This window comes from Sulfitobacter sp., assembly GCF_036960155.1.
Taxonomy (GTDB): Bacteria; Pseudomonadota; Alphaproteobacteria; order Rhodobacterales; family Rhodobacteraceae; genus Sulfitobacter.
Map to the genome: position 1 here is coordinate 1 of NZ_JBALWB010000003.1, position 57,671 is coordinate 57,671.

The 57,671-nt window shown below is 53.0% G+C and carries 52 protein-coding genes and 1 tRNA gene (1 of these 53 running past the window's edge); 30 read left to right on the plus strand and 23 right to left on the minus strand.

Features of this window, described 5'->3' with window-relative positions:
• Positions 1-910 precede the first annotated feature (910 nt).
• A complete protein-coding gene (locus V7775_RS10040; protein WP_335751766.1) occupies positions 911-2,002 on the plus strand; it encodes a hypothetical protein in 1,092 nt (363 codons plus the stop codon).
• A gap of 397 nt (positions 2,003-2,399) precedes the next feature.
• Here the strand turns inward: V7775_RS10040 and V7775_RS10045 are convergent, their stop codons facing one another.
• Entirely contained in the window at positions 2,400-3,443 is a 1,044-nt protein-coding gene (locus V7775_RS10045; protein WP_335751767.1) for a S1 family peptidase, read from the minus strand.
• A 260-nt stretch (positions 3,444-3,703) separates the two neighbouring features.
• On the opposite strand from V7775_RS10045, the gene V7775_RS10050 reads away from it, so the two are divergent.
• Positions 3,704-4,264, plus strand: a complete 561-nt coding sequence (locus V7775_RS10050) for a recombinase family protein (protein WP_184566887.1) — start codon at positions 3,704-3,706, stop codon at positions 4,262-4,264.
• Positions 4,265-4,357: 93 nt separating this feature from the next.
• Here the strand turns inward: V7775_RS10050 and V7775_RS10055 are convergent, their stop codons facing one another.
• On the minus strand, positions 4,358-4,729 hold the full coding sequence (locus V7775_RS10055) for a hypothetical protein (RefSeq protein WP_335751768.1): 372 nt from the start codon (positions 4,727-4,729) through the stop codon (positions 4,358-4,360).
• A 204-nt stretch (positions 4,730-4,933) separates the two neighbouring features.
• Between V7775_RS10055 and V7775_RS10060 the strand changes: the two genes are divergently transcribed.
• From V7775_RS10060 to V7775_RS10080, 5 genes are all read left to right on the plus strand, one after another.
• A complete protein-coding gene (locus V7775_RS10060; RefSeq protein WP_335751769.1) occupies positions 4,934-5,347 on the plus strand; it encodes a hypothetical protein in 414 nt (137 codons plus the stop codon).
• Positions 5,347-5,619, plus strand: coding sequence for a hypothetical protein (locus V7775_RS10065; RefSeq protein ID WP_335751770.1), 273 nt, complete (start codon positions 5,347-5,349; stop codon positions 5,617-5,619). The genes V7775_RS10060 and V7775_RS10065 overlap by 1 nt, the downstream gene beginning before the upstream one ends.
• Position 5,620: 1 nt before the next feature.
• Positions 5,621-6,460, plus strand: a complete 840-nt coding sequence (locus V7775_RS10070; RefSeq protein WP_335751771.1) for a hypothetical protein — start codon at positions 5,621-5,623, stop codon at positions 6,458-6,460.
• A 95-nt stretch (positions 6,461-6,555) separates the two neighbouring features.
• Positions 6,556-6,909: a thermonuclease family protein gene (locus V7775_RS10075; RefSeq protein WP_335751772.1), complete on the plus strand. Its 354-nt coding sequence runs from the start codon at positions 6,556-6,558 to the stop codon at positions 6,907-6,909.
• Between the two features lie 71 nt (positions 6,910-6,980).
• Entirely contained in the window at positions 6,981-7,718 is a 738-nt protein-coding gene (locus V7775_RS10080; protein WP_184566899.1) for a hypothetical protein, read from the plus strand.
• Between the two features lie 932 nt (positions 7,719-8,650).
• Here the strand turns inward: V7775_RS10080 and V7775_RS10085 are convergent.
• A complete protein-coding gene (locus V7775_RS10085) occupies positions 8,651-10,648 on the minus strand; it encodes a hypothetical protein (RefSeq protein WP_335751773.1) in 1,998 nt (665 codons plus the stop codon).
• Position 10,649: 1 nt separating this feature from the next.
• Positions 10,650-11,630: a hypothetical protein gene (locus V7775_RS10090; RefSeq protein WP_335751774.1), complete on the minus strand. Its 981-nt coding sequence runs from the start codon at positions 11,628-11,630 to the stop codon at positions 10,650-10,652.
• A gap of 125 nt (positions 11,631-11,755) precedes the next feature.
• On the opposite strand from V7775_RS10090, the gene V7775_RS10095 reads away from it, so the two are divergent.
• A complete protein-coding gene (locus V7775_RS10095) occupies positions 11,756-11,935 on the plus strand; it encodes a hypothetical protein (protein WP_335751775.1) in 180 nt (59 codons plus the stop codon).
• Positions 11,936-12,436: 501 nt separating this feature from the next.
• On the opposite strand, the gene V7775_RS10100 is transcribed toward V7775_RS10095, so the two are convergent.
• The 3 genes from V7775_RS10100 to V7775_RS10110 form a co-directional block, all read right to left on the minus strand.
• A complete protein-coding gene (locus tag V7775_RS10100; RefSeq protein WP_335751776.1) occupies positions 12,437-14,023 on the minus strand; it encodes a tetratricopeptide repeat protein in 1,587 nt (528 codons plus the stop codon).
• 135 nt (positions 14,024-14,158) lie between these two features.
• Positions 14,159-14,521, minus strand: coding sequence for a hypothetical protein (locus tag V7775_RS10105; protein ID WP_335751777.1), 363 nt, complete (start codon positions 14,519-14,521; stop codon positions 14,159-14,161).
• The gene (locus V7775_RS10110) at positions 14,521-14,736 is read right to left on the minus strand and encodes a helix-turn-helix transcriptional regulator (RefSeq protein WP_335751778.1); all 216 of its coding nucleotides are present in this window, start codon (positions 14,734-14,736) and stop codon (positions 14,521-14,523) included. The genes V7775_RS10105 and V7775_RS10110 overlap by 1 nt, the downstream gene beginning before the upstream one ends.
• Positions 14,737-14,825: 89 nt before the next feature.
• Here V7775_RS10110 and V7775_RS10115 point away from each other — a divergent pair, with 89 nt between their 5' ends.
• The 8 genes from V7775_RS10115 to V7775_RS10150 all read left to right on the plus strand — a co-directional run bounded on the left by V7775_RS10115 (position 14,826) and on the right by V7775_RS10150 (position 25,652).
• Entirely contained in the window at positions 14,826-15,284 is a 459-nt protein-coding gene (locus V7775_RS10115; protein WP_335752016.1) for a helix-turn-helix domain-containing protein, read from the plus strand.
• On the plus strand, positions 15,281-16,789 hold the full coding sequence (locus tag V7775_RS10120; protein WP_335751779.1) for a type I restriction-modification system subunit M: 1,509 nt from the start codon (positions 15,281-15,283) through the stop codon (positions 16,787-16,789). Before V7775_RS10115 ends, V7775_RS10120 begins: the two co-directional genes overlap by 4 nt.
• A complete protein-coding gene (locus V7775_RS10125) occupies positions 16,779-18,026 on the plus strand; it encodes a restriction endonuclease subunit S (protein ID WP_335751780.1) in 1,248 nt (415 codons plus the stop codon). The genes V7775_RS10120 and V7775_RS10125 overlap by 11 nt, the downstream gene beginning before the upstream one ends.
• Positions 18,027-18,064: 38 nt before the next feature.
• Positions 18,065-19,477, plus strand: coding sequence for an anti-phage deoxyguanosine triphosphatase (locus V7775_RS10130; protein WP_335751781.1), 1,413 nt, complete (start codon positions 18,065-18,067; stop codon positions 19,475-19,477).
• A gap of 3 nt (positions 19,478-19,480) precedes the next feature.
• On the plus strand, positions 19,481-22,765 hold the full coding sequence (locus V7775_RS10135) for a type I restriction endonuclease subunit R (RefSeq protein WP_335751782.1): 3,285 nt from the start codon (positions 19,481-19,483) through the stop codon (positions 22,763-22,765).
• Positions 22,762-23,493 (plus strand): M48 family metallopeptidase, encoded by a 732-nt coding sequence (locus tag V7775_RS10140; RefSeq protein ID WP_335751783.1) that lies wholly within the window; start codon positions 22,762-22,764, stop codon positions 23,491-23,493. Before V7775_RS10135 ends, V7775_RS10140 begins: the two co-directional genes overlap by 4 nt.
• Positions 23,494-23,584: 91 nt before the next feature.
• A complete protein-coding gene (locus V7775_RS10145) occupies positions 23,585-24,661 on the plus strand; it encodes a PD-(D/E)XK nuclease family protein (RefSeq protein WP_335751784.1) in 1,077 nt (358 codons plus the stop codon).
• A gap of 1 nt (position 24,662) precedes the next feature.
• Positions 24,663-25,652, plus strand: coding sequence for a hypothetical protein (locus V7775_RS10150; RefSeq protein WP_335751785.1), 990 nt, complete (start codon positions 24,663-24,665; stop codon positions 25,650-25,652).
• Positions 25,653-25,724: 72 nt separating this feature from the next.
• On the opposite strand, the gene V7775_RS10155 is transcribed toward V7775_RS10150, so the two are convergent.
• Complete coding sequence (locus V7775_RS10155; protein WP_335751786.1) at positions 25,725-26,909, minus strand: DUF6538 domain-containing protein; 1,185 nt, start codon at positions 26,907-26,909, stop codon at positions 25,725-25,727.
• Positions 26,910-27,008: 99 nt separating this feature from the next.
• Positions 27,009-27,082: transfer RNA gene (locus V7775_RS10160), tRNA-Cys, on the minus strand.
• A gap of 836 nt (positions 27,083-27,918) precedes the next feature.
• On the opposite strand from V7775_RS10160, the gene V7775_RS10165 reads away from it, so the two are divergent.
• The 3 genes from V7775_RS10165 to V7775_RS10175 all read left to right on the plus strand — a co-directional run bounded on the left by V7775_RS10165 (position 27,919) and on the right by V7775_RS10175 (position 31,400).
• Positions 27,919-28,572, plus strand: a complete 654-nt coding sequence (locus V7775_RS10165) for a protein-L-isoaspartate O-methyltransferase family protein (protein ID WP_335751787.1) — start codon at positions 27,919-27,921, stop codon at positions 28,570-28,572.
• 83 nt (positions 28,573-28,655) lie between these two features.
• Entirely contained in the window at positions 28,656-30,095 is a 1,440-nt protein-coding gene (locus V7775_RS10170) for a TolC family outer membrane protein (protein WP_335751788.1), read from the plus strand.
• Between the two features lie 180 nt (positions 30,096-30,275).
• Positions 30,276-31,400 carry a hypothetical protein gene (locus V7775_RS10175; RefSeq protein WP_335751789.1) on the plus strand — a complete coding sequence of 375 codons (1,125 nt, stop codon included), beginning with the start codon at positions 30,276-30,278 and terminating at the stop codon, positions 31,398-31,400.
• A gap of 3 nt (positions 31,401-31,403) precedes the next feature.
• On the opposite strand, the gene V7775_RS10180 is transcribed toward V7775_RS10175, so the two are convergent.
• Complete coding sequence (locus V7775_RS10180; RefSeq protein WP_335751790.1) at positions 31,404-32,864, minus strand: cobyric acid synthase; 1,461 nt, start codon at positions 32,862-32,864, stop codon at positions 31,404-31,406.
• A 63-nt stretch (positions 32,865-32,927) separates the two neighbouring features.
• Between V7775_RS10180 and V7775_RS10185 the strand changes: the two genes are divergently transcribed.
• The gene (locus V7775_RS10185) at positions 32,928-33,503 is read left to right on the plus strand and encodes a cobalamin biosynthesis protein CobQ (RefSeq protein ID WP_335751791.1); all 576 of its coding nucleotides are present in this window, start codon (positions 32,928-32,930) and stop codon (positions 33,501-33,503) included.
• Positions 33,504-33,554: 51 nt separating this feature from the next.
• Here the strand turns inward: V7775_RS10185 and V7775_RS10190 are convergent, their stop codons facing one another.
• A complete protein-coding gene (locus V7775_RS10190) occupies positions 33,555-33,875 on the minus strand; it encodes a DUF6280 family protein (RefSeq protein WP_008228933.1) in 321 nt (106 codons plus the stop codon).
• A gap of 218 nt (positions 33,876-34,093) precedes the next feature.
• On the opposite strand from V7775_RS10190, the gene efp reads away from it, so the two are divergent.
• Entirely contained in the window at positions 34,094-34,657 is a 564-nt protein-coding gene (efp, locus tag V7775_RS10195; protein WP_335751792.1) for an elongation factor P, read from the plus strand.
• A gap of 55 nt (positions 34,658-34,712) precedes the next feature.
• Here efp and ygfZ read toward each other — a convergent pair whose 3' ends face one another.
• Positions 34,713-35,459 carry a CAF17-like 4Fe-4S cluster assembly/insertion protein YgfZ gene (gene ygfZ / locus V7775_RS10200; RefSeq protein ID WP_335751793.1) on the minus strand — a complete coding sequence of 249 codons (747 nt, stop codon included), beginning with the start codon at positions 35,457-35,459 and terminating at the stop codon, positions 34,713-34,715.
• Between the two features lie 75 nt (positions 35,460-35,534).
• On the opposite strand from ygfZ, the gene V7775_RS10205 reads away from it, so the two are divergent.
• Positions 35,535-36,212 (plus strand): TIGR04283 family arsenosugar biosynthesis glycosyltransferase, encoded by a 678-nt coding sequence (locus V7775_RS10205; protein ID WP_335751794.1) that lies wholly within the window; start codon positions 35,535-35,537, stop codon positions 36,210-36,212.
• 78 nt (positions 36,213-36,290) lie between these two features.
• Here V7775_RS10205 and V7775_RS10210 read toward each other — a convergent pair whose 3' ends face one another.
• Positions 36,291-38,168: an ABC transporter ATP-binding protein gene (locus V7775_RS10210; protein ID WP_335751795.1), complete on the minus strand. Its 1,878-nt coding sequence runs from the start codon at positions 38,166-38,168 to the stop codon at positions 36,291-36,293.
• Positions 38,169-38,311: 143 nt separating this feature from the next.
• Here V7775_RS10210 and V7775_RS10215 point away from each other — a divergent pair, with 143 nt between their 5' ends.
• The gene (locus V7775_RS10215; RefSeq protein WP_335751796.1) at positions 38,312-39,520 is read left to right on the plus strand and encodes a pyridoxal-phosphate-dependent aminotransferase family protein; all 1,209 of its coding nucleotides are present in this window, start codon (positions 38,312-38,314) and stop codon (positions 39,518-39,520) included.
• Positions 39,521-39,527: 7 nt separating this feature from the next.
• Here V7775_RS10215 and V7775_RS10220 read toward each other — a convergent pair whose 3' ends face one another.
• Complete coding sequence (locus V7775_RS10220; RefSeq protein ID WP_335751797.1) at positions 39,528-39,704, minus strand: hypothetical protein; 177 nt, start codon at positions 39,702-39,704, stop codon at positions 39,528-39,530.
• A 53-nt stretch (positions 39,705-39,757) separates the two neighbouring features.
• On the minus strand, positions 39,758-40,861 hold the full coding sequence (locus tag V7775_RS10225; RefSeq protein ID WP_335751798.1) for a pyridoxal phosphate-dependent aminotransferase: 1,104 nt from the start codon (positions 40,859-40,861) through the stop codon (positions 39,758-39,760).
• A gap of 99 nt (positions 40,862-40,960) precedes the next feature.
• Here V7775_RS10225 and V7775_RS10230 point away from each other — a divergent pair, with 99 nt between their 5' ends.
• Both V7775_RS10230 and V7775_RS10235 read left to right on the plus strand, forming a co-directional pair.
• Positions 40,961-41,128, plus strand: coding sequence for a twin-arginine translocation signal domain-containing protein (locus tag V7775_RS10230; protein WP_335751799.1), 168 nt, complete (start codon positions 40,961-40,963; stop codon positions 41,126-41,128).
• Between the two features lie 73 nt (positions 41,129-41,201).
• Positions 41,202-41,990, plus strand: coding sequence for a crotonase/enoyl-CoA hydratase family protein (locus V7775_RS10235; RefSeq protein WP_335751800.1), 789 nt, complete (start codon positions 41,202-41,204; stop codon positions 41,988-41,990).
• A gap of 34 nt (positions 41,991-42,024) precedes the next feature.
• Here the strand turns inward: V7775_RS10235 and V7775_RS10240 are convergent, their stop codons facing one another.
• Complete coding sequence (locus V7775_RS10240) at positions 42,025-42,354, minus strand: DnaJ family domain-containing protein (RefSeq protein ID WP_335751801.1); 330 nt, start codon at positions 42,352-42,354, stop codon at positions 42,025-42,027.
• 9 nt (positions 42,355-42,363) lie between these two features.
• Positions 42,364-45,528, minus strand: coding sequence for a valine--tRNA ligase (locus V7775_RS10245; protein WP_335751802.1), 3,165 nt, complete (start codon positions 45,526-45,528; stop codon positions 42,364-42,366).
• A 164-nt stretch (positions 45,529-45,692) separates the two neighbouring features.
• Between V7775_RS10245 and V7775_RS10250 the strand changes: the two genes are divergently transcribed.
• The 3 genes from V7775_RS10250 (at position 45,693) to V7775_RS10260 (ending at position 50,750) form a co-directional block, all read left to right on the plus strand.
• Positions 45,693-47,318 (plus strand): hypothetical protein, encoded by a 1,626-nt coding sequence (locus V7775_RS10250; RefSeq protein ID WP_335751803.1) that lies wholly within the window; start codon positions 45,693-45,695, stop codon positions 47,316-47,318.
• A gap of 77 nt (positions 47,319-47,395) precedes the next feature.
• Positions 47,396-49,690 carry a xanthine dehydrogenase family protein molybdopterin-binding subunit gene (locus V7775_RS10255; protein ID WP_335751804.1) on the plus strand — a complete coding sequence of 765 codons (2,295 nt, stop codon included), beginning with the start codon at positions 47,396-47,398 and terminating at the stop codon, positions 49,688-49,690.
• On the plus strand, positions 49,671-50,750 hold the full coding sequence (locus tag V7775_RS10260; protein ID WP_443070109.1) for a DUF2235 domain-containing protein: 1,080 nt from the start codon (positions 49,671-49,673) through the stop codon (positions 50,748-50,750). Before V7775_RS10255 ends, V7775_RS10260 begins: the two co-directional genes overlap by 20 nt.
• Before the next feature lie 33 nt (positions 50,751-50,783).
• On the opposite strand, the gene V7775_RS10265 is transcribed toward V7775_RS10260, so the two are convergent.
• Together V7775_RS10265 and metF are read right to left on the minus strand one after the other, a co-directional pair.
• On the minus strand, positions 50,784-51,266 hold the full coding sequence (locus V7775_RS10265; protein WP_335751806.1) for a PaaI family thioesterase: 483 nt from the start codon (positions 51,264-51,266) through the stop codon (positions 50,784-50,786).
• Positions 51,267-51,329: 63 nt separating this feature from the next.
• Positions 51,330-52,196, minus strand: a complete 867-nt coding sequence (gene metF, locus V7775_RS10270; RefSeq protein WP_335751807.1) for a methylenetetrahydrofolate reductase [NAD(P)H] — start codon at positions 52,194-52,196, stop codon at positions 51,330-51,332.
• A 92-nt stretch (positions 52,197-52,288) separates the two neighbouring features.
• Between metF and V7775_RS10275 the strand changes: the two genes are divergently transcribed.
• Positions 52,289-53,194 (plus strand): LysR family transcriptional regulator, encoded by a 906-nt coding sequence (locus V7775_RS10275; protein ID WP_335751808.1) that lies wholly within the window; start codon positions 52,289-52,291, stop codon positions 53,192-53,194.
• 49 nt (positions 53,195-53,243) lie between these two features.
• Here the strand turns inward: V7775_RS10275 and V7775_RS10280 are convergent, their stop codons facing one another.
• A complete protein-coding gene (locus V7775_RS10280; RefSeq protein WP_335751809.1) occupies positions 53,244-54,284 on the minus strand; it encodes an NADP-dependent oxidoreductase in 1,041 nt (346 codons plus the stop codon).
• Positions 54,285-54,421: 137 nt separating this feature from the next.
• Between V7775_RS10280 and V7775_RS10285 the strand changes: the two genes are divergently transcribed.
• Positions 54,422-55,207, plus strand: a complete 786-nt coding sequence (locus V7775_RS10285) for an inositol monophosphatase family protein (protein ID WP_335751810.1) — start codon at positions 54,422-54,424, stop codon at positions 55,205-55,207.
• Between the two features lie 8 nt (positions 55,208-55,215).
• On the opposite strand, the gene V7775_RS10290 is transcribed toward V7775_RS10285, so the two are convergent.
• The 3 genes from V7775_RS10290 to putA all read right to left on the minus strand — a co-directional run.
• Positions 55,216-55,587 (minus strand): GFA family protein, encoded by a 372-nt coding sequence (locus tag V7775_RS10290; RefSeq protein WP_335751811.1) that lies wholly within the window; start codon positions 55,585-55,587, stop codon positions 55,216-55,218.
• On the minus strand, positions 55,584-56,324 hold the full coding sequence (locus tag V7775_RS10295) for a rhomboid family intramembrane serine protease (protein WP_335751812.1): 741 nt from the start codon (positions 56,322-56,324) through the stop codon (positions 55,584-55,586). Before V7775_RS10295 ends, V7775_RS10290 begins: the two co-directional genes overlap by 4 nt.
• 204 nt (positions 56,325-56,528) lie before the next feature.
• A protein-coding gene (gene putA, locus V7775_RS10300) for a bifunctional proline dehydrogenase/L-glutamate gamma-semialdehyde dehydrogenase PutA (protein WP_335751813.1) crosses the window boundary here: on the minus strand, positions 56,529-57,671 show its 3' portion. The gene runs 2,274 nt beyond the window's last position; the window shows 1,143 of its 3,417 coding nt (coding positions 2,275-3,417); its start codon lies off the right edge, out of view — the gene reads right to left on this strand; it ends in the stop codon at positions 56,529-56,531.

Consider the following 57,671-nt stretch of genomic DNA (forward strand, 5'->3'; position numbering starts at 1 on the left):
CCTAAGCCCGTCTGGGGAAAGGGGGAGAACGCCCTTCATCCGATTTGTGCAACAAGGCCCACGGGAACATCTTCTCATTTTTTCGAATGCGAGCGGAGGGGCAACTGACTGAACATCGGGCATCGGAAGGGTTGCGTCAATGGCGTGACAAGACCGGACTGAGCCGTGATCTGCGCTTGCAGGATTGTCGCGGCATGCTGCCACCCTTCTACTTAATGCAGGGCTGAAACTGGCTGAAATCTCTAATCACATGGGTTGGTCTATTCGCAACTCGGCAAACGTAATTGAACATTATGCCCGCGTTTCGCCGGATGAAACTGATGCTGTACTGGTAAAGCTGGAACGAGCAAAGGGGGACGGACAATGAACTACATTGTAGACGCCCTGTAAGTCGCGCAATGTGCGTAATCTATGAGGTAAGCTAGGTGTTTGATTTTAAATGGAGGCGAGTACGAGACTCAAGGGCAATCAATTCAACACCTTGAATTATAAGGATATATCATTCACTAAAATGTCCAGAGTAGTGTCCAAAAGACGCATGGATGTGTCCAGAAACGCCCGCGATTGGATCACTGTCGGGTATCCCGCAACGGGTATGGAAGCCACCCTTTGTGGAAATGTGGAAGTCTGCTTTTCATTCTATATTCCGGTAGCTTCATATTGGTGTGGAATATATTCAACTTCCGGTATAGTTCAGGCGAAGCTACAACCCGTTTGAATGTTTGCAAGCACGAAACCAGTGTGAAGTCAGTTTGTGAAGGTGAGCCTGTAAATGATAATCCGTAGTGCTATTCGATGTGAAACCTGTGGGAGTGTAGTGACGGTCCGCATTGGTATGGGGCAGGGTGTTAGACAAGAGCACACGGTCCGATGCCGCGATTGCCAAGAGCCAATGTCATTTGGAATGACAGTGGATTATCAAGAAATATCAACAAACGTTTTCGCAATTGATGGTTGCGCGATAATCAAATCTCCAGGCTACGGAGTTGGTCCCGTGATTAACGTGGACGCCAGTTTCATTGTACCGGAAGGGATGGTGGATCAAGATTTCTCATTCCATAGACTCATGCAGATGGATGATATCCATAAAGCTGCTGAAGCCTATGGCCCGCTGCCAACTAAGCAGTTTGACCCAGATGAACCTCGGCGTCCTTCAGCGGATCATGTGTCAGAGTGGAGACACCTGAAGAAAGCTATTTCTTTATCCTCCAACGGGAAGGCGAAGTTAGCGAGTAAGAAAGTGAACGCGGCCACTGCTGAGTTTTACGCTGATGACCCGCTGTCCGGTCCAACCGATTGGTTTTTTCGATTTACGCTCACGTTCCTTGGGCGCAAACATGGCGTCCACTTTAAGGCTATGATGGAAGAGTTCCGATCTATTTCTAAAGCAGGTGATTGTAACGACCTGATGGACCATTATGCCGCGTCAATGGTGGGCGAAAGGTTCAGCCGATACCGTGAGATTTACACCGATTTCTTTTCCAAACATTCACAGTTTGCCCAAGTGGCATTGCAGGCAGGTCTTGGACTCGTTCCTGCTGATGACATGGTTGCTACTTCAGTTCAGTTCGATCAGGTGAAATCGTTCTACGGTGACGCCTATGAGATTTTTGCTGGGAGCGTAGATTTCCTTGCCATGCTCAACAACGTCAAGCATGGCCGTAAGTTCGATGAGTTTGAAACGCTCACGCTGGACAGGTATCAGAAGCTTGATAACGCCAGCAAATTTAATCCTTTTGGGGCAAACGTCGTGTTCGTGGCCCTCTGTTCAGAGAAGGACAATCAACTGCGGAATGCATCTCACCATAAAGGTATTAAGATGGACGCTGATGGCAGAACGTTAAGGTACCGCGCTGGTAAGGGCGGTACTGGACCTGAACTGGAGATGACCTACGCAAGCTATCTTTATCGATCTGTGACGCTGTTTCTTCAGATATCGGTTATGGCGGCGGTTGAATTGACCATTTGCTCTGGCAGCAAGATCGATTTGCCATTCGATTGATTGAACTTGGTACCGTTTGTTCGCGTAAGCCTCAACTGTATTGGGATATTTTGCAGCTAAGGGCGGCAGGAGGATTTTCCGTATCTACCATCAGAACTGAACATCTCTTAGGCACAGCACATGATGAATTTTGATAACCCGCGATTGCGATAATTAGCACATTGCGGGCCAGTTCAGAAACTATGGCAAGCCTCTAATTGAATATATTTCAACGAAGGAGGGGAGGTCAATTACGCGGGGGAGCCGCCGCGTTTCGCCTGTCAGGTCTTGGAGATCAGCTTTGGCTCTCTTATATCGTCGTTTTTCAAAAGAATATCACCAACCTTCGAAGTCGGAGTAAGCGGTTATTAGTTCCAAATGTTCTGACACAGACATTTGCCCAATTTGGTCTTAGTGGTTATTTTGGATGTAATGGTTTTGAGAATTTTAGGTCATCATACTGCCCATCGCTGACTGCACGACTCAAGCAGTCATCGGTGCCGAACCTATGGGAAATCGGTTTGACACCGCCATGCCCATATTTGATGGCAAACTGTACCAGTGGTTCTTCCTCTGGTCCGGTTGTTATTAGCTGTCCCATGTTGTCAAAAACTCCATAACATCGGAACCAGCCTGCATTGTGCGGTTCAATGGTCCTGAGGATTCTTGCAGGGATATCCCAACCGGAAAAATAGGTGGCCGTAGCAACTCCTTGTCCTTCAATGCCAGAACTGACCAACCCGATGACTAGACCGCGTTCATTGAACACGGGCCCGCCACTCATGCCGCCCGGCCACTCAGCCTCTACTCGTATCATCGGCCAAGGGCTCCGCCGATCCCCGTTAGCTGGTTCGATGTCAGTTATGCTTCCAATTGAGCCGTAGATGTATTGCTGCAACGGTCGATCCTCGCCGTGACCATGCTTGTCTAGGTCAAGTCCAGCAAAGCCAAACGCCATAACGGCTTCACCCACTTTTGGCTGCCAATGCGTAAGGTCCAATGGGAAGTACTGTGCAGGTGTATTGCCATCCCCAGACGGATGAATTTCTAAAGATGCAAGCTCTGAGAGATTTCGAAGGATAGGATTTTGGAACGGTTGGTTGTCTACGGCACATTGAACGTTCATCCCAGCCAAGGGACGCCATGCGTCGACGGGAACTGGAACGTGCCCATAGGTTATACCGTTGAGTTCAAGTGCGACCAACCTTCTATCGGGTAGCAACATGATTGTGTCACCAGTATCATTGATTGAAAGCATGTCTTCAACAACATGGAATGCGGTTGCACATCCTCCCCAAGGGTCGATCCGAAATGTTGTGCCATGACCGATTGGGCGGTGTTCGGGACGCAATGGATCAAAATCGAACAGCGGCAGGATACGAGCCCGCAGGGCCGGGTCTTGGACTAAGAACAGTCCTCTCTCGTCAAGTTCATTTTGGTCAGGATTGTATGGGAACGGCATGGAAAGCTTCCATTCGGGAATATGAGACCTGGGTTTGGAGGAGATTAACTCTGCAACATATTTTCTCACCGTTTGTGCGGGATGGCAACTGAACCAGTTAGTCTGATTCTCAAAAACGGTCGTTATCCGAGTTCTCGATACCAATGTATGATACAGTCACTGTTGCCCTTACAAATCAGATTCCAAAATTATCAATACCCCCTATCGTAACGAATCGCAAACCCAGCTATGAAGGTGATGAGTTTCGAGAAGGAGGCACAATGAACATCGGCTACGCAAGGATCAGCACTGACGGTCAAACCCATGCTGCACAGATCAACGCATTGGAGGCTGCGGGATGTGCCAAGATTTTCACCGAGACCGCTTCGGGTGCAAAGAAGGATCGACCTATTCTAGCTGAAGCACTGGCGTACCTTCGTCCAAACTCTGATGATAAACTGGTTGTATACAAGCTGGACCGTGTGGCCCGCAGCCTTCCGCACTTGATCGAGATTATGGAGACGCTGAATGCTGACGGTATCGAGTTCCAAAGCCTTACCGAAGCCATCGACACGAAGACTCCTGGTGGCCGCCTGCTCTTTCATGTGATGGGGGCAATTTCTGCCTTCGAAAGAGACCTCGTGATCGAACGCACACAGGCTGGCCTCAAGGCGGCAAGAGCCAAAGGACGTGTCGGCGGGCGTCCACGTCGTATGACCGACGACAAGATCAACGCCGTGCGTGAACTGCTGGCCAGTGGAACGCCCGTGAAGGACGCTGCTACGGCTGTTGGGGTGTCTGTACCAACGTTGTACAGATGGCTACCTGGTGCGTCGCGTTAGGCAGCTAAAGCGGATACTGATCGACTTCGGTTTTGCACCACGCAGGTATGGTTAGATTGTCGATGACAAACTCACGGTGATCCAGTCCAGAATTTATGGTAAGCCTTTGGTTGTATAGATTTCGATGAACGAGGGGAGATCAATAACGCGGGGGAGCCGCCGCGTATCGCCGGTCAGGTCTTCGAGATCGGCTTCAGCTTTCTTGTACACCTTAGCCATCTGAAGAACTCGGCCAGCAATACCAGGGCCACCATCAATCTCTGACCACGCCTGTTTAACAAAGGGCCACAGTTTTATTTCATAGATCAAATCAGTCATAGTGAATTGCCCACCATCGTTTCCAGCGATCATTGGCAACTGTCTCATGAGGTCTAAGATATCTCTATCACAAGCGATCTCCAAGTAGCTTTGGGTGTTGGGAATGCCGTCGATGTCGTTCAGGGACAATTCTTGGGGTGGTTGCATTTGGTATCAGTCCTTTGATCAGCTACTTTTCATGCATCAGTTCTTAAAAATGATGCTCAAGATTATTTAGCCAGATACTCTTGGATCGTGCCCGGGTTCAGGCCGTTGCAGTCTCACTGGCATGATCTCAGTTGCGTCTCCGACGATGCACGTGCAGGATGTTGATGATTGTAATGACAGTACGAATTGTAGGAAGGCGCGATAATGGCAGGAAATGAGGTAGCAAAGGCGGATGGTGGCAAATCTCTGTCGTTGGACACGTCGAAAGGTCAAATTGATATCTCCGGACTGTCGGAAGAGGCGCAACAGGAATTGACAATGTATGCGGCCCGGAAGCAAATCGACCTGCAATCTGCTATGCAGAAGTTGAGCATTGATCTGCAAGGAACGTCCTCTGCCGTGAACAACATGGCGGATGTAACCAGACGCATGACAGAGTCAGGCGATGCCAACACCACAAGGATCACACTCGAAAACAGTGCCGGAAAAACAGAAGTGATCATGGGCAACACCGACGAAGCCAAACGCGGCAATGTGGACAAGAAAAATGACACATGGATGTATATCGTCGGCGGCATAGTAGTCTTGATGATTGTTGCATCGGTCCTTAGCAGCTAATGTCCAAAACTATTTTCTTGGGCAACGGGTCCACCGTTGACGCAGTATTGGATCGACACGGGCGCTGGGCATCCAAGCTGAACGAACAAGATGCACGGCGGCTGCGCAATGATGTCACCGATCTGGTGACGCATGGGCAGATACTGAGCGATCAGGGTGCATCGTTCAAGAGCAAGCGGACGGTTGAATTGACTGACGCGCAGGTCGTGTTGGATGCCCGGTTTGGGGCGGTAAATCTATGGGATCGACTCTTATTGAAGTTGAGGGCGTAGCATGGCGGCACGGCGCAGGCGTTCAGGCTACAAGAGCAGCTACCGTAAAAACTATGGTCAAGAGGCGGCACGGCGGCACATCGCAGAGGCGGCGGAATTGTCCGAACGTCTTGGTGGTATGGACAACGAGGTGAAGGACTTTTTCTTTGGTCTCGATTCATCCCGGCTCAAGGACGTGTTCGTTGCATACGGACGCCAGTTCGGGTTCGACAAACAGGACTATGCAGAACAGACCTTCACCAAGTGGAAGGGTGGGGAACGTAAAATGAGCGGCCTTGTGGCGGGGCGATTGTTCGACCTGTTACCACCGATCATGCCAATGGACTTAAAACTTCGCATTGTGGAAGGCTTGTTTGATAAGGCGGGTAAGAAGCGCACCGATCACGTCTTGGCACCGTTGACGATGCCCGCCGCACAGGTCGTGGCTTTCGTGGACCAGACGTTGTTCTCAGACTTGAGTGAGGAAGGCATAGACGCTGGGTTGAAGCGTCAGTTCAAGTGGCTGGCAGGCGACGATGCAGCGGTGTCCGAAAAGCTGTTGAACCATTCCTTGCAGGTGACGTTCGATGCCAAGAAGGCGGCATTTTCGGCGATCATGGACCAGTTTGACCGCGAACGGCAAAACCACGCCGATACCATCACAGAGGTGGTGTCTACTATTCGTCTGCGTCAGCACGAAGTGCGGATCAAGCGGACAGACATAATTGAAGCCCCCAAGGTCGTTGACCCAATGACATTTGAGCGTGGAGGGCGTGAACCACCTAAGGCGGATAGTGACTACGGGTGGCTGGTGTGGCTGGGGATTGGCGGGGCGGTCCTCTACTTCCTGTTTGCACAGTGATTCAAAAGCGGGTTGCATGGCTGTTTGTCCCGGCAATGCTGCTAATGGTCGGCTGGGTGGCCACCGATCAGAAGGCAAACCCGGTGGTCCCTTCCATGTCCACTGTTCCGTCCACCATCCGGGCGCAGGATATAAGGGTGGTTGACGGGGACACTATTGCGCTGGGCGCTGACAACATCCGCTTGATGGGGTTCGATACACCGGAAACGTACAGGGCAAAATGCACATTTGAGCGGAACAGAGGGGACGCCGCAACGCAGCGTCTGCGTAACCTTGTGGATGGCGCGAACACGCTTGATGTGCGCCTTACAGGACGCCGTGATAAGTTCGGGCGGGGGTTGGGTGGTCTCTATGTAAATGGGCGCGACGTGGGTGCGTTGTTGATAGAGGAAGGGCTGGCACGGCCTTATCATGGCGGAACACGGCAAGGGTGGTGTGATGGTACGTGAGCGCCTAACATTGCGCATCCGGTCCTTTGGTGATCTTTGTCAATCCTACCGCCCCTGGACCACATAAGCCCATGATGGAAAATCTCGAACAGCTTTTAAAACTACCCTACCAGACGCTTGCTATTCTGGTCGGTGGCTATCTTGCGTATCGTTTAGCCTACACTGGGCGGGACAGTACCCATAGGACGATTGACACGGCGGCGATTGCGTTGGTGTTTGCGTTTATTGCTCAGGCGGCGTCTGCGTGGGCGCTGGTTACCTACGGTACCAGTTACCCGTCTAAGGCCAACGAAGTGCCTTTATGGTTTGGATATAGTGCAAGCATCGCCGGGATCATATTCGCGTTGATTTCCGCTGCCGTGTGGCGGCGCACCAGCGTCTCAGGCTTTGCATGGTTTCTACGCAAAACGCGGATTTCCTCATCAGACAGGCATATGGCCGCATGGGAAACCATCATCAACAAAGAAGACTCCGGGCCATCATCTATAGCAGTGATTAGGAAAGACGGGTCAGCAGTCGCATGTGAACGATTGGACGCTTTCAAAAATGCGCCTTTTGGCCCAATGATCCAAGGTCAGGATGGCTCAATCGCCTTGTATGTAACATCATCACGGGCTGCGGGGTCAGAAAACTGGATTGATGCTGACCCAAACTATGCAGATTGGGGGCCAGAGATAACAATCATCCCCGCTGGGGAAGTTTCAGAGGTGCGTATCCGACACAACCCATCACTTCTTAGGCGGTGGCGGCGCAGACGGGGCGCTGGGGATGGGCCTGGCGTTGTCCGGGATGAAGACTCCACCAGCTAACGCTGGTTCAGTTGCTGTTTCGGTATTCATAGTCAAGTGATCTACCTCTTGGGTGGCGGCGGTGCTGTCGGGGCACTGGGCGTCGGACGGGTGTTTGTTTCAGGTATGCTTCTACCGCCACCGGGAATTGTGCGGGGTGTTGGCATCGGTGCGGGTGACTTGGCCATGATGTTACCTCTTAGGTTTTGGTGGTGGCGCAGATGATGGGGCGCTGGCAGTCGGTTGCTGCGAACGAGTTAGCGGTGTCGAAGGCCGGGATGCGGGTTTGGCAATCGGTGCTGATTTCTGTGACATATGATCTTACCTCTTAGGCTTCGGGGGCGGCGGTGCAGTCGGTGCGCTTGCTGTTGGCTGTTGCGACCCTGTGTGCCGTGTTGAATCACGTGACGCGGGTTTTGCAGTCGGTACGATCCTGACGGTGGATTTTGATGGTGGCGTGGGCGTCTTAGCCATCGGCTTTTACCTTTTTGGTTTCGGTGGTGGTGGCGTGGTCGGTGCGCTGGCGTGTGGTTGTTGTGAGTGAATAGAGAGGTATGGGTCGTTAGGGGGGCGTTCGCTCACTTGTGGTGCGGGCTTGGTTTCTCTGTCTCCATCGTCCTTGGACATGCTTTTTGCCTCTTAGTTGTGTATTGGGGTTAGCGTGAACATACCGCGAACCGGTGTAGTCTGCCACACATAATATGGCAGAAATGGCTGACGGTGGTACAGGGTGCGGTACGGACAGCCAAGTGATGTTCGGGTACGTGGGCGCGGCCAATGGTGAAGGGGGGGGAAGGGGGGATGCTAATAGTATACCTTAGTGGTTGCTCTTCGTTCCCCTAAATCGGTTTGACCAAGCTTAACTACGAATCCATTCATGTTGGGGGACGCCGCAGAGCGGCGGCTCAACCGGGGCCCTGTTGATCCGATGAGTGCCGGAGGCACGATGCGGGTCAATGGTTCCCGTCAGGTAGATCATCATGATACAGGCGATATCGGTCATGGGTCGCGCCCGTGAACAGTTTCAGATCGCGGTAGAGAGATGATTTGATGAATACCATGTGCATATCTTGTTTCTGCTCTGGTGTTGATCGGAGCCCAAGGTTTCTCCCTAAATCCTGAAACAAGGTATCCCTCATCGCCATTGCAACAGGATCATCAAGATCGAATTTTTGACCAAGGATACAAAGTTGATCATATTCACCCAAGCTGGGATATGTGATGATAGTGGCGATGGTGATGCCCGTCAGGTCGTTTCGACCACGTGCTGCCTGATGTGAACAAACTTGGTCTTCGTATTTCTTGTCGATGTTCTTCAGATTGTTGCTAATCACAAAATCGATGCCGGACTCCAACAAGTCCTTGGCCATGCTGATCACACTGGTACGGCTTGTCTTGTCCGGAGCACGTGCATCCTCATCGAAATAGATGGGCACAAGCTCATTGAACAGATGTGGGGTGTTCGTGAGGTTCGTAGTCCTCAGATATTGCCACTCCTTCCGTTTTGGTTCTTCACCAGCGTCCAGCTTAACTTGGTCTTCTGCTCGATGGGCCAATGCAACGGAACTTGCAATGCAGCGTGGCAGGTCTTCAGTCGTCAGTATGACCACGGGACAACCAAGGTTTGACCACCACCGGTGTTCTTTGCTGTAGTACGTGCCGGTACGCTGCGCGTAGATATTGATTCCATCTACACCTTTGCCAAATGGGAACCGCTTCGCATCAACCGTCAGCTTGTCCGTTTTCTGGTATCCGATCTGGTTGATCCGGTTACATTCATCGAACCCCATTGGTGGTGACTTGTAGCTCCCAACAACCTCGTCGAATGCCTGTACTTGGGCTGGCAGACCGACATCTTTCCACGAACTCCCAGTGGATTTATTGGCCACCTTCGCCACCTTCTTCGCCAGCTTAACATCTTCCTTGGTGTCAATGCCGACCAAATCTTCCCACCCCACTTCATCGTATATGACTTGGTAGAGGCCCATCTCACGTATGCATTGTTTTATCCCATCTTGGTTAAAGTCATCCGGGAAGCCTGGATGCAGAAACGCTTTGCTGATCTGTGAATGGGGCCAGTTTTTCAGCAGGCTATGAACGCAAAATACCACAGTGTGGGTTGGATCAAACATTGAATGCGCGTTGATCATCCACATTTCATCGCGGAGTTCCGTCATACGGTTGTAAACAGCAGGCTGCAATGATCTGACTGCATGGAGAAAGCTGACATTACCATTGTCACCTGCCTGTCTTCGCTCTATTGGTTTGACGCCATACTCATCAACGGCTTCTTGGTAGAGCTTGCTCAATGACTTGATGACGACCGCACAGGTGTTGCCATTTTCAATTCCTATGAATTCATCGCGTTTTGCATTTGCCTGTTCATATGATTTGCAGGCGAAACATATAAAGCCTGGTATTGGCGACCACGTGTCTCCATCTCGTTGCGTGGTTCGGTGTTGGCGATCAGATTCCCGATCCCAGCGCAGTTCCTGTACGTGTTGCATCAGTGCATAGGTCTTGCCGATACCCTCTGGTGCCTGGACCAAAGTGGTACCAGGTGCGTCAGCGACATTACGTAAGATGCCGCTAAGGTTCGCTCTGGCCGTGTCACGACTTAAAGCCTTTTCACCAAACGATGCTGAGTATTTTCGAGGTCGGTTGGATTTTGATTTTTCCGACGCAATGGGGCTAACCTGTTGTACGGCCAGGCGCTGCTCAACAATGTTCAGTGTTTCATCCAGCGTGTATCCATTCGGTAGGAACAACGGGCCGCTGTGAGCGCCGATACCTGACGGGGCAACCATTCGGTAGTCGCCACGCACAAAGGTGGTCGGATTGCCATCATTAGCATGGTTCTTGAAGAACAGGTAATTGTAGGGCTCAAGATATTCGATCCTGGTCGGCTCAGGGTATTGGGCCCATCCACATTCGTGCAGATACCTTTTCAACTCATTGATGAGTGCATCCCCCCCCCTTCAGCGATACCGCCCGTTTGCTCGGTCTACTCTGAGAATGTCGTTCCACCTCCATGATCGCTTTCGCTGACTCGGCCAGCATCAGCGTGTTCGTTGAGCCGGTAGGGGCACGTGACAACATATGCTCTTGGATGACGGTCTGCTCAATGAAATCGCCTGGCCGGAACCCATGGACGTTTGGCTTTTCACCATCCAGAAACATTCTGGTTCCCCAAGGAGATCGGCGCTTTTGGATATATGATGATAGGCGTTCATCAAACTTGATGGGCACACCAAGTGACCGTTGAACTGTTGTGGCCAAATGCACCCAAGTTGACCGGTATAGCTCATGCAGCACCTGGTCCGGTACATCGCCTTGCCACGTGGCATTGGCCCATGCCGATTTCTTTGCTAATTCCTTTGATAGGTGCCGGGTGTCGAATACCAGGTGTATGTGAAGGCTCTTGTTGCCGCTGAAAACGGTGAAGTATCCTCGATAATCTTGGTATCGGGACAGTGCTGTGTGTACTTTGTTAAAATCACACATGTCACGTTTGCCAGCAAACCAATCCAACTGCATTTCCAAAGATGCGGCGTCAGGGCCATCGTGTTCAAACGTGAAAACCATCCACCCACCATTGGTGATGCGCTGTCCGGGCGGTGTGTAGCCGGATGCCACGCCGCGCTTCTTTTTTGATGGATCGTATTGAGCGAAACGAAGCGGATTGCTGAACAATTCCGCTTCCTTCTGAATGCTATCGTTGTCGTCGCCAAATTCTTGTTTTAACTCCTCCAACGCGCTCTGACTAAAGTTGCCCATCTTGTGATAGAAGTGTGGGACATGCAGGTCGTCCTTTGGCAAATAAAGGATTGGTGAAATAAATTCCGTGAACATCCTGTTGAGATGTCTCTCGCTGGCACGTTCGATTTGCCTTTGATGCTTTGGACTTATGGCTAAGTCAGATGGTTTTTTCATGAGATACCCGTCAGTGTGTGTAGTCTATTTAGCCTGTCAGACATCTTGTCTGACACAAACAATGCGCATGGTCTGCCCGGTCGTGCTGTGTTGCCTAAATACTGTACAACCATAGGAGTGATGTCATGCAACAAAACAGGATCACGATCAGAAACATTGACGATGCCATTCTGGCTGAGGCCAGAGCAATCGTGCGATATAATGCTCAGGAAACCATGGGGGCGTTCATGTCGTCTGCCCTGGAAGCATATATTATGTCGTTACCATATGAGGCAGACGATTACTTCATTGATGCTATTGACTGATTGCTTTGGTGAAACGTGAGCATTGCTTCTTAAGTGTATTCTCAATCTCAAAGTGCCAACAGAAAATAGCATGGGCTTGTGCATAGAATACCCGTTATCCCTTGTGTCCAAGGGACCGGTTATTACAGGTGCCGCGAAATGACCCGGTTCAGATGCTCGACACTCTTTTAGACAACGCGACATAGTGGAGCGACATGCGGACAAACATGCTTTCCAAACCGGGCACCCACTAATTTCGATCAGTTCCCTTGGAAATCAAGAGCGTGACCAAAATAAACTGGATTGACCATCAAACATGGCTTTATGCAGCTATACATAGTAACTGGTGGTAGGAGCTATCGCATGATGAATGGAATGACTTCGGCGGTTTCTGTTACGGCCAATATCTCAATTCGGGTTTGGTTCATCACAAATGATCTCCTTTTAGGCTACCCGAAGGAGGCCTTTACCCGTGACCGGTGTCATCAAAAACGGCATGTTAAAAAATTGCATAGCAATGGATCATTGCGTGTCGCGTATGACCGCACCAACACAGCCATCCCAATAAGGATGCACCAAGGAATCCCGACTAACACTACTGTATTCCGCGATAAGATCACCCAGCATCATTCTACAAATGTTGGAGCAGTAGGATAGTTGTTCTCTGGTGCAAATGTCGGCATATCGTTTCAATAGGCCCACAGCAGTGTCATATGTTGGATAACTTCGAGGGATGTTTCCAAAGAGGGGTATAAGTCGCCGCTGACCGTCTCTCTTAGCCTGCAATGCAGCAATGTTTGCAACCGATGATTCATCCCCCATCTCTGCTCCGATTCTCCAATACCTTAGAGCGGCGTTTGTGTTGCCGATACGCGCATAATAAAGCCCAAGACGGTTTGCCGCGCGTGGAATACCAAGTTCCAATGCGCTCTCAAAGCTTGCGGTTGACGCAGAATTTGACTGTTGGAAACCGTTCTCCCCTGTCGCGTAAAAGACACCCATGTAGTAATGGCCCATGGGATAACCAGATGCGGATAATTCCTGAACCAGCCTTCCAGCTTGGACTGCATCCACTTCTGCCAAGGCTCTTGCAAAGTTTGCCATTGAAGTTAGATCATTTCGATCCCCATAAGCTGCGATGTTGCACCAGCGTCGAGCATCTTCATGGTCCATATCAGCCCAGTCAATACCGGCAGAGCGTCTGTTTGGATCAAGAGGATCGGACGCAAGCCTGTCGCACCTTCTTTGAGCTTCTAGCAGGACTACTGGATCGATTTCGCTTTGTTCGTAATTTGATACTGAAACCGTATCGGCACTGAAGATCACTTCAGGAACGGCTTCAACTATGGGAGTGCATACCACGTCGCCCAGCGCGTCTCGTGATCCGTTTAGGCTGAAGGCTGCTGATTGGCTATCAGAGGCCCGTACAGTCATCAAGCTGCCCGCTGCGGTGGCGCTCCATAAAGCGGTGTAGTTGTCGCCACAGGCAGCGCACTCAGTGTTTATACGTCCGTCATCGGCCCAAGCTGTCATGCTGAATGTTTCGCCATCGACATTAAACTCCACTGGTCCACCAGCGATGGGTTTCCCTCCAATATCAACGTACAACTCGCCTTCCTCACCAGCGTAACAGCTAAAGATTATTGTGTTGCCGTTTCTGTCACTGGTAGAGCTTTCCGACACACCCTGACCGTATCCGAGCACCCAACGCCCATTCATGGGCTGCGGCATTCCTTCAGTTGTTTGCTGGTTGTCACAGCGACTCCAAAATATCGTTGAACCTTCCTGCTCGATCTTCACACCATCACTGGTCGGTGAAATGGTTACTGGTTCAGAGTATGTACTGCCCTCTGCTGCACACACGGCAGTGAATTTGGTGCCATTCCCAACGGAAACAGGTGCAGTCAGGTCGCACCGGTTCTCCACTCCGTCAAGCACACCATTCTGGATAGCAAGTGCACCACCGTCCATGCCGATCTGATCAGGCGAACAGGACCATACTGATCCTTTTGGCTGGTAAATGCCGTCGATGTTCTGTGCATATACTGTATTGGTGCTGCACAGAACCAATACTGCAGCAACAAGTCCAATTGGGGTTTGGTTTGTCATGAACAATCTCTTTTTGATATATATAATCAATTTTAATCAGCGACTTCGGTATCAGGTTATTGGCATTAATGTCTAAAAGCAGTCAACGCGCGTCGAAAATTGAGGGTATAGTGACATCGATCCCATCAGGCCAAACTAAAGGCCACCCGCCCAATCGATACAAGCTTGAAGTCGGGTAATGTCACGGGATTGTACGTCCCCACGCATGATTGCTCCACCGTGGTTCTGTCCACGCCCCATCTCTCGTGAGAACACTTCCAGCATCTCAGCACTCCATTCGATGGGCGCGGGGAAAGCTTGGCTTGCGCGTTCCTGGACACGTTGGAAAGTACCCGCTGGATATTGCAGATGTCCTCGTTGAACAGCCACTTCAGCGTGAGGATAAATGCCCACACAGTAGCCATAGAAGATTGCGTCACTCTCTTCTATCGATGGTTTGCAGGCCGACAAGGCAGTGACTGCAATCATCGGCAACATCATTCCGAAACGGTGCATCATTAGATATCTTCCTCGCTGGTCAACTCTTTATACTGGATCAGGTCTTGGATCGTAACGGCACCGTCTGTTGCATCAACAATCGCCTGAAGTGTCCTTCGCGAGGGAATGTTAATACCGTCCCTGGCCCTCAGCACTGTTGGGGCGCTAACACCGCAGAGGTTTCCAAAAGTCTTTAGACTAAGCTTGTTTTGATTGAGGTAATCCTTGAGCGTCATGGTGTCATTACCTATCGTGTAATAAATGATTCGTCATGGGTAATTTACATGTTTGTTGCACTTTCTTTGAAATCGTTACACGATATGAAATGGCCGCATCGCAAGACAAATCAACGGAATACCTATTTGACCGTATCAGGAACGCTCGGGAGCGGACTGGTATGAGCATGGATGACGCCGCTAAAGCTTTGTCCGTCAGTCGGGTTCAGATTTGGCGTTTGGAGCACAAGTCCAAGACAGTGAGCGCCGAACGACTATTTGAGATGGCGGACCTGTTCGGTGTCGATCCCAGAAAACTTCTTCACGGCGATGATGCTCCATCAGCACACCATGACCACTATCGTCGGATCGCTGACATTGTGACAATGGTTGAACAGCAGGCCCAAACATTTGATGTCCGGCCTCCTCCTGGACTGGTGGCCGAGGTCGTTGTCGAGGTGCTACAACAAGAAGCCAATCAACCTACTGACGCCAAGCCGAACCCATTTGATCCGTCGCAATACCAAGGCTTGATCGCCCTCCTATTTAAACAGGCAGCAAAGAAATGACCCCAGTAACCCAATCCGAGATCAACAAGGCCGCATGGGGTGCATGTGACACCTTCCGGGGTGTGGTCGACCCGTCGATCTACAAGGATTATGTCCTGACGATGTTGTTCCTGAAGTACCTCAGTGACGTGTGGCAGGACCACATGACACGGTATCAAGCTGAGCACCCCGATGCTCCGGAACTGGTTGAGGCCATGATGCAGCAGGAGGCGTTTGTGCTTCCGGATGGTGCCAGCTTCACCGCTCTGCACAAACGCCGCCATGAGCCGGGCAATGGAGAGCGGATAGACAAGGCGCTACATGCTATCGAAGAGGCGAACATCACCAAGCTGCGGGATGTGTTTCAGGATATCAGCTTCAATAGTAACAAGCTGGGCGATGAAGAACAGAAGAACGATATCCTGCGGCACCTGATAGAGGACTTCGCCACGGATGCATTGGACCTGCGGCCCACGCGCGTGGGCCAGTTGGATATCATCGGTGGGGCCTATGAATACCTGATCAGCCGGTTTGCCGCCACGGCAGGTAAGAAGGCTGGGGAATTCTATACTCCGGCAGAGGTGTCATCGCTGATGGCGCGGCTGGTTGATCCACAGGAGGGGGATGACATCTGTGATCCTACCTGCGGCTCTGCATCGCTCCTCATGAAGTGCGGCAGGCTGATCCGGGAGAACACAGGCACCAAACGCTACGCGCTGTTCGGGCAGGAGGCCATCGGCTCCACTTGGGCATTGGCCAAAATGAACCTGTTTCTGCATGGGGAAGAGAACCATCAGATCGAATGGGGTGATACCATTCGGAACCCCAAGCTGCGGACAAGCGATGACATGCTGCGGCACTATGATGTGGTTGTGGCCAATCCTCCGTTCAGTCTGGACAAGTGGGGCACGGAGGCTGCGGAGACCGACAAGTTCGCACGGTTCCGCCGTGGCATGCCGCCCAAAACCAAGGGCGACTATGCGTTCATCCTGCACATGATCGAGACCATGAAGCCCAAGACGGGCCGTATGGCGGTGGTGGTGCCTAATGGTGTGCTGTTCCGGGGATCGACCGAAGGTAAAATCCGCCAGAAGCTGATTGAGGAGAACCTGCTGGATGCGGTGATCGGCCTACCGGAGAAGTTGTTTTTTGGCACTGGTATCCCTGCGGCGATTCTGTTGTTCCGTAAGTCCAAGGCTGACAAATCGGTGATGTTCATCGATGCCTCACGGGAGTTCATCTCGGGTACCAACCAGAACGTGCTGGACGATACCCATCTGGAGAAGATCGTGGCGACGTACCGCGAACGGGCAACGGTGGACAAATACGCCTACTGTGCCAAACGGGAAGAGGTCGCAGAGAATGATTTCAACCTGAATATCCCCCGATATGTGGATACGTTTGAAGAAGAAGACGAGATCGATCTGATGGCCGTTCGTGACGAACGATGCCGGTTGAAGACCGATCTGACCGAGTTGGAGACCCGCATGGAGGGGTACCTGCGGGAGCTTGGTTATGGTTCCTAAGCTAAAGCTCCATGAATTTATCGACATCAAACATGGGTTTGCTTTTAGCAGCGACTTTTTCCGTGACAAAGCAACTGATTACATACTGTTGACGCCTGGTAATTTCCATGTAGATCAACGCCTCTATTTTGGACAACGAACCAAATATTACGATGGCCCAATTCCAAATGGCTATGTCTTGAAAAATGGTGACCTGTTGGTTGTTATGACCGATCTTACAAAGGATATGGCGATCCTTGGCAATGCGGTGTTGTTGAATTCGGATAAGCTGGTCCTGCACAACCAGCGGATAGGTTTGGTGCAAATCAAGGACGAAGTACGGGTTGAGAAACGCTTCCTCTGTGCGTTGCTCAATTCTGACATTGTTCAAAAATATGTCAGGGCAACTGCATCAGGAACAACAGTGCGCCACACCGCCCCCAAAAGAATTCTAGAAATACCCGCTCACATTCCGCCACTCCCCGAACAACGGAAGATCGCGGACATCCTCTCAACCTGGGACCGTGCCATCGAGACCAGTGAGGCGCTGCTGGCCACTGCCCGAACCCAGAAACGCGCCCTCATGCAGAGCCTGCTTAGCGGGAAAGGCCGCTTCTCTGAGTTTGGAGAACACACAGGTCATTCAAACAAAGTGCCAAAAGGATGGGATGTTCTGCCGCTCAGTTCGGTATGCGATGTAAAGGGTGGAAAGCGTATTCCGAAAGGCCAATCTCTTTCTGAAGCGCCTACGTCTCATCCCTATATCCGGGTTTCCGATATGCGAGACGGATATGTAGATACCTCAGACATTCGATACGTGCCAGATGAAATTGCACCATCGATAAGCCGCTACCGAATATCAAAAGATGATCTTTTCATTTCTGTTGCTGGGACACTTGGACTTGTTGGGAAAATCCAGCCTGAACTGGATGGTGCAAATCTTACAGAGAACGCTGACAAACTAACAAACATCTCTATAGATCGCGAATTTCTTCTTACAGTCCTTCAATCACCGTGGGTACAAAGACCTATACAGAATGAGAAAACGTCAAATGCACAACCCAAATTGGCACTGGAACGAATTCGAGGCTTTCGAATTCCGGTACCATCTCTTCCGGAGCAAAGGAAGATCGCGGCTGTACTCACAGATTGTCAGCATGAAATCGAAAAACTGAAATTACAAATCGTCAAACTCCGCACCGAAAAGAAAGCTCTGATGCAACAACTGCTGACGGGCAAGCGACGGGTGAACGTCTAATTTTTGATAATATCAATTTGGTATAAGAAAGTAATTGAATGACGAATTGGGAAGAACGCAGGGTTGAACGCAGCCACAACGATCATCGGACTGAATATGAGCGTGACTTTGCCCGTGTGGTGCATTCGGCAGCATTCCGTCGACTTCAAGCTAAGACACAAGTGTTGGGGATGGGTGATAGCGACTTCAACCGGACGCGACTGACCCATTCGATGGAGGTCAGCCAGATTGGCGTTTCGATCACCAAAAAGCTCTACCGCGAAGCCGCAGAGGGATCACCAGAGCGGGAGATACTACCACCTCCCATGTTGATGAGCAGTATCTGCCTCGCCCATGACTTGGGTCACCCGCCGTTTGGCCATGGTGGTGAAATTGCGTTGAACCGTTGCATGCTGCCCTATGGCGGTTTTGAAGGTAACGGCCAGACGCTTCGCATTGTCACCAAGCTGGAACCGTATCACGACGAATTCGGGATGGACCTGACCAAAAGGGCGGTTCTGGGCGTAATCAAATATCCTGCGCCCTACGATGATGTTGTTGTTTGGGATAATTACCCAGGTGGTAAGCCCGAGACACCTGCGACCGACGAAACGGATGATGGATATGCTGTGAAGGTAGAACCGTCATCAATCTTCGTTGCAAGCGCGATGAAGCCGCCAAAATGTTATCTGAACGAAGAGCATGAGGATGTCGTCCTTGGGTGGGTTGCTAAGGGATTGGAGGATTGGAACACGCTAAGTGAGGTCTCCCCAGCATCCAAGAAGGGCAAGCATCGTAAGACCAAGTATAAATCATTGGATACCTCCATCATGGAGCTTGCCGACGACATTGCATACGGGGTTCATGATCTTGAGGATGCAATTGGTCTGAAGCTGGTCCGCCACCAAACATTTTGTAAGTGGTATGAAGAGACGGACAAGGAAACAGGCAAGCCGCGCACCGAACTGATGAAGCCATTCTTGGACGTACATCATGCAGGAGAATTCGCTGATTTCGCGGAACACTTGTTCAACGTCGACACACACGCCCGGAAGCGCGTAATTGGCCATCTCGTCGGTTTCTTTGTTCAGCGAGCTAAGCTCATCCGTCAGATTGAGCCCGTATTCAAGCATGATATCTTTGGCTATCAGGCCGTGTTTGAAAAAGACATCGAAGAGGCGCTGCGAACGCTCAAAGAGATCGTTGTTGAGCTTGTGATCAAGAGCACACCGGTCCAGCAATTGGAGTTCAAGGGCCAGAAAATTGTGGCGGAGTTGTTCGCTGTCTTCGCGACAGACCCGAAGCGTTTGTTGGAACTACGTGATTACCGCCGTACGATCCAGGGTGGTGGTGATATCCCCACACCAAGAGTAATCTGTGACTACATTGCTGGCATGACGGATGAGTATGCAACCAAGAGGTATCAGCAATTATTTGAACCTCGGGTGGGTTCTGTCTTTGATAGGCTTTAAACCATGAGCCATCGCTCACCCGACACCAACGAAGAAGCTGCTGCCAAGCTGCCTGCATTGCATGTGTTGATGGTGATGGGGTGGGAGTATGTTTCTCCGGCTGACTGTCTGGCACTTCGGGGATCGGAGCGGTCTGTGGTGCTGGAGGACGTGCTACGGGTATACCTGGGGCGGCATCGGTTCGAATACAAAGGTAAGAGCTTGGCGCTATCTCCCAGTGCGATGGATCAGGTGGTTCGCGATATCACCTCAACCGGACTGTCAGAGGGGCTGCTGGCCGCGAACAAGGCGATCCATCAACATCTGACCCAAGGTATCACCGTCCGGGAGGTAATCGATGGTAAGCAGCATTATGTGACTGTGCCACTGATCGACTGGCAGGATGTTACGGGCAACCGGTTCCAGGTAACCGAAGAATTGAGCGTTGAGCGTCCCGCCGGGCTTGGCCGGTTTAGGCCGGACATCGTGTGTTACGTCAACGGTCTGCCGCTGGTGGTGATCGAAGCCAAACGCCCCGTGTCATCAACCAAGACCACAGCGATGGTCGATGAAGGGATATCTCAACATTTACGCAACCAGAAAGGTGATGGCATCCAGGATTTGTATGCCTATTCCCAACTGTTGCTTTCGATCTCGGGTGTGGAGGGACGCTATGGTACCACCGATACACCCAAGAAATTCTGGTCCAAATGGCGGGAAGAACAGATAGGGGATGCTGAGGTCGCTGGGATTAGGGCGACACCGCTCACAGAGCCCCAAGTGGAGGCGTTGTTTGCAGATAGGCCCACATGGGCACGTCAGGGCTATGAAGCCCTCCACAGGGGCGCTGTGCTGCCCACAGAGCAAGACTGGTTGATCATATCGCTGCTGCGGCCAGACCGGCTGCTGGAATTTATCAAACTGTTCATTCTGTATGACCGGAAGACGGGAAAGATCGCCGCCCGGTATCAGCAGGCGTTCGGCATCAAGTCGCTGCTGGAGCGGGTATCACAAGTGCGCCCTGATGGGGGCCGTGAGGGTGGCGTGATCTGGCACACGACAGGCAGTGGCAAATCCAATCTGATGGTCTTTCTGTGCAAGGCGTTGCTGCTTGATCCTGATCTGGCCGATTGCAGGGTGATTGTGGTCACAGATCGGGTTGATCTGGAAAAGCAGTTGTCATCGACCTTCCTGACTGGTGGTGCATTTGGTTCAGACGTTGCGACCAAGAAGGACGGTGAGAAGGCCAAAGTGCTATCTGGCCGTGATCTGGCCGAACGTATCGGGTCGGGCAATGAGCGGATCATCTTCACGCTGCTGCAAAAATTTAATTCGGCCACCAAGCTGCCGGAATGCCAGAACACCACTGACAAGCTCATCGTGTTGATTGATGAAGGCCACCGAAGCCAGGGCGGTGAGAACCATGAACGGATGCGTAAAGCGCTGCCCAATGCGTCCTACGTCGCATTCACGGGCACTCCGCTGTTGAAAGATGACAAGACCCGCAACAAGTTTGGCCCCATCCTGCATGCCTATACCATGCAGCGGGCAGTCGAAGATGGCGCTGTCACACCGCTCGTTTATGAAGAACGAAGGCCAGTGGTGGATATCAATGAGGCTGCTATTGATGCCTGGTTTGACAAAATCACCGCTGGATTGTCAGACAAACAGCGGTCCGATCTGAAGAAGAAGTTTGCGACCCGAGGTCAAATCTATGGTGCAAACAACCGGATCGAGTTGATCGCATATGACATTGCCGTTCACTTCAATGAGAACTTCGCCAAGCTTGACCTTGGGTTGAAGGCTCAACTTGCTACTGACAGCAAAAACTCTGCGATCCGGTACAAGGCCGCGTTGGATGCCACTGGTTTGGTGACCAGCGCCGTGATCATCTCACCACCGGACACCCGGGAAGGCCATGATGATACGGACGAGACCAAAGACCCGGAAGTTCAAGCCTGGTGGAAGGCTGCCGTTGGCAATGATCCCGACGCTTATGAAAATGGTGTGATCGAGGATTTCGGAACTGATGGGCCACCAGATATTTTGATTGTGGTGGACAAGCTCCTGACGGGCTTTGATGAACCTCGCAACGCGGTGCTCTACATTGACAAGTATCTGAAGGGGCACAACCTGCTTCAGGCCATCGCCCGGGTGAACCGGCTGCATGAAGCCAAGAAGCATGGGTTCTTGATCGACTACAGAGGTATCCTTGCAGAGCTTGATACATCCATTCAGAACTATCAGGATTTGGCGGACCAGACCCAAGGCGGCTACGACATCGATGACTTGGTGGGGACCGTCACCAATGTCTCCATGGAGTACAAAAGACTGCCATCCCTGCATGATGCTGTTTGGGCCATCTTCCGCGATGTTGTGAACAAACAAGACCGTGAGCAATTCCGACGGGTTCTGATGCCGGACTATGTTGAGAATGATACTGGTGTTGCTCATGACCTTCGTCAGAAGGTGCGGGATGACTTCTATGACGCGCTGACAACCTTTGGCATGTGCTTGAAGTTGGCGTTGTCATCGCGGTCATTCTTTGAGGATGGGGCATTCTCTGAAGCCACCATTCAAGGATACAAGCGTGACCTAAAGTTCTTCACCGAACTGCGTATTCAGGCAAAGCGCGATGCACAGGAAACCGTAGACTTTTCAGCCTATGAAACCCAGATCAGGAACCTTGTGGACAAGCAGGTGATCGGGCAGGAGATTGTTGACCCTGAGGGCGTGATCATGATCGGTGAGTTGGGTCAGAGCGATGATGTGAATGATTGGACAGATGAGAAGAAACGCACCGAAGCTGATCTGATCAAAACACGGATACGTAAATCCATCGAACAGGAATTGATCGATGATCCGTACGCACAGCGGGTGTTCTCAGAGATGCTGAAAGAAGCGATCAGAGAAGCAGAGTCCCTGTTTGATCACCCTGACAAGCAATACACCATGTTCAAAGACCTGGAGGCCATGGTCGGGGAAAGGGCCACACCAACAGTGCCAAACGGGTTTGGTGACAACAAGTTGGCTCAAGCTTTCTTTGGAGCCTTCGCGATGTCTTTGGAGCAGGAGCAAATTAACGATCTCGGCGAAACCAAACTGGTTGAAGAAGCCTTGTTCACGGATAGCGTGGTCCAAGGTGCTGTACGATCCCATTCAATCAGTCCAGCCAGCATCGAGGCTGAAATCCGGAAGGCTCTGCTACCACGGTTGTTCAATTTGTTAGGTGGGCTGAACCCTGCGAATGAGGTTATCGAACAGGTTGTCGCTATTGTCCGTGCGGGTGACACTAGGCGGAGCACATGAGCCCCAAGCACATCCTGGCCTATGGTGATGAGCGGATACCCTACGAGGTCAAGTTTGACCCAAGCAGGAAGACCCGCATCGCCATCCATGTTGAACCTGATGGCAGTGTCATCGTGGATGCGCCATGCGATCAGCCCGACGAGATGATCCAGAAGGCGGTTCACAAACGTTCACGCTGGATCATGGATCATGTCGCAGAAGCCCGGGATCGTTTCAGTCACGTCCGGCCAAAGGCATACGTATCCGGTGAGGAAGTCCTCTATCTGGGGCGGCGGTATATGTTGAAGGTGGTCCAGGATGACGCCGCAACCGGCACTGCACGGCTGCGAGGAAACCGTCTGGAGATTTCAACCAAATCTACTGACGCTGGCAAGGTCAGAGGTATTGTTAGGGCATGGTATCGTCTGCGGGCCCGTGACTACTTCGCCAAGCTCATCGATAAGCAGTCTGCCGTGCTCCCATGGATAGCCAAGCCACCCCCATTCAGGATGCTTGAAATGACGCGACAGTGGGGTAGCTGTTCTCCCCAAGGGCAGGTGATCCTGAACCCGCATCTGATCAAAGCGCCCCGAACCTGCATCGAATATGTCATCATCCATGAATTGGCTCATCTGAAACACCACGACCATAGCCCTGAATTCTTTGATTTGGTGGGGCGGCATGCTCCTGGTTGGGAGAAGCCCAAGAAGCTGCTGGATGGTATGGTCGAGGTTTTGGCCAATGACTGAAATTGAATTAGGGTAGTCGTTTCAAGAGCGACACTGCGCGGTTACAAAAGCTGCTCGACAGTTACACGAAGATGACAAAGCAGGTGCCAACATGACCGATGATGTTTTCATACCCACGCTGACCCATGCGACTGAGCGGGACATTGACCTGCTGTTGGTTGAAGAACTTTATGCCACGCATGACTTTGTGTTCTGGATGGCAGCACAGGCAGGCATTGCCGAGCGTATCGCGTCGTGGGATGTGAAGCACAGCAAACGCCGGACAAGATCGCGGCGTGAGATCGATATCTTTATGGAGATCACCCATACAGATGGCTTCCGCACCGCACTGTTGATTGAGAACAAGATCGACGCAGGTGAACAACCCGATCAGGCCGAAAGCTACCGTGAAGAACTCGCACTGCTGTCAGACGGGTTTAACCGCACGGCCATGATCATTGTCTGTCCAGCAAGCTACCGCGATCAGAAGCCGGTCTTCACATCCAAATTTGATGTGACAGTGACCTACGAGATGATCCGCGACTGGTTTGCCAATGCTGCGGAGGAGGCGGGCAATGAATTGGTGTTGCGGTACCGGCTTCGCACGGAACTATTCGATCAGGCTATTCACAAGCATCGGCGTGGCTACACAGCCATCCCAGATGTCATTGTTGGCGATTTCAACGCGCAATACGTAGCGTTGTTGGCTGAGATAGCGCCACAAATCATACCGGGGAACAGCATGCTGAAGCCTGCAAACCCCCGTGAGAGTACATCCATGATCTTTGACCAAAACAAATCACTGGCGGCGGTTCCCAAAGATGTCCGGCCAAGTCGATTTGCCCATGAATTGGGGCGTGGATCAGAACGACGGGCCAACTATGTTGCGGTCACATTTGCCGGTTGGGGTGCCGCATTGCCAAAAGTACGAGCCAAGCTTGAGGCCGACACAGCATCCATCGGTGCATCATTCTCTGCAAAGACACCCACCAAGACCCGCCCGAACCCAGGTTTGGTCATGTCCCTTCCCACAGAGCCGGTGGACAATCAGGGTGACTTTGGTGCTCAGGCTGAAATCTTGGTAGAAGGCATACATGAGGCGCAGTGCCTGCGATCTTGGTTGATTGAAAACGTCGAAATACTTCAAAGTTGGAAATCCGTAATTCAAGCTGCTGAAGGTGGGATTTGATGTGAATACAGTTTCACCACCGGCCTGTTGGGCTGATGAAACCTCAGTCTTGCTTACATCCTTCTGGGGATGGACACCCGAAAGTTGGGGGACATTAGGTTGGACAGGAGATCGCGGTCGCACCCGGCGGACCAATCTGCTGAAACAGCTTTCTGATCCGTTCATTACTGTCATCTACGTTACCAGCAACAAAACCTACATTGATCCGACTCTGAAAGGTATGATCGCTGGCTTCTATCTCACCAGCCATGAGACCGGTGAGCGCGATGAATTCACACACCCGATCCATCACGGGCGGGAAACAGAAAGCTGGCGGCACTCACTACGGGCAGTCCGAGCCTTCAGCTACTTGCCAGAATATCGGCATCGGGCGCTGGACTTGATCCCGTCATTATCAAGAACAGGACGGTCTGTTTCAGCCATGGGTGAAATCATCAATGATCCTGAACTGATCGAAGCATTGCGAACCACGCCATGGAAAGAGGTTCCGGTTTATTCTTCACGAACGAAATTTGAAGCCCCAGACGATCAAAGCGAAAACAACAACGGTATGGTCAGACCCGGGCCTGACAACGCCGGTGGCTATGAGGTTCCAGGGCGCGTTCACAGCCTCCCCCGTGAGCTTTATGTGCTGCGGCTTCGAGGTGACACTGACGCCTATCTGGGTCGGTCCGCACCAAGTATGTCGATCTTCAAGATCGGCATGTCGGTAAGCCCGGATATGCGGCGGCAATCCTTCCAGAAGTCCATGCCCAAAGGGGCCTTTGACTGGCTTACCTACAGAACCACCAGGATGGACGGGCATACCCCCTACAGCAGCCATGCAGCGGCTGTGAGCGGCGAAACTGCGATGAAGCTCCATCTTGCCCGCAACGGGGAACACCTGGGTGGTGAATTCTATCTGGCGACACATGATGAGATCGATACCGCATGGCGGATCGGACGCGAAGCCGCAAAGGCAGTTGATGAGAAGGAACCAATTAATGAGTAATGCACTTATCCCTCCATCAGGGTCACCCATGCCCAAAATCGACCGATACTCATGCTGGTGGCTGGTGCTACGCTAAGCATCATCTGGTTGGTTTAAGAAGCGGATATCGATCTGATTTATCGCAGCAGCACGAATTGCCAGACTTGGACCCCTACCATAATCACCAGCACTGTCCCCAGACGAATGCCCAGTGATGAAATCGTTTAGTTCCTTCGAAATATCCAAGTCCCGCAGAAAGTCTTTGAAGTTGCCACGTAGAGAATGAACGACCTTCAAAGGATCAGGACCAGCAGCGGCACGTACGAACGGCATACAAGCCTTAGATGCGTCATTGGTGGCTTTGCCATCCCGATCTCGTAGATAGTCAAACATCACACCAGTACAGCGGTTGGGCATAATCAGCCCTGAATGCAACGGCACCATTCTCTTCGAACCTTCAGTCTTAACGATTGCATCGTCTGTTAGGTCCAAATATACGATGCCTGCTTTGGTCTTTACCTGTTCCCATCGCAGCAATGCTACTTCATCCAACCGCATCCCAGTCGTAGCCAAGATTGATAATATAAGGCGCTCTCGTGGCTCCATCGGTTGTTTGAACAGCTTGACTAGTTCGCCGTGATCTAACGGCTCATAATGTTCGGTTGCTGTGCCATAGTTCTTCAATCTTAAATTCACCAACGGACTGTTATCTACATGCCCTTGCTGTTCACACCACGTCAGCATTCCTCCAACCGATGATATCCGAGTTTTGATCGTGCTATTTCCACGCCCTTGAGCATCAAGATACCGCGCATAGTCATAGGCATGTTTCTTCGTGATCACACCAACTTCGATATCTCCGATAACAGAAACAAATTCCTTGATGTGGCTATCTGCGCCGTTCTTCGTCTTGATGCGATTCCATGGGCGACCTTTGATGTATTGAGGTTGAATCCTCGAAATCAACATCGCGGGGTCAACTTTTGGAATAACTGGCTTTGGACGGAAAGCGTGTAGGGGATCGGGCGGGCCCATATCATAGACAAACTTGATCGCAGGTTGGGGCTTCAATCGATCCAACTTTTCATCGAAATCGCGGTAGATTTCATCTGCAATACGATGCTGCCGACGTTCAGCTTCCTTTCGGTCGGTTGTACCCGCCGACCGACGCACCTGCTTATTGGTGCCGTTTTGCAATCCCACAGGCTTGGTAACCTGCACATACCACTTGTTCCCTTTGGCCTTTAGTTGGACCAGCTTCGATGCGTGATAATTCATAAGAAGCCCCTAAGGTAGTGTCCGAAATAGTGTCCGCTGTAGGTTCTATTGAACCTAAATGGTCATATTTTTATAGATTTAAGGGGGTGGGGGTGTCAATGGAGGCGAGTACGAGAATCGAACTCGTGTACACGGATTTGCAATCCGCTGCGTAACCACTCCGCCAACTCGCCACCGTGGTTTTTTATGGCTCTAAAGGCACAAGCAGGAAATCGCAATACCAATTGTAACACACTTTGGCGCACATTCATGATTCTGTCCCTGTTTGTTCCAATCACGCCCGCATGTCCTGTAAGGATATAGGCCTGAACAGGCCAAGCCAACAATTGCATTGTCGTTTTTGAATTTGCGAATGGCCTATGAAGTAAGGTTATGGAGTTGAGCTGGGAAAATCCATTTTTTGTTTGACGGGTGCTGGTGTTAACTTTGATCCTAAGAGGACATTTTGTCTAAAACAAAGGCATATGGTGCAAAATTTATTTGTATTTGTAGGGAGTTGAAAACAACGACGTTTGCCCACGACAATGGCGCAAATTTCATACGGAGCTTTGACAGTTTAGAATTTCCAATGCTGTTTTTGTGGACGACAAAAAGCAAATGGCGAGGACGCACTTGTTTGCATTGTTCTTCACGCTAGTGGAAAAAGGTACGTCGTTGGGTTGAGACGTATGGAGCGGTTTGAAGCGACTACATTTCGTTTGGAGGTAGGGGAACACATTTTGGATAAGTAACTTACTGGTTCTACGGTTCCGGCTCACGTATAGTTCAGTTAAAAAGACAAGCCTAAACAGACAAGTCGCGTATGAATTTGAATCCACTGTGCAGCCACATCGCCAACTCGTTCAATGGACACGGTTGCTATCTGGGTCTGTGACGGTTCTATTAGCTAATTTTTCCTGTTTGGTGGCGGAATTTTGACGATGCGTTGCAGTGTGGGATGTGGCGTTGCTGCTTGTGATCTGTTGTGGCACATTGGTCGGATCAGGATTCTGTATAAACGAGCATTCCCATGACGGATTTTTCCAAGAGACGCACAATGATGGTCGACACGCAGGTGCGTCCTTCAGACGTGACAAAGTTCCCCATCATTGACGCGATGCTGACCGTAGCACGCGAAGATTTTGTTCCTGCAACGCGCCGCGAGGCTGCGTATGTTGGGGAAAACCTCGATATGGGGCAGGGGCGAATGCTGTTTGAGCCACGTACATTGGCAAAAATGCTGGATGCTTTGGCTATCGATGGTGATGAGCTGGTGCTGGATGTCGGGTGTGGAATGGGATATTCTACCGCAGTTATTGCCCGCATGGCGCAAGCTGTTGTTGCAGTAGAGCAAGATGAGGCCATGGCACATGAGGCGCAAGATGCGCTGGTTGCTGCGGGGGCGGACAATGCGGTTGTTCACACAGGTGAACTCATTTCAGGCGCCGCACAACATGGTCCATATGACGTTATCATCGTTGAGGGAGGCGTGACTGCTTTGCCTGATGCATTGACGGACCAGCTTAAGGAGGGTGGACGGATTGTCGCGCTCTTTATGGAGGGCGTACTGGGTGAGGTGCGTTTGGGGTCCAAACGCGATGGGCACATCAGTTGGCGCTTGGCGTTCAACGCAACTGCACCAGTATTGCCAGGCTTCGGCAAAGAGATGTCGTTTACTTTTTAAGAAAATGTGCGCCGACTTGGCGTTTATCATTGAAAATAAAGACTAAGTCCGATGCGGCTTGGCAATGTTTAGGGGCACTAGAAATGGTATTCGGTGAGATTAAGCAGAAGGCAGATCGCGTCATTCGAATGAGCTGTTTGGTCACTGCGGCAGTGGTCATGACTGGCTTTTCCGGAACATCAGCAAGGGCAGATACCTTTGCTGATGCACTGGTTAGCGCGTATAATCACTCAGGCCTTTTGGAGCAAAACCGAGCGCTACTGCGCGCTGCGGATGAAGATATCGCTGCAGCTGGCGCATTGCTTGAACCTGTTTTGCGTTGGACTGCTAGTATTACCCAAAGTTATGGTCGCGCTAGAACGTCAACAACGTCAGGTGCGTTTGACAATGATAGTTTGATAGCTTCGGGATCGTTGATCGCAGAGTTGCTGATCTATGATGGTGGTGCGACCACCTTGGGTGTTGAAGTTGCCAAAGAAACAGTTTTGGCAACCCGCCAGACGTTGATTGGGATCGAGCAGCAAGTCCTTCAGCGCGGCGTTCAGGCCTACATGGGCGTTATCGAAACCACCGAATTTGTGACACTGCGTCAAAACAACGTACGTGTGCTTACGCAAGAATTGCGTGCAGCGCGCAACCGCTTTGAAGTGGGGGAAGTTACCCGCACGGATGTCGCATTGGCCGAAGCAGAGCTGGCGCAGGCAAACAGCGGCTTAGCGTCTGCACAGGGTAACCTTGCCATCGCAATTGAGGAATATCGCAATGTGATTGGTCGCAAGCCTGGCCGTTTGTCCCGGCCCCCAAACCTGCCCAAGCTTGGACGTGATGTTGCATCGGCAAAAGCCGTTGCAGTACGCCGTCATCCCAGCATGCGTGCGGTTCAACATCAGGTGTCTGCTGCAGAATTGGCGATCAAACGTGCTGAGGCAGAAAAGAGGCCAACCGTGACAGCGCAAGGTGTTTTGTCGACAAGTGAATACCTCGACAGCAGCAGCTTTAGCGCCGGTGCTTCGATTGGGTTGAATGCAGCGGGTGTTATTAGTGCGGGTGGTTCGCGTAGTTCTGCCGTACGCAGAGCACAAGCGCAGCGTGACGCGCAGCGTGGCAACTTGCATGTGGTGCGCCACGATATCCAACAGAACGTTGGTATTGCCTATGCACAACTGAGTTCAGCACAAGCCTCGCTTAAGGCTTCTGAGGGCCAGATACGTGCAGCGCGTATTGCTTTCCGCGGCGTGCGTGAAGAAGCTACATTGGGCGCGCGGACCACGCTTGACGTGTTAGATGCCGAGCAGGCAGTTCTGGACGCCGAGGCATCAAGTATCTCGGCTCAGACTTTGGTTTATAATGCCTCTTACGCAGTTTTGGCTGCAACGGGCCAACTTACGGTGCGCGATTTGCGTCTGCCAGTGCAGCAGTATGACGTTACAGAATATTACAATTTGGTCAAAGATAGCCCGCGTGCAAAATCCAAACAGGGCGAGCAATTAGATCGAGTGCTGAAACGTCTTCAACAAGACTAACCGCTCCAAATCATACAATTATTCGACGGGCTGTTCATAACTGAACGGCCCGTTTTGCGTTCAATGGTGCCAGTTCGCGTGAAGGCAATCGGCTAATTTTATATTATTAAACGATTTTCGACCCATTGTGAGAATCTTTGCAGCAGGTTATCTTTGCCCCTGAGTAGAGAGTGGTGAAAAATGTCCAAACCCGTCACAAACGAAGAGGTCGAAGATGTTTTGTCTTCGATCCGCCGATTGGTATCCGAAGATAAGCGTCCTCTTGCGGGGCTGCGTAGCGCGCCATCCGAGCCAGCACTGGTTTCGGAAACCGAGCGCACACCCGAAGTTGAGGTCGCGGCTGATCCTGTGGCAGATCGTTTTGTATTGACGCCTGCGCTGCGCGTAGCCGTAAGCCAAGATATTGCAGACAATGCTCCGCTGGATTTGGGGTCTGTAGCGCGTGAGACGTGGATCGAGCCGGAAGAGGCTGAGGCCGCAGATGCCGAACCGCTGATGCTGTTCCCGACCTCTCAACAAGATGTTGCAGAAACGGATGAGGCAACCTTAGCAGCGCTAGTCCATGACGCGGTCGAAACTGAGACACAGCCGGCTGATGATGGCCTCGAAGACGGTGATTATAGCGATGAAGGGTATTGGAATGAGGAAGAACAGGCTGCATCTGACTCTCATGAAGTGAGGGAAGACAGCGTTTCCTCGGATATCGATTCTAGTGATGATGATGTGAACTGGGATGTTGACGACAACGAAACCTATTCAAGCCACGTTGAAGACGAAGAAGAGCAGACGCCTGAAGTTGCCCATGAGCCTTTGGATGAGAAATTCTTTGATTCTGAAAGGGATGTTGAGGCTGAAATTGATAGCGACGACGCTGAACCATCTGTGGCCTCAATTATACCTTTGACCGATAAGATTGCGGCATTGGAAGCCGCAGTAGGGGAGATTGTGCAAGATTGGGAGCCTGATGGAGATCTCGAAAACGAGTTGGCTTCTACTGATGTGCCTGCGATGACTTGGGAGGATGATGTTGAGTTGGACGCAAAAGGTGCGCCGATGGTCGATGACGTCGATGATTACCCCAGTGATATCGAAGAAGAGCAGGACGCGCCCGCCGCTGTGGCTCCGATCGGCAGCGCATTCGGCGTTGATGACCAGCTGATGGATGAAGAAGCGCTGCGTGATCTGGTAAGCGAGATTGTGCGCGCGGAACTTCAAGGTGCTTTGGGCGAGCGGATTACACGCAATGTGCGCAAATTGGTGCGCCGTGAAATCCACCGTGCGCTTACCGCGCAGGACATGGAGTAAGGCTTAGCTGACTTCGGCCGCGGCTGATAGCAGCGCGTCGAGGTCAAAATACGCTTCGATATGCTCTGCTAGTGCGTCCAGCGTCTCCTCAACTTGATCCTCAAATACCACGGTTGAGGCAGCCCCTAGCGCCCCAAGATAGGCTGCGCGAAATGGGTCCGATGCGAACACCCCATGTAAATAGCACCCCAAAACACGGCCATTGGCGCTGGTTGCCCCTTCGTCGGTATTACCAAGGCGCAACCAAGGGCGCGCGCAGGCGGCGCCCTGCGTTTGACCCATATGGATCTCATATCCGCTGAGCGCTGCACCACTGTCCAGATGCACGCCCGCGCGCAGCAGCAGGTTTTTGCTAGGTTCCAGTACTGTGTGAACATCTAAGTGCCCCAGCCCCTCAACGGTTCCAGCAGGGCCTTCAATGCCGGCTTCGTCACTGATTGTTTTCCCTAACATCTGGTATCCGCCACATAGGCCCATCACATGCCCGCCGCGCCGAATGTGCGCTGCGATATCAATGTCCCAGCCCGCTTCACGCAGCGCTGCCAGATCAGAGATGGTGGATTTGCTGCCAACCAACAGGATCAGGTCTGTATCAGCGGGAATTGGATTGCCTGCGGTAATCATGCGTAAATCCACAGATGGCTCTGCGGCCAATGGATCAAGATCATCAAAGTTCGCAATCCGCGGGAGCTGTGGCACGGCCACGACCAATCCAGCGCCGCCAGAACGTGCGCGTGCGGGTAGGTCCATCACATCCTCGGCGGGCAAACGTGATGCGTGGTTAAACCATGGCAACACACCAAGGCATGGCCAGCCTGTGCGGGCAGCAATATCATCACGTCCGGCGTCAAACAGGCTGCGGTCTCCGCGAAATTTATTTACGCTAAATCCCTTGATCAGTGCATTATCTTCAGGTTCGAGAACTGCTTGGGTTCCCACGATTTGGGCAATTACACCGCCACGATCAATGTCACCCATCAAGATTACAGGCACGCCAGCGGCACGGGCAAACCCCATATTGGCAATGTCACCTGCGCGTAGATTTGTTTCAGCAGGGGAACCTGCACCCTCGATCACGATCAAATCACATTGCTCAGCAAGGCGGTAAAAACTCTCTAGCACTGCTGGCATGAGGGTTTCTTTATTCTGTCCAAACGCGCGGGCTTCTTGATGGCCAGCAACTTGTCCCTGTACGATGACTTGGGCGCCTGTAGCTGTTTGCGGCTTGAGTAGAATAGGGTTCATATCGGTATGGGGATCAACACCACAGGCACGTGCCTGTAGCGCTTGGGCGCGGCCGATTTCCCCACCATCTGATGTCACGGCGGCATTGTTTGACATGTTTTGCGGTTTGAAGGGGCGCACATTAAGGCCGCGTGCCCTGCATGCGCGCAAAATGCCAGCCACAATCATGGATTTCCCGACATTGCTGCCAGTGCCTTGTATCATGATCGCTTTTGCCATTTTCTGCCCTTTGCCTGTTTGGGGCAAAGTGGCGCAAACAGGCGCAGAGGAAAAGGGCATTTCATGAATACACCAGCGCATCTGCTGATTGGCGCGGCCATTATGGGTAAGAAAAATAACCCAACGCTGATCTGGGCGGCGTTGGCGGGGGCATTTATGCCTGATGTCTCGTTGTATTTATTGGCAGGAGGTGCGTTGTATTTGTTCAGTATCCCACCTCAAGTGGTGTTTGATGAGCTGTATTTTTCAACTACTTGGCAGACCATATTTGCCGTGGATAACTCGTTTTTTGTGTGGGGTGGCGCGCTTGCCTTGGCATTGTGGTGGCGCAAACCTTGGGTGATTGCTTTTGCAGGGGCGGGGTTTATCCATTTGTGTCTGGATTTCCCTCTGCATCACGATGACGGGCGGGCACATTTCTGGCCATTGTCACACTGGATTTATGAAAGTCCGTTGAGCTATTGGGATAGGGGCCATGGGGCGCATTGGATTGCGCCGCTTGAAGGGGCTTTGGCCGCTATGGCTGCAGTCCAGATTTGGCTGTTCAGACCTGGCTGGAAGATTCTGTCACTGGTACTGCTATTGCTGGCAGCAGAACTTTCCGTGACATGGGTTTGGGTTTTTGTGTTTGGCGCATAAAAAAACGCAGCCAAACGGCTGCGTCTTTTTTAACAGTCTAGGAAAAGTCGCTTATGCGGCTTCCGCCTGCTGAGCAGCATTGCGGCGCTCAGATTCTTCGCGTGACAGGGCGACAGAAGTACGTACACCTTTGCCAACAAAGTCCATCAATCCGGTGACAACACGTTCGTTCGGGTCAATACCAGCACAGCTAAGTACTTCGCGACCATCACGAGAGCGAGCCCAACGGGCGATTTGCTCTGGACCATTGCCATATTTTTTGTCATCTGCAATTGCATCGTCTAGTGCAGCCAGTACTACGGCTGCAAACAGTTTACGGGCACGGTTACCTTGTTCGTTATTAAAGGCAGTGCCATCAACGAAATCTTTCAACTCGTCGTCCTTCCATTATTCTTGCTCTTGTCATTTTCGGCGTTCGTTTCTTCTGACAGATAAAGAGCGATTCGGATACCCTTTTAACGCATGGCTGCCATGATCATTTTGCATGGCTTGTTGTGGGTTGCATACTAAACAGGGCAGCTTGCGCGTGGTTTCTACGCAAGATATAGGGATGATCAAGATTTCATCAACCTTTTGACAGAGTTTTGCCCATGCCCAAAATTAACGGAAACGAAATTCGCCCCGGAAATGTTCTTGAACATAATGGAGGATTGTGGGCCGCTGTGAAGGTAGATCACGTAAAACCGGGTAAAGGTGGTGCATTTGCGCAAGTAGAGATGAAGAATTTGCGCAACGGTTCCAAGCTAAATGAGCGTTTTCGCAGCGCCGACAAGGTCGAACGCGTGCGTCTTGAACAGAAAGATCAGCAGTTCTTGTATGAAGATGCAGGCATGTTGGTGCTGATGGATACGGACACATACGAGCAAGTTCAGCTGGCCGCAGACCTGCTGGGAGAGCGACGTCCGTTCTTGCAAGACGGCATGATGATCGTTGTCGAATACCACGACGACGAGGCAATTAACGCTGCGTTACCTCAGAAGGTAACGTGCAAAATTGCCGAGACTGAGCCGGTTGTGAAGGGGCAGACAGCTGCCAACTCCTTTAAACCTGCGATTCTGGACAACGGCGTGAAGGTAAGTGTACCTCCGTTTGTAGGGCAGGATGAGGCTATCATCGTGAACACAGAAACGATGGAATACGTAGAACGCGCCTAAAGTTACATTTTTAGGAAGCTAACACAGCGCGGCCCACCGGGCCGCGTTTTGCGTTTTAGGCAAGGCGTGTGACTGTGGCGCCATTTGCATCCATCGCAGCAGTTGCACGGTCAAATCGCAGATAGGCCAATGCCTCGTCGCCGGAACGGGTGAGCAGGGTGCCCGCTGCTTTTCCATCCGCAGTCGTAATCGGCGTGCCTGCGGGGGCATCCCCAATGACGGATACGCGCGCCAAACCCTTGCGCAATTCTGTTTTGTGTTTCATGCGCGCGGTGACCTCTTGGCCAACATAGCAGCCCTTGCGGAAATCCACGCCGTGGATACGCTCAAACCCCATCTCAAGGATGAAACTGTCTGTGGTCAGCTCGGTGCCTGAGTTTGGGATCATCTGGGTAACATAGAGGGCAGGCCAGTCGACGGCATCATCATCTTGAGGTGTTTCACGATAGGCACGCCAGCCCAGTGCAGGATCACGTGGATCAGCAGCCCCGTCCGCAGGAGCTTCATGGAGGCCTCGGTGAAGGTGTAGATCGGTGCGCTCAATCTGCACATCTGCGCGCAGTTTATACATCGAAAGGCGTTGGACCAGCATGTCTGCGAGCGCAACATCAACATCCAGCAGAATGGCGTCGCCGTCGGCCTTGAGGAAGAAGTCAGCGAGATATTTGCCTTGTGGGGTCAGCATGGCGGCATAGACCAGACCGCCTTTGATGCCCGCGATGTCATTTGTTATCAACCCTTGCAAGAAATCATGGGCGTCAGCGCCTGTTAGGCGCAGGATTTGGCGGGAGGGAGCGTTCATCGGGGTATCCTTTTGGAGTTGTTTTCAATATAGCAATTCACGTCCCGCGTAACAGGGGCATCTTTGAGGAATGTCATGCGGGCGCAAATTTCAGTTGTTGTACCTACCTATAATGCCGAGCCCGCTCTTGCCGGGTGCCTTGGCGCGTTGATGGAGGGGATTGAGCAGGGGCTCATCCGTGAGTTGATTGTGAGTGATGGCGGTTCAACTGACGCGTCAGGTGCGGTGGCACAGGCGTGGGGAGCTGAGGTATTGAGTGGCCCTGCGTCGCGCGGGGGCCAGTTAAGGCGCGGTGTGGATGCGGCCAAGGGCGATTGGGTGCTGATCGTGCATGCCGATACAATTTTGGCCGCAGGTTGGACTGAAGCCGCACGGTTGAAATTGAATGACCCCGAGACGGCTGGATGGTTCATGCTGGCGTTTGATCAGCGGGGCATTGGAGCCACTGTTGTTGCAGGTTGGGCAAATCTGAGAAGCCGTTTGGGGCTGCCTTATGGCGATCAGGGGCTGCTCATTCATCGCGATTTATACAATGCTGTTGGTGGGTATCCTGACCAACCCCTAATGGAAGATGTCGCACTTGCACGCCAGTTACGTGGCAAGCTGGAGATGATGGATAGTGTGGCGGTGACATCAGCGGCCAAGTACCGCAAGCAAGGGTGGATCCGGCGGGGGGCGAAAAACCTGTTGTTGTTGCTACGCTACTTTGCCGGAACTTCGCCGGAACAGTTGGCTCAATCTTATCGCCGCTAGGGTCGATCCAAAGGACGCGCCAAACGGTGCGATTACATTTGTTTGACCCGTGTCCAAGGTTCTCGCAGAGTGTTTGGTTTAGGTCCCGAAGAAATGTTGCCCAATGCGCTGCAACAGGTTTGGTTGTTGTTCTGGAGCAGGTGCGTCGCGCCTGCGTAAAACACCGCGGCGTCGGTCAGATACTGTTTTTCCATCCTTGAACTGGAGGCGATAAAGATCGGCATAGATGCCGCCACGCTCCAACAATTCTTCGTGGGTGCCTTCATCAACGGCGCGACCACGATCCATAACGATGATCTTATCAGCGTTACGAATGGTGCTAAGGCGGTGCGCGATGACAAGCGTTGTACGCCCTTTTGATAGACGATCCAAAGCATCTTGGACTACTTGTTCTGATTGAGCGTCTAGTGCACTGGTTGCTTCGTCCAACAGTAAAACAGGTGTGTTGCGCAGTAGGGCACGTGCAATTACGACGCGCTGACGTTGTCCGCCAGACAGGGCAGAACCGCGCGGCCCAACGCGTGTTTCCAAGCCATTTTCCAAATGCGGCAGGAAGTCCGAGACAAACGCTGCATCAAGCGCGTCTTTCAGCTCTGCATCACTCACGTCTTGGCGGCCCAGCACGATGTTTTCGCGCAGGGTTTCATCAAACAGCAACGCCTCTTGGCTGACAACAGAGAACAACGTGCGCAGATCTGGGATTGCCATTTCGGTCGTCGCAATGCCGCCCACACATACTTTACCCGAAGAGGGGTCAAGCAGGCGGGTGAGTAAATTAAAGACAGTTGATTTGCCTGCACCTGAAGCCCCAACTAAGGCAGTGGTTTTCCCTGCTTCTGCCTTTAAGGATAGGCCATGCAAGACTTCGGTTTCTCCAAAGGACAATGTCACGTTGTTTAATGTGATATCAGCATTGTCTTGTGGTGCTGGCGTTGGATTGTCTGGAGACGTGAGGTGAAGTGGTGCATCCATCAGCTCTTTGATCCGCTCAAGGGCAGCGGCAGCAATCTGCCATTGACCGCTAATGCCGCCAAGACGGCGCAGCGGATTAAAGGTGAACCCCATGGCAGTAAAAAAGGTCATGAACTGGCCGATGGTTTTATCACCAGAGATGATTTCGGAACCGCCGTAGAGGATCACAGCCATGAAACCCACACCTGAAATGATGTCGATCATTGCGGGAATGGCTGAGCTGCCGAATGCTGTGCGCACTTCGGTTGAGACAAATTGTTTTGTGATGTCGCGGTATTGGCGGGATTGATACTCTTCCAGAGCGTTTAATTTGATTTGGACAATGCCATGAAAGACCTCGTCAAGGCGCGTGGACAGGCTGGCACCTAGATCACGTGCTTCGCGGGCACGACTGCGCACAAAACGCTGCGCGAACGCGGCAGGTAGTACCATCACAGGGATGCCGATACAGGCCAGTAGCGCCCAAATTGGATCAATTGATATCGCGACGCCGAGAAGTACCAACAGTCCGATGAAGTCCCGTCCCGCACCCGTAATGACAGCGCGCCAGACATTGCCGACAGCGTTTACATCCGATTGAACCCGTTGGATCAAAAATCCGGGGGGGTGCGTTTGGTGAAATGCGCCGTCTTGTTGCATCATCCGGTTGAGCAAATCGATCCGCATGTCTCCAGCAGAGCGTTGGGCAATTCGGGTGAGCAGCACTTTTTGGGCAACGCCAGAAAACGCACGGACCACAAAAATACCAATCAAGACAAAGCCAACGATCAATAGCCATGAATGCTGGCCTGCGACAAATACGCGGTCAAACATAGGCTCCATCAGCTTGGCCATCGCGCCAAGACTTGCGCCTTCGAGGATCATAAAACAGACCGCAACCAGCAGTTTACCCATATGTTGGCGCAGGTAGTCCCGCCAAAGCCAGCGCATCAGGGCGCCCGAAGTATAAGTTTGTCCGTTGCTCATGGGAGGGTCGGCTTTCATTTTGGGGCCTTTTCAGGTTGCGCAACCATAATGCGCGTATAGCGGTGGAGCAAGTAAGAGCTGTGATTGACGACAGGTCCTTGCAAGGTATGGTTGCCGAGAACACTCTGCCAGCAACTGTTTGAGAAATAGGAATAAGACGTATGACGAATAGGCCGAACCTGTCCCATGGTCGTGGGTACCTAGCCATCCCCGGTCCGTCAGTAATGCCTGATGCGGTTTTGCAGGCGATGCATCGCCCTGCGCCTAATATTTACGCTGGTGAATTGATAGACATGATGCCGGGCATCATAGCCGACCTTAAGCGTGTCGCGCGCACCCAGCACCATGTGGCAATTTACATCGGTAATGGCCATGCCGCTTGGGAGGCTGCACTCAGCAACGTCATTGCACCAGGTGAACGCGTTTTGGTTCCGGCGACGGGACGTTTCGGCCATGGATTTGCTGAAATGGCCGAGGGTATCGGTGGAGATGTGCAGATACTCGATTTTGGCAAATCTTCCCCCATGGATCTTGATCGCATTGCCCAAGCACTGGCTGAGGATAAGGACCACCTGATCAAGGCCGTGTTGGCCGTTCATGTGGATACATCAAGTTCGGTCATCAACGATATCAAAGGCGTGCGCGGGGTATTGGATGCAGCAGGGCATCCGGCCTTGTTGATGGCAGATTGCATTGCCTCATTGGGATGTGACCGCTTTGAGATGGACGATTGGGGCGTGGATGTGATGGTAACGGGATGCCAGAAGGGGCTGATGGTGCCTCCCGGGTGTTCGTTTGTGTTCTTTAACGACCGCGCGCAGGCTGTTCGCGATGCAATGCCGCGTGTCAGCCGTTACTGGGATTGGACGCCGCGCAGCACTGGTACAGAACTGTGGGAGTTCTTTAACGGCACAGCTCCTACGCATCACTTGTATGGCCTGCGAACCGCGTTGGACATGATCCACGCTGAGGGGATCGAACAGGTATGGGCGCGCCATACGGTGCTTGCGCGCGCAATTTGGGCCGCCTGTGAGGCATGGTCGACTGGTGGCGATCTACGTCTGAACATTACTGATCGGGCCAATCGCAGTACTGCGGTTACTTCGCTTCGTCTGAGCGGAAACGATGGCACGCGCCTGCGGAATTGGGTGGAAAACGAGCTGGGCCTTACGTTAGGCATCGGGCTGGGCATGGCCGAACCGGATGATCCGGCCCGCGATGCTTATTTCCGTCTGGGGCACATGGGCCATGTGAACGGTCAGATGATCATGGCGTTGTTGGGCGGTATGCAGGCGGGCATGTCGAGCCTTGGCATCGCGTATGGACCGGGCGCGTTAGACGCAGCAGCGGAGGTGATCGCGGGGCACTAGCCCGCGGTTAATCTTGTTTGGAAGCAATTAGGCTGATTGCGCGGTTGATGCACCATCCGGTGCAGGCCACTGCGATCAGCCCCCAGATTGCCCAGATCACAAAAAAGACCCACGCGACATTAACGCCGAACATGACAATGCAGGTCTGTTTATAGTTAGGTGCGCTGCCTTGCGTGTTCTTCATCATCAGAATCCTTGGTACAATCTTGTATCAAGGTAACGCAGGATTCCATTTCGTCAGCCTTTTTCTGCATCTGCCAATGCGTCGGGCAAGGCCTTGGCGAGTGCATTTAGCATGTCACCTGTGCCACAACTGATCCTGATGCAGCGATTTTGCGGCGCTACAAACGGCATACGCACAAAGATGCCGCGTGCAATCAGGCCGTCCAGAACAGCCTTGGCAAATTCTGCGTCTTTACCACAGTCTATCGTCACAAAGTTGGCGGCTGAGGGCAGGGGCGTAAGACCGTTGGCTTTTGCAATCTCAAAAATGCGTGTGCGTGCATCAGCGATTTGGCTGAGGACTGTTTCGAGATACGGTTGATCATTTAAGGCAGCCAGCGCACCAGCTTGGGCAGCGCGGTTCATACCAAAGTGATTGCGAACCTTGTTGAAGGCCAAAATGAGGTCAGGATGACCAATGGCATACCCAACCCGTGCGCCCGCCATTCCGTAAGCTTTGGAAAAGGTACGCATTCGGATCACGCGTGGATCATCCGCAGGTAAAGGCAGGGCCGTGCCTTCGGGCGCGCATTCCACATAGGCTTCATCCAAGATCAGCAATGATCCGGCGGGTAAGGCATCCATAGCAGCCGCGATATCCTCGCCCCTATGGTGGCTGCCCATCGGGTTGTCAGGGTTCGCAAGATACACCAGTTTTGCATCCACTTTAGCGGCTTTTGCAAACAGGCTGGCGAGGTCTTCAAAGTCATCCACATAAGGCACGGCGTGCAATGCACCGCCAAATCCCGCTACGTGGTAATTAAACGTCGGGTATGCTCCGGCCGATGTTACAACAGCATCATCCTGCCCAACCATCAGGCGAACCAGATAGCACAGCAAACCGTCGATACCTTCGCCAACAACGATGTTGTCAGGCCTGCAACCGTGATGGGCCGCAAGGGCAACGCGCAAATCATGGCTTTCAGGGTCGCCGTACATCCACTGGCCTTCAACGGCCATTGCCTCAATCGCGCGGGGCGACGGGCCGAACACGTTTTCATTGGCCCCCAATCGTGCGTCAAAGGCAGCACCGCGCGCGCGTTCTTGGGTTTCGGGGCCCACAAACGGAACCGTAGCAGGTAGGGATTGGGCGAGCGGGGTAAGGCGTGCATTTGTCATGATGCGTAGTTAATGCAAGCGCGCGCCTTGGGACAAGCCCTTGAAAATCAGCAATGAGGTTCATATATGAGAATGGATCGCAAAAACTGGAGAATTGGCATGGCCAACCTCACAAGACGTGGATTTATCGGAACAGCAGCGGCAGCAGGTGCGCTGCGCGGTGTAGGCGTCACGATAGCCAAACCGCCAATGCGCCGGATCCTGACGTTGGCCTATGACAAAAGCCTCGGCATGATGCGCGCGGTTGAGCGTCTTGTCCCACGGTAAGTGCCGCCACGTTTTGCTGGCGTGATGGCTTTCGCTCTGTTTGGCTGCGTCCAAACATACCGGAGGAAAGCTTATGTCCCGCGTCTCAGTTACCTATGAAAACCACATCGCCCATGTTCGCCTGACACGGGCAGATAAGATGAACGCCGTTGATCAAGACATGATCACAGCGATCATTGCAGCAGGGAATGAGGTCGCAGCCTCTGACGCGCGCGCGGTGATTATCTCGGGTGAAGGTAAAGCGTTTTGCGCAGGCATCGACATCTCTGGCCTGTCTGGCATGATCGGAAAAGACCCGGCAGAATTGTTGATGCCGCGCACCCACGGCGAAGGCACAACAAACCAATGGCAAGAAGTGGCAATGGTCTGGTCGCGCATGGATATCCCTGTGATCGCAGCGGTGCACGGCGCCTGTTACGGTGCGGGCATTCAGTTGGCGCTGGGCGCTGACATTCGCATTGCCTCACCAGATGCGAAATTTGCAGTGATGGAGATGAAGTGGGGCATCGTGCCCGACATGGGCGGCATGGTTCTGCTGCCAAAGCTGGTGCGCACGGATGTGCTGCGCCGCATGACCTATACGGCCGAACCGATCAGCGCTGAACAAGCCGAGCGTTGGGGCATCGTGACCGAAATCGCGGATGATCCAATGGCAGCGGCACAAAAGCTGGCTGAAACCATCGCGGGGAAGAGCCCGTCGGCCATCCGCGCAGCGAAGCGTTTGATTGGCGTGGCAGAGACCGAGGATGCAAAAGCAGTGCTAGACGCTGAATCGCGTGAGCAGGTTGATCTGCTGGGTAAACCGCATCAGATGGAAGTCATTGCGGCGACATTTGGCAAGCGGCCAGCGGTCTTTAAATAAGGCCCAACAGACTGTGATTAGGAAGCGCCGCAGGTTAGCGTAGAAACTTGCGGCGTGCCTCAACGGCGATGTTATAGCGCAGCTCAAGGCTGCTGATCTTGGCCATCTGCTGTCCGCGGGATTCCTCAGTAGTGAGGCTGCTGTAGACCTTGCGCGCGGCATCCAGCTCTTTCTTGACGGCAAATTCTTCGGGCACAACGCCCGCTTCCGCCATGATCCGCATTCCGGTTGAGAGGGCGGCTTGCTCGCCCGTCTCGATTGCTTGCTCAGGCAGCGGTTTGCCCTCCCCCTTGAGATCCGTGAGCAGACCCGCGGCACGTGCCTTGGCGATCTGGGATTCAATGAGGCGGGCAAAACTGCGCATGTCCTGATCCTATCCGATTTCCGCCAAACGGTCCATCGCGGCCTGTAGCTGGTCGGTTTCTTCCTGACGGGCCGCCAGATTAGCTTGGGCTTCAGCAACCACCTCGGGAGGGGCGGAGGCGGCGAATTTGGGGTTGTTCAGCCGCCCCTTGAGGCCACCCATTTCCTTGGCCAGCTTATCCAGTGACTTTTGCAAACGGGCCTTTTCTTCGTCAAGGTCGATGAGCCCCTCTAGCGGCAGGCCAAATGTTGCACCCGGTGCGCTGATGGCAACCGTGCCTTTCGGGAACGTATCGGCCTTTTCCAAGGTTTCAACGCGCGCAAGGCGTTTGATCATGGTCTCATTGTTGTCCCATGCGGCCTGCGCTGCGGCGTCCATACCTGTCACGATCATCGGCACCTTTAGACCCGCAGGCACGTGCATCTGCGCGCGCGCGGAGCGGATGTTTTCGATCAGCCCGATGACCCAGTTCAGCTCACGGTCGGCATCGCTGTTGAGCAGCTCAGCCGTGGTGTAGGTCGGCCAATCGGCATGGACCAGCTGTTTGGTGCGCGTAGCGGTTTCGCCCCATAGTTCTTCGGTGATGAAGGGCATGATAGGGTGCAGCAGGATCAAGCATTGATCCAGCACCCACGCCATAGTTTCGCGGGTTTCTGTCGCCTGTGGTCCTTTGCCATCGTCGTCTTGCAGCAGGGGCTTGGACAGCTCGACGTACCAGTCACAGACTTTGCCCCAGACAAACGCATACAGCGCACTGGCCGCATCGTTAAAGCGGTAGGTTTCTAGCGCTGCGTCAACTTCTTCGCGCACACGTGCCGTTTCGCCGACGATCCATTTGTTTAGGGTCGCGTTGGGTGTGGGCATGACGGCTTGGGTGTCGCTGAACACGTGGTTCATTTCGGCGAAGCGATGAGCGTTCCAGATTTTGGTGCCGAAATTGCGATAGCCCGCAATCCGAGTTTCTTCCATCTTGAGCGCGCCACCAAGGGAGGCCATGGCCGCATTGGTAAAGCGCAGCGCGTCCGCGCCGTAAGCGTCGATGATTTCCAGCGGATCGATGACATTGCCCACGGATTTTGACATCTTCTTACCCTTGGCATCGCGCACGAGGCCGTGGAGGTAAACCGTGTCGAACGGCACTTTTCCCGTTGTATCAAGCTGCATCATCATCATGCGCGCAACCCAGAAGAACAGGATGTCCTGACCTGTGATCAGATCAGAGGTGGGGAAGTATTTGTTGAGCGCGTCGTTCTGCGCGTCAACCGCATCATCGCCCGTCCAGCCGAGTGTCCCGATAGGCCAGAGTCCGGAGGAGAACCACGTGTCTAGGACGTCGGGGTCGCGCCAGACAGGGTAAACTATTTCAGTTGGATCTTGGGAAAAGGAGTATTTCCCTAAGCTCTCCGCCAGCACTTGCATCGCTTCAGCGCGTGAGGTGACATCGATAATGCGGGCATGATTGAGCGGTGTAGGCAATCCAGCTGTAAAGTCGTTGAAACCCTTTGTTACGGATTCGAAATCTGCGGCACATTGCAGATGATCCTTGCCTTCAGGCAAGGATTGGTCTGCCAACAAGCGCGTGATTTCTACAAGATCAAGGGTACCATCGCCTTCGTCATCAACGAAGCCAGCACTTTGTAGGTCCAAACCATACCAAACTGGTATCTGGTGTCCCCACCACAACTGCCGCGAGATGCACCAAGGTTCGATGTTATCGAGCCAGTTATAGTACACTTTCTCACCACTCTCGGGCATGATTTTCACGTCGCCGTTGCGCACCGCATCAAGGGCAGGGCCGACGATTTGGTCAGTGTCCACAAACCATTGATCGGTCAGCATCGGCTCGATCACTACTTTTGAGCGGTCGCCAAACGGCTGCATGATCGGTTTGTTTTCAACGTAGGGAACAGTTTCTGTGACTTCTGACTTGTTGCCGTCTTCGTCCTTCACTGTGCGGGTAGCCTCAACCATCACGGCAAGGCCTTCAGCGGTGATATCAGCCACCACTTTGTCACGGGCGTCAAAGCGATCAAGGCCACGGTACTCATCGGGTACAAGGTTCATCGCGGCGATCATCGCCTCGTCGAAATCCTGTTCGCCGTTCGAGATTTTTTGGGCGATTGCGGCCTCTTCGGCGTATGGTTTGCCGTCCGCGCGCATCGCCGCTTTGGTGTCCATGAGGTTGTACATGGGGATGCCGCCACGCTTGGCAACTTGGTAGTCGTTAAAGTCATGCGCGCCGGTGATCTTCACCGCACCAGAGCCGAAATCCTTATCGGGATATTCATCTGTGATGATCGGGATCAGGCGGCGTAGTTCTTTTGGGCCCACCGGAATTTCACATAATTTCCCAACGATTGACGCATAACGCTCATCCGTTGGGTGAACCGCAACTGCGCCGTCACCCAGCATGGTTTCAGGGCGCGTTGTCGCGATTGAGATATAGTCGCGGGTCTCGCGCAGGGTTTCGTTGCCGTCTTCGTCTTTCTCGACGTATTCATAGGTGGCGCCACCCGCGAGCGGGTATTTGAAGTGCCACATGTGACCCGGAACTTCGGTGTTTTCCACCTCAAGATCAGAGATCGCAGTTTCAAAACGCGGGTCCCAATTGACCAGACGTTTGCCGCGATAAATTTTGCCCTCGTTGTACATCTGCACAAAGACTTTGATCACGGCGTCGTGGAAGTTGGGCGAGTTCTCGTGGCCGACACGCGTGTCACCCGGCGCGCCGGACATGGTAAAGGCATTGCGCGACCAATCACAGGACGACCCAAGGCGCTTTAGCTGGCCCACGATGGTGTCCGCGGTGCCCTCTTTGTAGGTCCAAGCGTGTGTGAGGAATTCTTCGCGCGACAGATCCGTGCGTTTGATACCGCTTTCCGCCAGCTTGTTCTCAACAGCCAATTGCAGGGCAATGCCCGCGTGGTCCTGACCGGGCTGCCAAAGCGTGTCAAAGCCGCGCATGCGGTGCCAGCGTGTCAGGATATCCTGAAGCGTGTTGTTAAACGCGTGACCCACGTGCAAGGAGCCGTTCACATTGGGAGGCGGGATCATGACGCAATACGTCTCATCGCGGCTGGCGTTTGCACCCGCTTTGAATGCGCCTGCTTGTTCCCAAGCGGCGTAGAGGCGTGCCTCGGCTTCTTTTGCGTCGAAGTTTTTTTCCAGTGCCATGATTGCGGCTCCCGTCTCATGAATTTGTTGGTTTGATGTAACTTAGGAAGGGGATGAGGGAAAGGGCCACGCGCGGGCGGCGTGAAGTGGCCGCATTGCTGTCGATTGAATGCCATTTTTACACGTATAAATTGAATGAACGGATAAATAATAAGGCAACGGATATGATGCGGACGTTTGTGGCGGTGATTGCGCTGGTACTATTTGGATTCACGAGCGCGCAAGCGCAGGCATTGACGGTGGATACCCTTCGACCATTGGTGTTGGCGGGCGACGTTGAAGGTGTTGAGGCTGCCTTGGTGCAGCATCAGGCAGCTTTCCTGAGCGGGGCGGTCCATGCATCGGACTCCCGCGCGCCTTACGAGTTGTTTAAAACAACCCATCCTGATGTGCTGGCCTTTAGCGGCGATTGGCTACGTGAAATGCCTAACTCTGCCTACGCCCAGACAGCGCGCGCCGTGAGCCTTTTTCACATTGGGTGGATTGTGCGAGGGTCCAGATACGCGCGAGACACTCATCCGCGTGCGTTTGAGGAACACTATTCAATGCATCGCGATGCCAATGCACTTGCGTTTGAGGCTTACTACGCGAACCCTGATCTGCTTGCGGCGTCAGATATGGTGATCAAATTGGCAAATACTGGCGGCTCTAAGGATCATGCGATCGAGGTGCTGCTGGAGGTGATGGAACAACGTCCAAATTATGGGACCATCAGGTCTGGGTTTGATCTGGTTCGGCGCGGGTATGGTGGTACACCAGAAGTGGGTGAGTATTTGTGCAGTGAACTTGCGGCACTTGTTGTGGGCGAGACCTATGACGTTGGGCGGTATTGCATGATGGATCTTATGGCGTACCTCGAGGTGTACGATGATTGGCCAGAACGGATGGCTGTGTTGCTGGAGCAGGGCAATGTCCCTGATTTTGACTATTTCCAGTACTTGGTGTGGATAAATACGTTGCCGTCGACAAAGGAAACGGCTGCTAAAATCCACACATATATGCAAAATGACGAGTTCACTGAGGTCTCGGATGCGCAGAAATTTGACATCTATATCGCCTATCCGTTTGGCTATAACTTGATGGAGTATGTGGTGCTGGACCATGCAAAGGCTGAAGCACGGCGAACGTTGGTGAATGACCCAATGAACCTAGAGGCACTTGATCTGCTTGAGCGGGGCAGCATGATTGCGACAAAGAATGAAACAGGGCATTCAATGAGGCCAGTGCCCAGCGATATTTCTGCCGAGGTGAAAATTGAATATGCTAAACGGCGGGTATTCATCGCGCCTTATGATGGGGATCAATGGGTCGCTCTGGCGGAGCTCTCTGAACGCCATGCCAGCAAGGATGGACCCAAAGGATATAATCTGACAGCGTTTGACGACTATTATGTCAACGCAGTCTATTACGGTCGGAACGGATATCAGTACCTCGCTGCGATGCGGGCCAGTAAAGCAAGGCAATTGATGGGGTTTGATGCCGTTATGGCGGACCCTGCCGATGCGCAGGGATGGATGGTTTCACTGCAAAATGTTGATAGGGATGTCGATTTGCTGTGCCCTCTTATTCGTGTGGACCGTTTGATGATCGAGGTGGCAGGCCTGACGCGTGCAACCCGGCCCGATGAGGACGGCACAGCTGAGGCAATGGAAGTGTATTACGTCGATGCGGAAAAACGTGGCGTCTGCGACGTGGCGCTAAACAGCGACGTGGCCAATTTACATTTTGAGCAGCCCGTAGAAGTACCTGTTATGACTGATTTTGGATCACTTACGGTACGTCTGAATTAAACTCCTGCTCTGGACAAGCCATTCTGGGCCGCTAAGTTTCCACGTAAGGTATTCAGCGAAGTTCAGGGAGAACGTATTTGGAAAAGTTCGGCAAAAGCCAACCAATTAGGCGGGTTGAGGATGTGCGGTTTCTGACTGGTAACGGTCGGTATGTAGATGACATCACGCCTGACGGTGCGCTTCACGCTTTTGTATTCCGTTCACCCAACGCGCACGGTGTGATCACCGAGCTGGACATCAGCGAAGCTGCTGAGGCTGAGGGCGTTCGTTTGGCGTTCACCTGTGCTGATCTGGAAGCGGCGGGTGTTGATATCGCCATCCCAAGTGCGACGGTAAAAAACCGCGATGGAACAGACGGAGCAGCGCCCTTGCGACCAATGCTGGCCAAGGGGCGCGTTCGTTTTGTGGGTGAGCCTGTTGCGATGATTGTGGCAGATACATTTGAGCAGGCGCGCGATGCTGCTGAGCTGATTATGTTTGACGTGGATGAACTGCCTGCCAAAATCTCGATCGAGCGGGGCGGCGAAATGCTGCACGCCGAAGCCAAAGACAATTGCGCCTTTGACTGGGGAATGGGAGACGAAGACGCCACGGATGCCGCGTTCAAAGAGGCGGCCAAGACGGTGTCCTTGGAAGTGACCGACAATCGGATCATTGTGAATTCAATTGAACCACGCGGCTGTTATGCGGAATGGGACGGTACGCGTCTGCATGTCGCAAACAACGGGCAGGGCGTTTGGGGCCACAAGGCGAATTTGGTCAAAGCGTTTGGTTTGGAAGAGGCCAATGTACGTGTGACCAATCCTGACACTGGCGGTGCCTTCGGCATGAAGTCGATGGCCTATCCCGAATATTTCCTGATCAGTCATGCGGCTCGCGTTTTAGATATGCCTGTGCGCTGGATGTCAGAACGTACCGAAGCCATGCTGAGCGACAATGGCGGACGTGATCTGGTGTCAGTTGCGGAACTGGCATTTGACGAAAACAACAAGATCACCGCCTACCGCGTCCACTCCAAATGTAATCTGGGCGCATATAACAGCCAGTTTGCGCAACACATTCAAACCACGCTGTTTTCGCGGGTATTGCCGGGTGTCTATGACATTCAGAAGACGTGGTTGCAGGTTGAAGGCTACTATACAAACACAGTGCAGGTGGATGCCTACAGGGGGGCGGGTCGGCCCGAGGCGATCTATGTACTTGAACGGGTTATGGACCGCGCGGCGCGTGAACTTGGGATAGACCCATGGGAGCTGCGCCGGATTAATTTCATCAAACCCGAGCAGTTCCCCTATGCGGCATCCACGGGCGAAACCTATGATGTGGGCGAATTCAACAAAGTACTGACGCGCGTCGAAGTGGAAGCAGACGCCGCAGGGTTCACTGCACGCCGCGTTGCAGATGAGGCCAAAGGCCTGCTGCGGGGGCAGGGAATTTGTTACTATATCGAGAGTATCCTTGGCGATCCAAGCGAAGGTGCAAAGGTAAACTTTCTTGAAAACGGAACTGCGGAGATCCTTGTTGGGACGCAATCAGGCGGGCAGGGACATGAGACGGTCTATGCCAAGTTCCTGAGCGATCAGACAGGGATTCCGATGGATGCTATTTACGTCATTCAAGGGGACAGCGATTTGATTGCGCAGGGCGGCGGCACGGGTGGCTCACGTTCTGTCACAACGCAAAACAACGCAACCTTGGCAACCGTCAGCAAGATCAAAGAAGAGTTCACTGCCTTTTTGGCAGATGAGATGGGTGTGCCCGCAACTGAGATCAGCTTTGATGATGAGCGTTTCCGCGCAGAGGGATCAAACCTGACGCCGACGATGCTGGAAGTTGCAGAGATGGCGCGCGAAAAGGGTCGTGATGACCTCTTGAGCCATCACGAACGCGCGACGCTAGATGGGCGCAGTTTCCCCAATGGCGCGCATGTGTGTGAAGTTGTGATCGATCCTGAAACAGGCATTTCAACTGTGGATCGCTATACTGTCGTTGACGATTTTGGAAACCTTATCAATCCCTTGCTCGCTGAGGGGCAGGTGCATGGTGGCGTGATCCAAGGTCTGGGACAGGCCCTGCATGAGCAGGTTGTCTATGATGAGGACGGTCAATTGCTCACGGCATCGTTTATGGACTACGCAATGCCACGTGCGTTGGATGTTCCTAATATTTCGTTCACCAGTGAGCCTGTACCCTCCACAGCTAATGTCATGGGTATGAAGGGATGCGGTGAAGCAGGTACTGTTGGCGCACTCGCGGCTGTTTCAAATGCGGTTCAGGATGCGTTGTGGGAAAAAGGAGTGAGGCAGGCAGATATGCCATTTACGCCTCACAAAGTCTGGGAGTTGCTGCAAGGTGGGTCTATCGCCGGCTAAATCAAACACCCCGTTACTTAAACGGCTTTTTGGTCGCCTCTGGAGGCGGCCAGACAGGGATTTTGGGCCTGTGCGCGGGCAGCAGACCCACCTAATTATTCTGGACGGCACCATGTCGACACTCAAAAACGGGTGTGAAACCAATGCTGGTCTAGCGTATCGGCTGGTTCAGGAAATGGGCAGCCAAGTATCGATCTATTACGAACCCGGCTTGCAATGGCACGATTGGCGCTCGATCCGTGATATTGCGGAGGGACGCGGGATCAATCGCCAAATACGGCGCGCTTATGGGTATTTGGCCTCTCGGTACCGCGAAGGAGATCGAGTTTTCCTGATGGGCTATTCGCGCGGCGCCTATGCGGTGCGCTCGCTGGCGGGGATCATCGAACGTGTTGGGCTTTTGCATCGCGAGCACGCGACAGAGCGCAACATCCGTCAGGCGTACCGTTTGTACGAATGTGAGACTGAGAGCGCGACGACCAAGGCCTTTACGGATGCACATTGCAGACCCCAAGTGCCGATTGAAATGATTGGCGCATGGGACACTGTGAAATCTTTGGGGATCAATGCGCCCATTTTGTGGCGCCTTAGCATAGCACGCCATTCGTTTCACAATCACGCGCTGGGCGCGAGTGTGAAGCGTGGCTATCATGCGCTGGCCCACGATGAAACGCGGGTGGTTTATCGCCCTGTTCTTTGGGAAACTGATCCTTCGCGGCCGGACCAGATTGAACAGGTCTGGTTTCGCGGCAGCCACGGAGATGTGGGTGGGCAGCTGGGCGGACGTGATGTGACGCGCCCATTGTCCAACATCCCGCTGGTTTGGATCTTGGACCGGGCCGAAGCATCAGGGCTCCCTTTGCCGTTCGGCTGGCGCGAAAGGTTTGAGCAGGACGTGACCGCACCTTCCATGGGAACATGGGCGGGATGGGGTAAAATGTTTGTCACACGACGCAAGCGTATCGTGGGTCTGGATCCCTCAGAACGGGTGCACGATAGTATTGCGCCCGCCGCTGAAGAGAAAAGCGTCGCACGGGCAGAGGCTTATGCTGAACTCTGAACCATAGATATGGCCGTTGGAGTGATCGTTATCTCAGGCGATTTTCATCACGATGCAAGTTGTCGAACCTGTCGCATATAGTTTGCCGTCTTCGACACCTCGGATCTCGCCGTGTGATACGCCCGTTGAACGTCCGACGTGATCTACCGTTCCGGTGCAGTCAATTTGCATGCCCAGTGGAATGGATCGTAGTATATTTATCTTATATTCCAACGTTGTATAGATCGATCCCTTTGGCACGCATGTCATTACTGCGCAAGCCATAGCACTATCCAGCAGCGTGCCGTACCAGCCACCGTGTACTGTGCCCATGGGGTTGGTCACATTGAACTCAGGCGCGCCCCTGAACACGCACTTGCCCTCTTCAACGGAATGCAGCGTATAGCCCATTGTGCCGCCGATCGGTGGACCTGGGTTTGTGCCATCCAGAATTTTCTGCATGAATTCGAGGCCCGACAGCGACAGCGCTTCGGATTTGCTCAAAAGGTCTTCGGGGGAGGTGGCAAGGCGTGGCATTAGTGTCGCTCCGGATTGGGTTTAAAGGCAACCTAGAACCGGAGTGAACACCGGTGCAAGCCGTTACGCCACGTTGGAAAGTTCCGATTGTGGTGTGACACCCAATGCGCGGCAGACATCGCGTGTCAGCTCGGGGCGGTTAAGGGTGTAGAAATGCAACGCATCAACACCTTCAGACACCAATTCACTGCACATTTCGGTACACAAAGATGTGGAGAGCAGATCAGTGCGCCCATCACGCTCTGCTGCGCGGTAGGCTTCATCCATCCATGCGGGAATTGTTGTGCCGCAGCGTACTGCGAACTTGCGCGCTGATGTCCAGTTGGTGATCGGCAGAATGCCCGGCACGATGGGTTTGGTGATACCCGCAGCGGCGCATTGATCTCTGAAACGCAAGAAACTGTCAGTCTCAAAGAAGAACTGTGTGATTGCCTCATCCGCACCCGCATCAAACTTGCGTTTGAGGTACTGGATGTTGGCATGCTGGCTTGCCGAATCTGGATGAGATTCGGGGTAGGCACCCACGCGGATGGTGAACTTTTCTTGCAAGGCTAAGGCTTCGATCAACTCAACTGAGTTCGCAAACCCTTCGGGGTGGGGTATGAAACGGTCATCGCCCTGCTGTGGATCGCCGCGCAATGCTACGATGTCGGTAATGCCCGCAGCATGAAATTTTTCTGCAACCTCCATCGTTTCCTTAACGCTAGCACCCACACACGTAAGATGTGCGGAAACAGGCAGTTTTGAGGTTTGGTGCAAAACAAGGGCCGCGTCATGGGTCAGGTCGCGTGTAGTACCGCCCGCGCCGTAAGTTACCGAGAAAAATCGTGGCTCTAGAGGGGCCAGTGCCTGTGACGTATCCCAGAGTTTGAACGATGCATCGACGGTCTTCGGCGGGAATACTTCGAACGAAACGGCAGGGAGGGTCATGGTAGGCTTCCTTTTTATTTCGTCCCTTGTCGCATAACCTGCGATGTGAGACAAATTCATAACTTTCATCTTTAACATGAGGTTTGACTCATATGCATATTGAGTTCCGTCATTTGCGCACCATTCAGGCGATCCACAATGCGGGTGGGTTGGCGCGTGCGGCTGAGATGATGAACATCACACAAAGCGCGCTGAGCCATCAGGTGAAGGGCCTAGAAGATCAGGCGGGGGTTGAGCTCTTTGTGCGCCGTTCCAAGCCGTTGAAACTGTCCCCTGCGGGTCAACGTTTGTTGAAACTGGCTGAGCAGGTCCTGCCGCAGGTGGCCGCGCTTCAGGATGAATTCAGCGGGCTGCGCGACGGCAGCGCAGGCCGTATGCACATCGCGATCGAGTGCCACGCCTGTTTTGAATGGCTGTTTCCCGTGCTTGAGCAATTCCGCCGCTCGTTTGGCGAGGTGGACGTCGATATCCGCCCCGGGCTTGCGTTTGATGCACTGCCCGCACTTTTACGCCAAGAGGTTGATCTGGTTGTGTCGTCCGATCCTGAGGAAATAACAGGCGTCGATTTCATCGAGCTATTTGATTACAATGCAGTTTTTGTTGCGGCCAGCACACATCCCTTGGCGCAGAAACCCTATGTCGAAGCTGAAGATTTTCGCGGCCAGACGTTGATCACCTATCCGGTAGAACGGTCGCGTCTGGATGTTTTCAGCCAGCTTTTGATCCCTGCTAAAGTAGAGCCGGCCTCAATCCGGCAAGTCGAACTCACGGCTGTGATATTGCTGTTGGTTGCGTCGAACCGAGGTATTTCGGTGCTGCCGGATTGGGTGGTGCGCGAGGTGAAATATTCGTCAGATTACGTCACGCGGCCGTTGACGAAAAACGGGATCACACGCAGGCTTTATGCTGCGATCCGGACTGAGGATCGCGAAAAGCCGTTTATGCAAAAGTTACTGGCTTTGGCCGGACAGGAAGCACGCAAGTTGCAGTCTGTTTAAAAGCAGAAGATGTCTCGCGCCGCGATTAACACGCCGCGAGACGTGAGATTTAGATGACTTTTACCATGGCTTTGCCAGTGTTGCCGCCTGTCAGCAGTTTGATGAAGGCGTCTGGTGCATTCTCAAGGCCTTCGGTGATGTCCTCTTGGACCGCAACCGAACCATTCGCGATCATTGGGCCAACCGTTTTGTGGAATTCCCCCAAACGATCCCAGTGATTAGAAATGATAAAGCCATTTACACTAAGGAAGTTCACAAGGATTGTGCGCCACAGTTTTGGACCTGTCAGCCCTTTTTGTGATGCATCTGCGCCAAGGCCGCCCGCATTGTACCATGCGATCATGCCGCAAATCGGGATGCGGCCGTATTGGTTCATCAAAGGCAGGACAGCTTCAAGAACCTTGCCGCCAACGTTTTCGAAATAGATGTCGATGCCTTTGGGGCAAGCCGCTTGGAGGGCTTCGTTCAATTCGGATGCTGTGGCGTAGGCGTAGTGGTCAATGCATTCGTCAAAGCCAAAATGTTCAACGGCCATTTTGCACTTTTCCGGACCGCCAGCGATGCCAATCACGCGCAGGCCCAATGACTTGGCGATTTGACCAACCATTGAACCAACAGGGCCAGTGGCCGCAGCAACAACAAGTGTCTCGCCAGATTTGGGTTTGCCGTATTCCATCAAGCCAAACCAACCCGTAAAGCCGGGCATGCCAAGGACACCTAATGAATAGGTGATCGGCGCGGCGTTAGGATCAACCTTTGCTAGGCCAACAGCAGGGACCGCGGCGTGCGTCGCCCAGCCAAAGCCGCCCATCACAAACTCACCCACTTCAAAACCTTCGGCATTGGAGGCGATGATTTCACCAACTGAGCCGCCTTCCATTTTGCCGCCTACCTGAAGGGATGCCGCATAGGATTTTGAATCGTCCATGCGACCACGCATATAGGGGTCAAGTGACATGTAATGGACGCGGACCAACACTTCGCCAGCGGCAGGTGTTGGAACAGGCAATTCTTCGAGGCGGAAGTTTGCAGGTGTTGGCGCGCCGTCTGGACGGCTTGCCAGTGCGATTTGTTTCATCATTTCAGTCATAATATCCTCCACAGATTTGCCGTAACGGTAACCTAGTCAAAATTGGGCACAAGCAACACGCTGCGTCACTGCCTATTGGCTTTTTGCGTGTCACGTCCTAAGAGGACGCTAATCCATTCAGAAAAGGCCGCGTCGACATGGTAGGCAGTGCGAATCTAAACATTATGATCAAGGCTGCGCGCTCTGCTGGGCGTGCACTTGTGAAGGACTTCCGTGAAGTCGAAAACCTTCAGGTGTCGATGAAAGGCGCAGGCGATTTTGTCAGCCGCGCCGACATCAACGCTGAAAAAATTATCAAAGATGAATTGCGCGGTGCGCGTCCTACCTATGGCTGGATAGCCGAAGAAGGTGGTGAAGAAGAAGGTGATGATCCCACACGTCGCTGGATTGTGGACCCGCTGGACGGGACCACCAACTTTTTGCACGCTTTGCCGCACTGGGCTGTTTCCATCGCGCTAGAGCACAAAGGCCAGATTGTTGCGGGCGTTGTGTTTGATGCCGCCAAAGATGAAATGTTCTTTGCCGAGAAGGGTTCGGGCGCATGGCTCAATGAGAGCCGTTTGCGTGTTTCGGGCCGTAACAAGATGATCGAATCGATCTTTGCCACGGGTATCCCGTTCGGTGGTCGCTCTGATTTACCCGCTACCTTGCAGGATGTGGCGCGTTTAGCACCAACTTGTGCTGGTATCCGCCGCTGGGGTTCAGCCGCGCTTGATTTGGCATATGTTGCCGCAGGGCGTTATGACGGTTACTGGGAACGTCGCCTGAATGTCTGGGATTTGGCCGCTGGTGTCATTATCGTAAAAGAGGCAGGTGGCTTGGTTGAGCCCCTGAACCCACGCGGCAATGTGCTGCAAGACGGTGAGATCATTGCTTCAAACGAGGCAATCTTTACCGGCTTCTCCAAAGTAGTACGCGGCTAAATCTGATTTTAGCTCTGGTCAGACGGGTGATTGATCCCGTCTGACCACGGAACTGGTTCGTGTTCCCACATGTTTACCCCTTCAATACAGCCCAGATTGATCCCGCATTGCGCGGGGTCTGATCGGCGTTGGTAGTACAGGTAAATGCCACATGTCTTGCAAAAATAGTGTTTCGCCGTATGGGTGTGCCAGCTGTATCGCTGTAAGTTATCCGCGCCTTTGATAATTTCAACGCTGGACGTGAGGGCGGTCACCGCCGCCGCCTGACGTCGTCTGCAGAATGAGCAGGTGCAGCGTGCTGCGTCCGTTAGCCCATTTGGCAGCGTCGCACGAATGGCCGTTGCGCCGCAGTGGCAGCTTGCTGTGATGCTTTGGCTCATTTGCGTTTCACCTTTGGGATTGAGCTGGGCAAGGCATAGGTGGCCTCCGGATGGGGCGGATGCCCGTGGGTGGTTTGCCAGAAAGACACCCCGCCAAGGCGTAGCCAGAGCGGCAGTGTTAGGATCAATCCAGCAATGAACCCGCCTGCATGGGCCCAATAGGCCACGCCGCCTGTGCCCTGAAGGGAACCAATCCCACCAATGAATTGCATGGCGAACCACAGGATCAGCATAATCCATGCTGGGATCGGGAATATTCGGAAGAAGACTATCAGGATCAGCAGAATGTCTATTTTTGCTTTGGGGTAGAGCAGAAGGTATCCGCCCATCACGCCAGCGATTGCGCCGGACGCACCAACCATCGGGACAAAGGACGTAGGATCAGAAACCACATGGGCCAGACCTGATAGAGCGCCTGCCAATAGGTAGAAACCCAGATAGGGTAGATGGCCCATTTCATCTTCGACGTTATCGCCGAAGATCCACAAAAACAGCATGTTTCCTGCCAAATGCATCCAGCCGCCATGCAGAAACTGCGATGAAAGGAGCGCGCTATATCCGTCGCCCTCCATGATGCGTCGGGGTAGGAGAGCCCAATCGTAATAGAACTGCGCAAGCGCACGTTCATCACCCGATATGGGTAGCATGCTGAGGAAAATACCGATATTGGCCGCCATCAGCGCATAGGTCACATAAGGTACGCGGCCTGAGGGGTTATGATCACGGATCGGAAACATCTGATGCTACGTTCCGCGATTGCAAGTGGAGCGTCAAGGGCCGAGGGAACGTGATCCAACGGACATGCTAACGCATGATTAGATTTACGGGCGTTTGGGTCAGACGTGAGCCATTGTGGGTGGGGTGCGTATGTAGTGAGGCCATTCAAGAGTTGTCGTGCCTGAATGGCCTTAGGTTAGTGCTTTGCGGTGTTGGGGGCTTTGTTAAGCCGAGGCCCCCAACAGTTCAGCATTGCCGCCTGACGCTGTTGTATCGACGCAAACATGGCGTTCTTGGCGCACACGGGCTGTGTCAGGGAGGCCACGCAGCAGCGGAATGATCGGACCTGTTCGTTTGGCGAGGGCCTGATCATAGCTGCGTGCAGTATCTGTATCGCCCCACCAGAGTACCCCGCCAAAGTCTGGGCCTGTGCTAAGGGCATCGGGTGCAATTGAACCTGTTGCTATCACGGCGATACCGCCTAGCGCCTCGACAGCGCGCTTTTGTGTGGCAGCTGTTTCAGCAGTTGGTCCGGCGCACAAAAGAGCTGCACGGGGCAGGGTGGAGAGGCGGTTGCTTTCGCCGGTAGGGCCCGGGAGTGAAAGGGTGTCGATGGCCTGCGCGATGTGCGGGGGCACAGCAGGTAGTTCGCCAGTGGTTTCCCAAGGTGCCGATTGCGCCGCTTCGTCAGGTGCCGAAAAGCGCGGTAAGTAATTTGGCCCACCTGCTTTGGGGCCTGTACCGGAAAGGCCTTCACCGCCAAAGGGTTGGCTGCCCACAATTGCACCAATTTGATTGCGGTTGATGTAGACATTTCCCGCCTCGATCCGCTCTGACACGTGCTGTACACGGTCATCAATGCGCGTGTGCAAGCCGAAGGTAAGGCCATAACCCGTCGCGTTTATGGCATCGATAACATCATCAAGTTCATGCGATTTGAATGTTGCGATGTGCAGGACAGGTCCAAAGATTTCACGCTCAAGATCGCCGATGCCGTTTACGCGCAGAATGGTGGGCGCGATGTAGGTGCCGTGATCCGGTGTTGGCAGTTCAGCGATGAGGCGGCCCTCTGCGCGGCCTGTTTGGATGTGGGCCGCAATGCCAGCACGGGCGGCTTCGTCAATAACGGGTCCGACATCAGTGCTAAGGTGCCACGGGTCGCCCATTTGCAGGGCCTGCATCGCACCGATCAGCATTTTCTGGAACGGTTCTGCGATGTCTTCCTGAACGTAGAGACAGCGCAAGGCCGAACAACGTTGGCCCGCAGACTGAAAGGCGCTCTCGACGATGGCCTGTACGGCCTGTTCTGGCAGGGCGGTGCTGTCTACGATCATCGCATTAAGGCCGCCTGTTTCCGCAATGAGTGG

What these genes read in the sequence shown, in the direction of transcription:
- V7775_RS10045 (WP_335751767.1), bottom strand. Translation starts at nt 3,443, where the DNA reads ATGCCGTTCCCATACAATCCTGACCAAAATGAACTTGACGAGAGAGGA.
- V7775_RS10050 (WP_184566887.1), top strand. Translation starts at nt 3,704, where the DNA reads ATGAACATCGGCTACGCAAGGATCAGCACTGACGGTCAAACCCATGCT.
- V7775_RS10055 (WP_335751768.1), bottom strand. Translation starts at nt 4,729, where the DNA reads ATGCAACCACCCCAAGAATTGTCCCTGAACGACATCGACGGCATTCCC.
- V7775_RS10060 (WP_335751769.1), top strand. Translation starts at nt 4,934, where the DNA reads ATGGCAGGAAATGAGGTAGCAAAGGCGGATGGTGGCAAATCTCTGTCG.
- V7775_RS10065 (WP_335751770.1), top strand. Translation starts at nt 5,347, where the DNA reads ATGTCCAAAACTATTTTCTTGGGCAACGGGTCCACCGTTGACGCAGTA.
- V7775_RS10070 (WP_335751771.1), top strand. Translation starts at nt 5,621, where the DNA reads ATGGCGGCACGGCGCAGGCGTTCAGGCTACAAGAGCAGCTACCGTAAA.
- V7775_RS10075 (WP_335751772.1), top strand. Translation starts at nt 6,556, where the DNA reads ATGTCCACTGTTCCGTCCACCATCCGGGCGCAGGATATAAGGGTGGTT.
- V7775_RS10080 (WP_184566899.1), top strand. Translation starts at nt 6,981, where the DNA reads ATGATGGAAAATCTCGAACAGCTTTTAAAACTACCCTACCAGACGCTT.
- V7775_RS10090 (WP_335751774.1), bottom strand. Translation starts at nt 11,630, where the DNA reads ATGAAAAAACCATCTGACTTAGCCATAAGTCCAAAGCATCAAAGGCAA.
- V7775_RS10095 (WP_335751775.1), top strand. Translation starts at nt 11,756, where the DNA reads ATGCAACAAAACAGGATCACGATCAGAAACATTGACGATGCCATTCTG.
- V7775_RS10100 (WP_335751776.1), bottom strand. Translation starts at nt 14,023, where the DNA reads ATGACAAACCAAACCCCAATTGGACTTGTTGCTGCAGTATTGGTTCTG.
- V7775_RS10105 (WP_335751777.1), bottom strand. Translation starts at nt 14,521, where the DNA reads ATGATGCACCGTTTCGGAATGATGTTGCCGATGATTGCAGTCACTGCC.
- V7775_RS10110 (WP_335751778.1), bottom strand. Translation starts at nt 14,736, where the DNA reads ATGACGCTCAAGGATTACCTCAATCAAAACAAGCTTAGTCTAAAGACT.
- V7775_RS10115 (WP_335752016.1), top strand. Translation starts at nt 14,826, where the DNA reads ATGGCCGCATCGCAAGACAAATCAACGGAATACCTATTTGACCGTATC.
- V7775_RS10120 (WP_335751779.1), top strand. Translation starts at nt 15,281, where the DNA reads ATGACCCCAGTAACCCAATCCGAGATCAACAAGGCCGCATGGGGTGCA.
- V7775_RS10125 (WP_335751780.1), top strand. Translation starts at nt 16,779, where the DNA reads ATGGTTCCTAAGCTAAAGCTCCATGAATTTATCGACATCAAACATGGG.
- V7775_RS10130 (WP_335751781.1), top strand. Translation starts at nt 18,065, where the DNA reads ATGACGAATTGGGAAGAACGCAGGGTTGAACGCAGCCACAACGATCAT.
- V7775_RS10135 (WP_335751782.1), top strand. Translation starts at nt 19,481, where the DNA reads ATGAGCCATCGCTCACCCGACACCAACGAAGAAGCTGCTGCCAAGCTG.
- V7775_RS10140 (WP_335751783.1), top strand. Translation starts at nt 22,762, where the DNA reads ATGAGCCCCAAGCACATCCTGGCCTATGGTGATGAGCGGATACCCTAC.
- V7775_RS10145 (WP_335751784.1), top strand. Translation starts at nt 23,585, where the DNA reads ATGACCGATGATGTTTTCATACCCACGCTGACCCATGCGACTGAGCGG.
- V7775_RS10155 (WP_335751786.1), bottom strand. Translation starts at nt 26,909, where the DNA reads ATGAATTATCACGCATCGAAGCTGGTCCAACTAAAGGCCAAAGGGAAC.
- V7775_RS10165 (WP_335751787.1), top strand. Translation starts at nt 27,919, where the DNA reads ATGACGGATTTTTCCAAGAGACGCACAATGATGGTCGACACGCAGGTG.
- V7775_RS10170 (WP_335751788.1), top strand. Translation starts at nt 28,656, where the DNA reads ATGGTATTCGGTGAGATTAAGCAGAAGGCAGATCGCGTCATTCGAATG.
- V7775_RS10175 (WP_335751789.1), top strand. Translation starts at nt 30,276, where the DNA reads ATGTCCAAACCCGTCACAAACGAAGAGGTCGAAGATGTTTTGTCTTCG.
- V7775_RS10180 (WP_335751790.1), bottom strand. Translation starts at nt 32,864, where the DNA reads ATGGCAAAAGCGATCATGATACAAGGCACTGGCAGCAATGTCGGGAAA.
- V7775_RS10185 (WP_335751791.1), top strand. Translation starts at nt 32,928, where the DNA reads ATGAATACACCAGCGCATCTGCTGATTGGCGCGGCCATTATGGGTAAG.
- efp (WP_335751792.1), top strand. Translation starts at nt 34,094, where the DNA reads ATGCCCAAAATTAACGGAAACGAAATTCGCCCCGGAAATGTTCTTGAA.
- ygfZ (WP_335751793.1), bottom strand. Translation starts at nt 35,459, where the DNA reads ATGAACGCTCCCTCCCGCCAAATCCTGCGCCTAACAGGCGCTGACGCC.
- V7775_RS10205 (WP_335751794.1), top strand. Translation starts at nt 35,535, where the DNA reads ATGCGGGCGCAAATTTCAGTTGTTGTACCTACCTATAATGCCGAGCCC.
- V7775_RS10210 (WP_335751795.1), bottom strand. Translation starts at nt 38,168, where the DNA reads ATGAAAGCCGACCCTCCCATGAGCAACGGACAAACTTATACTTCGGGC.
- V7775_RS10215 (WP_335751796.1), top strand. Translation starts at nt 38,312, where the DNA reads ATGACGAATAGGCCGAACCTGTCCCATGGTCGTGGGTACCTAGCCATC.
- V7775_RS10220 (WP_335751797.1), bottom strand. Translation starts at nt 39,704, where the DNA reads ATGAAGAACACGCAAGGCAGCGCACCTAACTATAAACAGACCTGCATT.
- V7775_RS10225 (WP_335751798.1), bottom strand. Translation starts at nt 40,861, where the DNA reads ATGACAAATGCACGCCTTACCCCGCTCGCCCAATCCCTACCTGCTACG.
- V7775_RS10230 (WP_335751799.1), top strand. Translation starts at nt 40,961, where the DNA reads ATGGCCAACCTCACAAGACGTGGATTTATCGGAACAGCAGCGGCAGCA.
- V7775_RS10235 (WP_335751800.1), top strand. Translation starts at nt 41,202, where the DNA reads ATGTCCCGCGTCTCAGTTACCTATGAAAACCACATCGCCCATGTTCGC.
- V7775_RS10240 (WP_335751801.1), bottom strand. Translation starts at nt 42,354, where the DNA reads ATGCGCAGTTTTGCCCGCCTCATTGAATCCCAGATCGCCAAGGCACGT.
- V7775_RS10245 (WP_335751802.1), bottom strand. Translation starts at nt 45,528, where the DNA reads ATGGCACTGGAAAAAAACTTCGACGCAAAAGAAGCCGAGGCACGCCTC.
- V7775_RS10250 (WP_335751803.1), top strand. Translation starts at nt 45,693, where the DNA reads ATGATGCGGACGTTTGTGGCGGTGATTGCGCTGGTACTATTTGGATTC.
- V7775_RS10265 (WP_335751806.1), bottom strand. Translation starts at nt 51,266, where the DNA reads ATGCCACGCCTTGCCACCTCCCCCGAAGACCTTTTGAGCAAATCCGAA.
- metF (WP_335751807.1), bottom strand. Translation starts at nt 52,196, where the DNA reads ATGACCCTCCCTGCCGTTTCGTTCGAAGTATTCCCGCCGAAGACCGTC.
- V7775_RS10275 (WP_335751808.1), top strand. Translation starts at nt 52,289, where the DNA reads ATGCATATTGAGTTCCGTCATTTGCGCACCATTCAGGCGATCCACAAT.
- V7775_RS10280 (WP_335751809.1), bottom strand. Translation starts at nt 54,284, where the DNA reads ATGACTGAAATGATGAAACAAATCGCACTGGCAAGCCGTCCAGACGGC.
- V7775_RS10285 (WP_335751810.1), top strand. Translation starts at nt 54,422, where the DNA reads ATGGTAGGCAGTGCGAATCTAAACATTATGATCAAGGCTGCGCGCTCT.
- V7775_RS10290 (WP_335751811.1), bottom strand. Translation starts at nt 55,587, where the DNA reads ATGAGCCAAAGCATCACAGCAAGCTGCCACTGCGGCGCAACGGCCATT.
- V7775_RS10295 (WP_335751812.1), bottom strand. Translation starts at nt 56,324, where the DNA reads ATGTTTCCGATCCGTGATCATAACCCCTCAGGCCGCGTACCTTATGTG.